46 protein-coding genes (2 of these 46 only partly in view) are annotated in these 57,671 nt (G+C 40.7%); 21 read left to right on the forward strand and 25 right to left on the reverse strand.

Features of this window, described 5'->3' with window-relative positions:
- Positions 1-2,979, reverse strand: partial view of a glutamate synthase large subunit gene (gene gltB, locus P162_RS16915; RefSeq protein WP_031429104.1) — the 5' portion only. Its footprint begins 1,530 nt before the window's first position; 2,979 of the gene's 4,509 nt are visible here — the first part of the coding sequence; its start codon is at positions 2,977-2,979; the stop codon falls past the left edge of the window.
- A gap of 478 nt (positions 2,980-3,457) precedes the next feature.
- On the opposite strand from gltB, the gene P162_RS16920 reads away from it, so the two are divergent.
- The 3 genes from P162_RS16920 to P162_RS16930 are packed head-to-tail and all read left to right on the forward strand — an operon-like array spanning position 3,458 to position 6,237.
- Positions 3,458-4,594 (forward strand): porin, encoded by a 1,137-nt coding sequence (locus P162_RS16920; protein ID WP_031429105.1) that lies wholly within the window; start codon positions 3,458-3,460, stop codon positions 4,592-4,594.
- A gap of 24 nt (positions 4,595-4,618) precedes the next feature.
- Positions 4,619-4,957 carry a P-II family nitrogen regulator gene (locus P162_RS16925; RefSeq protein ID WP_031429106.1) on the forward strand — a complete coding sequence of 113 codons (339 nt, stop codon included), beginning with the start codon at positions 4,619-4,621 and terminating at the stop codon, positions 4,955-4,957.
- A gap of 23 nt (positions 4,958-4,980) precedes the next feature.
- Positions 4,981-6,237, forward strand: a complete 1,257-nt coding sequence (locus P162_RS16930; protein WP_031429108.1) for an ammonium transporter — start codon at positions 4,981-4,983, stop codon at positions 6,235-6,237.
- A gap of 91 nt (positions 6,238-6,328) precedes the next feature.
- Here the strand turns inward: P162_RS16930 and P162_RS16935 are convergent, their stop codons facing one another.
- On the reverse strand, positions 6,329-6,673 hold the full coding sequence (locus P162_RS16935) for a DUF4870 domain-containing protein (RefSeq protein ID WP_031429110.1): 345 nt from the start codon (positions 6,671-6,673) through the stop codon (positions 6,329-6,331).
- A 243-nt stretch (positions 6,674-6,916) separates the two neighbouring features.
- Between P162_RS16935 and P162_RS16940 the strand changes: the two genes are divergently transcribed.
- Positions 6,917-8,089: a hypothetical protein gene (locus P162_RS16940; RefSeq protein WP_051908138.1), complete on the forward strand. Its 1,173-nt coding sequence runs from the start codon at positions 6,917-6,919 to the stop codon at positions 8,087-8,089.
- A 46-nt stretch (positions 8,090-8,135) separates the two neighbouring features.
- On the opposite strand, the gene P162_RS16945 is transcribed toward P162_RS16940, so the two are convergent.
- From P162_RS16945 to P162_RS16960, 4 genes are all read right to left on the reverse strand, one after another.
- Positions 8,136-9,569: an oligosaccharide flippase family protein gene (locus P162_RS16945; protein ID WP_316931619.1), complete on the reverse strand. Its 1,434-nt coding sequence runs from the start codon at positions 9,567-9,569 to the stop codon at positions 8,136-8,138.
- A 92-nt stretch (positions 9,570-9,661) separates the two neighbouring features.
- Positions 9,662-10,954, reverse strand: coding sequence for a glycosyltransferase family 4 protein (locus P162_RS16950; protein WP_031429116.1), 1,293 nt, complete (start codon positions 10,952-10,954; stop codon positions 9,662-9,664).
- A gap of 159 nt (positions 10,955-11,113) precedes the next feature.
- Positions 11,114-13,567 (reverse strand): YfhO family protein, encoded by a 2,454-nt coding sequence (locus tag P162_RS16955; RefSeq protein WP_031429118.1) that lies wholly within the window; start codon positions 13,565-13,567, stop codon positions 11,114-11,116.
- Positions 13,568-13,597: 30 nt separating this feature from the next.
- Positions 13,598-13,861, reverse strand: coding sequence for a DUF4834 family protein (locus P162_RS16960; protein WP_031429119.1), 264 nt, complete (start codon positions 13,859-13,861; stop codon positions 13,598-13,600).
- A 181-nt stretch (positions 13,862-14,042) separates the two neighbouring features.
- Here P162_RS16960 and P162_RS16965 point away from each other — a divergent pair, with 181 nt between their 5' ends.
- Positions 14,043-14,930 carry a transporter gene (locus P162_RS16965; protein ID WP_051908140.1) on the forward strand — a complete coding sequence of 296 codons (888 nt, stop codon included), beginning with the start codon at positions 14,043-14,045 and terminating at the stop codon, positions 14,928-14,930.
- A 29-nt stretch (positions 14,931-14,959) separates the two neighbouring features.
- Positions 14,960-16,090, forward strand: coding sequence for a GNAT family N-acetyltransferase (locus P162_RS16970; RefSeq protein ID WP_031429122.1), 1,131 nt, complete (start codon positions 14,960-14,962; stop codon positions 16,088-16,090).
- Between the two features lie 32 nt (positions 16,091-16,122).
- On the opposite strand, the gene P162_RS16975 is transcribed toward P162_RS16970, so the two are convergent.
- The 6 genes from P162_RS16975 to P162_RS16995 form a co-directional block, all read right to left on the reverse strand.
- Entirely contained in the window at positions 16,123-17,037 is a 915-nt protein-coding gene (locus P162_RS16975) for a ribonuclease Z (RefSeq protein ID WP_031429123.1), read from the reverse strand.
- Positions 17,038-17,117: 80 nt separating this feature from the next.
- Positions 17,118-17,453 carry a hypothetical protein gene (locus tag P162_RS16980; protein ID WP_031429124.1) on the reverse strand — a complete coding sequence of 112 codons (336 nt, stop codon included), beginning with the start codon at positions 17,451-17,453 and terminating at the stop codon, positions 17,118-17,120.
- Positions 17,440-18,381: an aspartate carbamoyltransferase catalytic subunit gene (locus P162_RS16985; protein ID WP_031429125.1), complete on the reverse strand. Its 942-nt coding sequence runs from the start codon at positions 18,379-18,381 to the stop codon at positions 17,440-17,442. Before P162_RS16985 ends, P162_RS16980 begins: the two co-directional genes overlap by 14 nt.
- Before the next feature lie 124 nt (positions 18,382-18,505).
- A complete protein-coding gene (gene pyrR / locus P162_RS16990; protein WP_031429127.1) occupies positions 18,506-19,051 on the reverse strand; it encodes a bifunctional pyr operon transcriptional regulator/uracil phosphoribosyltransferase PyrR in 546 nt (181 codons plus the stop codon).
- A 132-nt stretch (positions 19,052-19,183) separates the two neighbouring features.
- Positions 19,184-19,330 (reverse strand): hypothetical protein, encoded by a 147-nt coding sequence (locus P162_RS17780; RefSeq protein WP_164076279.1) that lies wholly within the window; start codon positions 19,328-19,330, stop codon positions 19,184-19,186.
- 40 nt (positions 19,331-19,370) lie between these two features.
- Positions 19,371-20,069 carry a DUF4294 domain-containing protein gene (locus P162_RS16995; RefSeq protein WP_031429131.1) on the reverse strand — a complete coding sequence of 233 codons (699 nt, stop codon included), beginning with the start codon at positions 20,067-20,069 and terminating at the stop codon, positions 19,371-19,373.
- Positions 20,070-20,174: 105 nt separating this feature from the next.
- Between P162_RS16995 and P162_RS17000 the strand changes: the two genes are divergently transcribed.
- Positions 20,175-21,260, forward strand: a complete 1,086-nt coding sequence (locus P162_RS17000) for a M42 family metallopeptidase (protein WP_031429132.1) — start codon at positions 20,175-20,177, stop codon at positions 21,258-21,260.
- A gap of 74 nt (positions 21,261-21,334) precedes the next feature.
- On the opposite strand, the gene msrB is transcribed toward P162_RS17000, so the two are convergent.
- Positions 21,335-21,883: a peptide-methionine (R)-S-oxide reductase MsrB gene (gene msrB / locus P162_RS17005; RefSeq protein ID WP_035917597.1), complete on the reverse strand. Its 549-nt coding sequence runs from the start codon at positions 21,881-21,883 to the stop codon at positions 21,335-21,337.
- A gap of 215 nt (positions 21,884-22,098) precedes the next feature.
- Between msrB and P162_RS17010 the strand changes: the two genes are divergently transcribed.
- The 5 genes from P162_RS17010 (at position 22,099) to P162_RS17030 (ending at position 32,550) form a co-directional block, all read left to right on the forward strand.
- Entirely contained in the window at positions 22,099-23,175 is a 1,077-nt protein-coding gene (locus P162_RS17010) for a DNA topoisomerase IB (RefSeq protein WP_031429135.1), read from the forward strand.
- A gap of 205 nt (positions 23,176-23,380) precedes the next feature.
- The gene (gene uvrA / locus P162_RS17015) at positions 23,381-26,272 is read left to right on the forward strand and encodes an excinuclease ABC subunit UvrA (RefSeq protein WP_081868485.1); all 2,892 of its coding nucleotides are present in this window, start codon (positions 23,381-23,383) and stop codon (positions 26,270-26,272) included.
- A 16-nt stretch (positions 26,273-26,288) separates the two neighbouring features.
- On the forward strand, positions 26,289-26,978 hold the full coding sequence (locus P162_RS17020; protein WP_031429138.1) for a TIGR00730 family Rossman fold protein: 690 nt from the start codon (positions 26,289-26,291) through the stop codon (positions 26,976-26,978).
- A 125-nt stretch (positions 26,979-27,103) separates the two neighbouring features.
- Positions 27,104-29,929 (forward strand): metalloprotease, encoded by a 2,826-nt coding sequence (locus P162_RS17025; protein WP_051908142.1) that lies wholly within the window; start codon positions 27,104-27,106, stop codon positions 29,927-29,929.
- A 212-nt stretch (positions 29,930-30,141) separates the two neighbouring features.
- Positions 30,142-32,550: a thiamine pyrophosphate-dependent enzyme gene (locus P162_RS17030; protein WP_031429141.1), complete on the forward strand. Its 2,409-nt coding sequence runs from the start codon at positions 30,142-30,144 to the stop codon at positions 32,548-32,550.
- 8 nt (positions 32,551-32,558) lie between these two features.
- Here the strand turns inward: P162_RS17030 and P162_RS17035 are convergent, their stop codons facing one another.
- From P162_RS17035 to P162_RS17065, 7 genes are all read right to left on the reverse strand, one after another.
- A complete protein-coding gene (locus tag P162_RS17035; protein WP_031429143.1) occupies positions 32,559-34,094 on the reverse strand; it encodes a PH domain-containing protein in 1,536 nt (511 codons plus the stop codon).
- Positions 34,081-34,596, reverse strand: a complete 516-nt coding sequence (locus P162_RS17040) for a PH domain-containing protein (RefSeq protein ID WP_051908145.1) — start codon at positions 34,594-34,596, stop codon at positions 34,081-34,083. The genes P162_RS17035 and P162_RS17040 overlap by 14 nt, the downstream gene beginning before the upstream one ends.
- A gap of 24 nt (positions 34,597-34,620) precedes the next feature.
- Positions 34,621-35,460, reverse strand: a complete 840-nt coding sequence (locus tag P162_RS17045) for a 1,4-dihydroxy-2-naphthoyl-CoA synthase (protein WP_031429146.1) — start codon at positions 35,458-35,460, stop codon at positions 34,621-34,623.
- 3 nt (positions 35,461-35,463) lie between these two features.
- Positions 35,464-36,303 (reverse strand): S1 RNA-binding domain-containing protein, encoded by an 840-nt coding sequence (locus tag P162_RS17050; protein ID WP_031429148.1) that lies wholly within the window; start codon positions 36,301-36,303, stop codon positions 35,464-35,466.
- Between the two features lie 214 nt (positions 36,304-36,517).
- On the reverse strand, positions 36,518-38,233 hold the full coding sequence (gene menD, locus P162_RS17055; RefSeq protein ID WP_031429150.1) for a 2-succinyl-5-enolpyruvyl-6-hydroxy-3-cyclohexene-1-carboxylic-acid synthase: 1,716 nt from the start codon (positions 38,231-38,233) through the stop codon (positions 36,518-36,520).
- Between the two features lie 30 nt (positions 38,234-38,263).
- Complete coding sequence (locus P162_RS17060) at positions 38,264-39,370, reverse strand: chorismate-binding protein (RefSeq protein ID WP_031429152.1); 1,107 nt, start codon at positions 39,368-39,370, stop codon at positions 38,264-38,266.
- Positions 39,367-39,798 (reverse strand): PaaI family thioesterase, encoded by a 432-nt coding sequence (locus P162_RS17065; RefSeq protein ID WP_031429153.1) that lies wholly within the window; start codon positions 39,796-39,798, stop codon positions 39,367-39,369. Before P162_RS17065 ends, P162_RS17060 begins: the two co-directional genes overlap by 4 nt.
- Positions 39,799-39,901: 103 nt before the next feature.
- Here P162_RS17065 and P162_RS17070 point away from each other — a divergent pair, with 103 nt between their 5' ends.
- From P162_RS17070 to P162_RS17085, 4 genes are all read left to right on the forward strand, one after another.
- The gene (locus P162_RS17070) at positions 39,902-40,561 is read left to right on the forward strand and encodes an alpha/beta hydrolase (protein ID WP_031429155.1); all 660 of its coding nucleotides are present in this window, start codon (positions 39,902-39,904) and stop codon (positions 40,559-40,561) included.
- A 105-nt stretch (positions 40,562-40,666) separates the two neighbouring features.
- Entirely contained in the window at positions 40,667-41,122 is a 456-nt protein-coding gene (locus P162_RS17075) for a hypothetical protein (protein ID WP_117434238.1), read from the forward strand.
- A gap of 274 nt (positions 41,123-41,396) precedes the next feature.
- Positions 41,397-42,278, forward strand: a complete 882-nt coding sequence (locus P162_RS17080; protein WP_031429158.1) for a sugar phosphate isomerase/epimerase family protein — start codon at positions 41,397-41,399, stop codon at positions 42,276-42,278.
- 941 nt (positions 42,279-43,219) lie between these two features.
- Positions 43,220-44,326 (forward strand): mechanosensitive ion channel family protein, encoded by a 1,107-nt coding sequence (locus P162_RS17085; protein WP_035917600.1) that lies wholly within the window; start codon positions 43,220-43,222, stop codon positions 44,324-44,326.
- 27 nt (positions 44,327-44,353) lie between these two features.
- Here P162_RS17085 and P162_RS17090 read toward each other — a convergent pair whose 3' ends face one another.
- Positions 44,354-46,156 (reverse strand): glycoside hydrolase family 15 protein, encoded by a 1,803-nt coding sequence (locus P162_RS17090; RefSeq protein WP_031429161.1) that lies wholly within the window; start codon positions 46,154-46,156, stop codon positions 44,354-44,356.
- 96 nt (positions 46,157-46,252) lie between these two features.
- Here P162_RS17090 and P162_RS17095 point away from each other — a divergent pair, with 96 nt between their 5' ends.
- Together P162_RS17095 and P162_RS17100 are read left to right on the forward strand one after the other, a co-directional pair.
- Complete coding sequence (locus P162_RS17095; RefSeq protein ID WP_031429162.1) at positions 46,253-48,463, forward strand: bifunctional alpha,alpha-trehalose-phosphate synthase (UDP-forming)/trehalose-phosphatase; 2,211 nt, start codon at positions 46,253-46,255, stop codon at positions 48,461-48,463.
- Between the two features lie 194 nt (positions 48,464-48,657).
- A complete protein-coding gene (locus P162_RS17100; RefSeq protein ID WP_031429163.1) occupies positions 48,658-50,004 on the forward strand; it encodes a M28 family metallopeptidase in 1,347 nt (448 codons plus the stop codon).
- Positions 50,005-50,179: 175 nt separating this feature from the next.
- On the opposite strand, the gene P162_RS17105 is transcribed toward P162_RS17100, so the two are convergent.
- From P162_RS17105 to P162_RS17115, 3 genes are all read right to left on the reverse strand, one after another.
- On the reverse strand, positions 50,180-51,031 hold the full coding sequence (locus P162_RS17105) for a formate/nitrite transporter family protein (protein ID WP_031429165.1): 852 nt from the start codon (positions 51,029-51,031) through the stop codon (positions 50,180-50,182).
- 386 nt (positions 51,032-51,417) lie between these two features.
- Positions 51,418-52,611, reverse strand: a complete 1,194-nt coding sequence (locus P162_RS17110; protein ID WP_081868486.1) for a cation:proton antiporter — start codon at positions 52,609-52,611, stop codon at positions 51,418-51,420.
- Between the two features lie 327 nt (positions 52,612-52,938).
- A complete protein-coding gene (locus P162_RS17115) occupies positions 52,939-54,909 on the reverse strand; it encodes an aconitate hydratase (protein WP_031429167.1) in 1,971 nt (656 codons plus the stop codon).
- Positions 54,910-55,051: 142 nt separating this feature from the next.
- On the opposite strand from P162_RS17115, the gene P162_RS17120 reads away from it, so the two are divergent.
- The 3 genes from P162_RS17120 to P162_RS17130 all read left to right on the forward strand — a co-directional run bounded on the left by P162_RS17120 (position 55,052) and on the right by P162_RS17130 (position 56,949).
- Positions 55,052-56,014: a TerC family protein gene (locus tag P162_RS17120; protein ID WP_031429168.1), complete on the forward strand. Its 963-nt coding sequence runs from the start codon at positions 55,052-55,054 to the stop codon at positions 56,012-56,014.
- 119 nt (positions 56,015-56,133) lie between these two features.
- Positions 56,134-56,439 (forward strand): HPF/RaiA family ribosome-associated protein, encoded by a 306-nt coding sequence (locus P162_RS17125; RefSeq protein WP_031429170.1) that lies wholly within the window; start codon positions 56,134-56,136, stop codon positions 56,437-56,439.
- 9 nt (positions 56,440-56,448) lie between these two features.
- The gene (locus P162_RS17130) at positions 56,449-56,949 is read left to right on the forward strand and encodes an arsenate reductase family protein (protein ID WP_051908150.1); all 501 of its coding nucleotides are present in this window, start codon (positions 56,449-56,451) and stop codon (positions 56,947-56,949) included.
- 81 nt (positions 56,950-57,030) lie between these two features.
- Here the strand turns inward: P162_RS17130 and corA are convergent, their stop codons facing one another.
- Positions 57,031-57,671, reverse strand: the 3' portion of a protein-coding gene (gene corA, locus P162_RS17135) for a magnesium/cobalt transporter CorA (protein WP_031429173.1). The gene runs 466 nt beyond the window's last position; only the last 641 of its 1,107 coding nucleotides appear in the window; its start codon lies off the right edge, out of view; its stop codon occupies positions 57,031-57,033.

The following is a 57,671-nucleotide window of genomic DNA, read 5'->3' on the forward strand; positions in this document are numbered from 1 at the left end:
ATCGTGATGCGGTGGCGGCGAAATCAAACCTACATAAGGTGTGCTGTTTCGGGTTTTAGCAATGAATTTATTCACTTTTTCACCCGGTAGTTGGCCTCCTTCCCCAGGTTTTGCGCCCTGAGCCATTTTAATCTGAATTTCTGCGGCACTGGTCAGGTAATTACTGGTAACGCCAAAACGTCCCGAAGCTACCTGTTTTATGGCAGAATTGCGCCAGTCCCCGTTGGCACTCTTATAAAAACGATCAGAGTCCTCTCCCCCTTCACCACTGTTACTCTTACCGCCTATACGGTTCATCGCGACGGCAAGGTTTTCATGCGCCTCTTTACTGATGGAACCATAAGACATGGCGCCGGTTTTAAAACGCTTGACGATTTCCGTCCACGGTTCTACATCTTCTAGAGGAATGGGATCGTAATTGGAAAATTCAAAAAGGCCACGAATCGTCATTAGTTGTCTAGACTGCTCGTTTACCAGTTCTGCATATTCTTTATAGGTGTTGGGATTGTTGTTCCTAACAGATTCCTGAAGTTTTGCGATACTTAAGGGATTAAACATATGTTTTTCCCCGTTTCTGCGCCAGCGGTATTCACCACCCACTTCCATATCAAGATTGCCATCAATGTCCTGCTTTTTGAATGTACGGATGTGTCGTTTTGAAACTTCCTGTTCTACTTCGTACAATCCAATACCCTCGATTCTACTTGGCGTATTCGGAAAATACTTGTCAATTAATTTTGAGTTAAGCCCCAGGGCTTCAAATAATTGAGAACCCCTATATGAATTCAAGGTTGAAATACCAATTTTGTTCATTACCTTGACTACTCCTTTAGCCACGGCTTTATTATAGTTCTCTACACCTTCTTTAAAAGTGATGCCTTCCAGATTGCCCATGGTAATCTGTTGCTGTATGATCTCATTGACCATATATGGATTTATGGCACTGGCACCATAACCAAAGAGTAATGCAAAATGATGCACTTCCCGTGGTTCTGCAGATTCAATGATAAAACTCATCTTAGACCGTTGTCCAGATTTGAATAAGCCGCTGTTTAAATAAGAACAAGCCAGTAATGCCGGTATAGGCGCCATTTGCTCATCTACATTCCTATCTGAAAGGATGAGGATCGTATACCCTTCATCTATAGCCTTAGAGGCAAGTGCAATCATTTCTTCAAGGGCAGCCTCGAGGCCGTTAAGACCGCGCTTCGCCTCATAAAGCATGGGAATTGTCGTTACCTTGAAGTGGTCATAATCATTATTTTTTATTTTATCAAGATCCTCTTTGGAAATTACTGGATTCTGAATCCGGATTTTTTTACAGTAATCTGGCGTGATTTTCATCAGGTTGACATCCCCACCTAAAGTAAGGCTCAAGTCTGTGATCAATTCTTCACGAATTCCATCTAACGGAGGATTCGTAACCTGAGCAAAAAGCTGCTTGAAGTAATTGTACATTAATTGTGGTCTGCCTGAAAAGATCGCCAGTGGCGTATCTGTACCCATAGATCCCAAAGGCTCTTTGGCTTTGCCCACCATAGGAAGAATGATGGTATCAATATCTTCCCTGGTGTATCCAAAAACGTTTATACGCAGGTCAAGGGGCGTAGTATCATAATCTACCTTGATATCCCGGTACGGAATATCGCGCAGATGAACCCGATTCTCTTCAAGCCATTTTCCGTACGTGTTTCGTGTAACGATTTCCTCTTTGATTTCCGCATCGTTGACGATACGGCCCGCTTTCATATCCACCAGGAACATCCTTCCCGGTTCCAGACGACCGTGATACGAGACATTGGCCGGGTCAATTTCCAAAACACCGGTTTCAGAAGACATGATCACAAATCCATTTTTTGTCACAGAATAGCGTGAAGGTCTTAAACCATTACGGTCTAAAATAGCACCTATGTAGTCACCATCAGTAAATGGAATGGATGCTGGCCCGTCCCAGGGCTCCATAATACAGCTATTGAACTCATAGAACGCTTTTTTCTCTGCGCTCATATCCTGGTGTTTTTCCCAGGCTTCAGGAACAAGCATCATCATAATCTCGGGCAGTGACCTGCCAGACATCAGCAAAAGTTCCACAACCATATCCATAGAAGCGGAATCTGACTTTCCTTTTAAAATTATAGGAAAAAGTTCTTTTATATCATCTGGAAACAAATCGCTCTGCAACAACTCTTCACGACTGCGCATACGACGAATGTTTCCGCGAAGTGTATTTATTTCCCCATTGTGGCACATATATCTGAATGGTTGCGCCAAATCCCATGTGGGAAATGTGTTTGTTGAAAACCGCTGGTGTACCAGGGCAAGTCTCGTAGTCAAGGTAGGATCAAGAAGGTCTGTATAATAGAACTTAATATCCTCAGGCATTAGAAGCCCTTTAAAAATCAATGTTTTAGTAGAAAGACTGGGTAGATAAAAGTAATTGCGCTCTGAAAGTTTGCTGCTCAACAAATTATGCTCGGCCACTTTACGTGCGGCAAAAAGCTTAACCTGAAATTGACGGTCATCCATTCCGCCTTCTGGTTTCCCTATAAATAATTGCTCTATGTGAGGTTCAACGTCTGCTGCGATAGCACCAAGAAAACCAGCATCAACAGGAACTTTTCTCCATCCCAGTAAACGTAGGCCTTTTTCAATGATCTGCTCCTCAAGTACGGCTTTGCAGTATTCCCGCTGGTTCTGCTTTCTTGGTAAAAAGACATTGCCCATGGCATATTCCCGAGCTTCGGGAAGCTCAAATTCACACTTTTCCACAAAGAAATCGTGGGGTATATCAATAAGTATACCTGCACCATCCCCTGTTTTACCATCGCTGCTTACCGCCCCACGATGTTCTAATTTTTCAAGGATCTCAAGCGCATTATGAATAATATCATTTGACTTTTTCCCTTCCAGGCTACATATAAATCCTGCACCGCAATTCTCATGTTCAAAATCGGGCGAGTATAATCCATTTTTTTCCATCATAATTAACCAATTTGTGGTTTCAACTACCTATAAAGCTATTCATAAATCTCAGATAGACTACTAAAAAATTTAAGTGTTTTTTATTATTTCATTTTTATTAGAAATTGTAATAAAATTTAAAATTTATATAAAATATAGGTTGAAATATTATCAAATCGTTAGCTGATTTTTTCGAATTAAAGGGATATACAGCACTTTTGTGTAAAGTAATCATAATGTGATCTGTTAAAAAAATAAGTATTTAGGTACATTTTTACCCTTTATTAATTAATAAATGATCAATTAAGCAAAATAAGCACCTTTGATATCATAATTTTAAGGTTTAATTATACTTTTAAAATATATACCCCCTAAAATTTAGGGGGTATTTTTATATTAAACATAAAAATTATCACATACCCCCATGAAGTTTAAGGGTATATTAATTAAATGTTTAGTTTAGCAATTCTTTATTAAACCAATTAAAATTTTACATATGAGAAAAATTACCTCACTATTTTTCATGTTTTGCTCCGCAGTATTATTTGCGCAGGAAGATGAAGTACCATCCTGGTTCTCGAAGCTCAGTTTTTCAGGATCGGTTGACGCTTATTATCGAACGAATATTAACTCCATTAATAAATTCTCTGATCCAGATGGAGAAGGGCTCTATATGGCGCCGGGAAGTTCTTTTGCAAACCGCCCCGGTTTTGCCCTGGGTATGGCCAATACGGTTTTCAGCTATGAAGGTGAAAAAGTGGGCGCCGTGGCAGACCTCGTTTTTGGTCCACGTGGCGAGGATGCCGTTTTCAATTCCACAGGGAATTCTTCCATCGTAAACCAACTTTATGTCTATTGGAATGTTTCAGACAACGTCACACTTACCTTCGGAAACTGGAACACATTTTTAGGGTATGAGGTGATTTCACCAACGGCCAACTTCAACTACTCTACCTCCTATATGTTTTCTTACGGGCCTTTTTCACATACCGGTATAAAAGCAGATTTTGCAATTGATGATAATTGGAGCGCGATGCTTGCGGTAATGAATGCCACAGATTTTACCGAGTTCAATCCTAACGGCAGTTATAGTTTTGGAGGTCAGTTGGGCTACACCTCTGGTTCAGGCAGTACTTTTCTAAACGTCCTTGTAGGCGATCAGGATGGCAATTATGAAGATGAAGGTTTAGGAGAAAACAATGGAACGCTATTTCAAGTGGACCTTACCACCGGTTATGACCTGACTGATACGTTTTATCTGGGATTCAATACTACTTATAATACAACCTCTTATGCTAATGATGGTGATTATAATGATTATGGCTTTTACGGCTTCGCACTTTATGCACAGTTGGCATTGAGCGATACCTTTAGTTTAGGGGTGAGACCAGAATACTTTAGTGAATTTGGAGAATATGGAGCAATTAACCAAATCCCTAACACTACATTTTACGATGAAGGAGATGCCGATGTCTTTGCGGTTACGCTTTCTGGAAATGTAAAAATAGGTGAGCTCACCCTAATTCCTGAACTAAGGATGGATACGGCCAGTGAAGATGCCTTTTTTGATCGGGATCTAGAATCACAGAAAAGTCTTGGGTCTTTTGTGCTTGCAGCCGTATATTCGTTTTAATTTTAACAAAAACACATATTTATTATGAAAAAAATTGAAGCAATTATCCGTAAATCCAAATTCACCGCTGTAAAAAAAGCATTACATGAAAAAGGAGTAAACTTTTTCTCATACTGGGATGTAACGGGTCTGGGCAATGAGAAAGAAGGTAGTGTTTATCGTGGGGTGAGTTACAGTACTAGCGATATACAGCGCAGATATCTTTCCATAGTCGTCAACGATGATTTTGAAAAAGAAACAATAGACGCCATCCTTTCTGCCGGTCGTACCGGTGAAGTGGGTGATGGTAAAATATTCGTATCTGATATTAATGAAGCATACCGTATCCGTACCGGAAATAAAGGCGGAGATACACTCAAATAACTAACCAACAAATTAACAATTATATGGAAGCAGGATTATTTACAGCAAATAATGTATGGATGATGATCTGTACAGGTCTTGTATTTTTTATGCACCTGGGTTTTTCCCTATTGGAAATAGGACTTACGCGTGAGAAAAATACAATCAACATACTTTTCAAAAATGTTTTTATCATCTGTGTGGGTCTTTTAATGTACTACATAGGTGGTTTTAATCTAATGTATCCCGGTTTTGCAGAAGGTTCTGCTGGTATTCTGGATTTTGCAGGTTTTGGTATTGCACCACCTGAAAATGGCATGACCCCAGAATATGCAGATGGAGGATATACCTGGTGGACAGATTTCCTTTTTCAGGGAATGTTTGCCGCAACCGCAGCTACAATCGTATCAGGAGCTGTTGCAGAACGGGTGAAATTAGGTGCATTTATGATCTTTACTATTATTTATGTAGGTATTGTTTATCCTATAGCAGGTTCCTGGCAATGGGGGGGCGGTTTTCTCTCTACCATGTCTTATGGCACTGCTGAAGGATTTTATGACTTTGCTGGTTCTACCCTGGTACATTCCGTAGGTGGATGGGCCGCATTGATCGCTATATATTTGTTAGGCGCGCGCATTGGCAAATTCAATGAGCATGGAAAACCAAGGGCAATTCCGGGTCATAACATTCCGTTTGCGGCAGCTGGTGTACTTATCCTGTGGTTGGGTTGGTTCGGTTTTAACGGTGGTTCTGTACTTTCCGCAGACCCTGCAACAACATCACTTGTGCTTGTCACCACGTCTTTAGCGGCAGCTGCCGGTGGGGTTTCCTGCTTTATTGTTTCAACAATATGTTATAAGAATTATGACCTTACCATGTTCCTTAATGGTATTCTTGGTGGTCTCGTAGGTATTACAGCCGGTGCAGATCAAATGTCTCCCAATGATGCCGTTTTTATCGGAGTCATTGCGGGTGCTGTTATCGTAGGAGGCGTTGCCTTAGTTGATAAACTAAAATTGGACGACCCCGTTGGTGCGGTTGCCGTGCATTTGATCTGTGGTATCTGGGGTACACTGGCCGTTGGAATATTCGGTAGTCTTGCAGGTTTTGATCAGTTTTTAGTTCAATTGGCAGGCGTGGGTATTGTAGGTGCTTTTTGCTCCATATGCGCATTTATTATACTTGGTATACTCAAAGCAACCATAGGATTGCGTGTTTCTGAAAAAGAGGAACTTGAAGGTCTTGATAGACATGAACATGGTATGGATGCTTATCCTGATTTTGGACTCAATGAGCACTAAAACAATCTAATTTTACATAGAAAAGCCCCGATAATTGACTTTATCGGGGCTTTTTTTATCAGTAAATATCAGTATTTGACATTTCTGAATCTTATTTAAAAAATACAATACTAAGTGGGTAATGAGGGATTTCTCCATTAGAAACTTTTATAGCATTAATTATGGGAAAGATAAATCCTAAAAAACCAACTACCATCAATCCCAAAAGACCTAAACCAAAAAGTAACATCAGCGGTATACAGAGTATTCCATATATAAAAAGACTTACCTGAAAATTGAGTATTTCTTTGCCCTGGCTATCCATGTTTATAATTTTTTCTTTTTGTGTCAGCCATAGAAAAAGTGGAACGATAAAGCCCCCTATTCCGGTAACCAGATCCAGCAATTGACTTAAGTGCGTTGCTACAAGTAGTGTTCTATCTTCATGTCGTATCATATGTTGTGATTGAGTGGATTAATAGCTACTTATAAGACGATTGATGGGCTAATTTGTTACTAATCAGAACGTATTACACTCAAAATTCAAATAATTATTCATTTTCTATTTAGGAATCTCATTAAATTAAATGCTTTAAACCATTTAAGTATTTGATATTCAATTTCTTATAATTATGGCATGGAGATTGATTTCGTACAGGAGAAGTGATCTAAGGATTGCTATTCATTTAAAATGGACGTTATGAAAAATCTACTCTTCTTTTTTATTACAGTTTTTACATTTACATCGCAGGCCTCAATGGCTTCGGTAAACCATTCAGATAACCCGTATTCTCGATACAACGGTCAGCGTTATTTATTTAATGAAGGCGGTATAGAATTTTCGGTCTACCCTGATGGCGAATTCGACTTTGTGGTTCCTCAGGCGGTAAACAATTTACAGCTAAACCTGAACAACAGCGCGTTGAATATTAGTTACAATACAGGATTTAACTATGATGCCTTTGTTCAATATGATACTTACGGTGCTGTTATTCAGATTGCAGATGTTCCTATTTATTATGACAACTGGGGCCGTATTTCACAGGCTGGCAATATCGTAATCAATTACGTAAACAATCATATTGTACGTGTAGGTAATTTGCAGGTTTTTTATCAGGGCAATGCGTTTGCATATACACGCGGCTATATCAACCCCTATAACAGACGTATTCAGTATTATGCCTATACTGATTATTTCTACAGACCTTACGTAGATCGTTGCCTGGTTTACAACGCACCTTATAGAAGGTCTTACGCTCCCCAACGCTATTCTTATGCATACCATAGAAATCAATACCTTCATGGCTTTAACGATGGTTATGCAAATGCCTACAGGGATTTTAGGCGACCAGAGGGAGTTCTTGCGCACAATAATGCAAGGGCTGGTTCTTACCGCGACGCGCGGGTCGCAACTTCCAGATCAATAAGCCAAAGAAGTACTCCTGCAAACACGCGTGTTAACCGAGGTTCTAGAAACGCTACTTCCAGGGTTGCCCCTACTTCTCGTATGGATCGAAGTTCAAGAAGTGCTGCTTCAGGAGTGGCCCCTGTTTCCAGGAATGCACAAGATAGTCGTAACTCAAGGACCGCGCCTCAACCGAGGTCAAATGCAAACTATGGAAACAGAACGGTAAACAATACAGCTGCCAGATCATCTTCCACCTCAAACAGCAATAGAATTTCAAAATCCACTTCTCGAAGTGCGCCCGCGATATCTACAAGAAGAACTACGGCGTCATCGAAAACGAATACGCAGGCCAGATCATCCAATGTTGCACGCTCCAGCGGAAATTCCAGAAGTTCAAATAGAGCAGCATCGACGACAAGTTCAAGAGCATCAAGATCTTCCTCATCTAGATCTGGAGGTAAGTAAAAAAGTTTTTTTGGTTGGTTAGTTAGTTAGGAAATCCCGTTACAGATCAGTCTGGACGGGATTTCTTTTTGACTATACTATTTATAAAACCCACTATTTCTTCGGAAGGTTTGGCAAAATAAACGATCAGGAGATAGACCGTGGAGATAAGCAAAGATTTTATTGCGATACTGATCACAGGATAAAAATCAAAATCCCAAAAATAGAAAGCAACCACAAAGCAAAGAAGCATCACGGCCACCCACATTGATCTATTGGAAAAAGGTTGTAGATTAAATTTCTTATAAACCAATACAATTTTGGCGGCCGCATATCCCACCGAAGCAATAAATGTTGCGATTGCCGCCCCATTAATACCCAGGCGCGGAATAAAATATAAATTTAGGGTGATCGCGATAGCAACCAGAACAACCCCTAAGAGCAGTACGAGACGGTAGTAATCACTGTTATAAATGATCGCATTGTTATTGCCCATTAGGTTATCGAGCAATTTTGCCGAAGAGATAAGCAACACTACCGCAAGACCATCAGCGTAGGCCGGGTCAATTAGTAAGTAGAGCTGCTTTATGTTACAAACGATCAGAACAAAAATCAATCCCGAAATTACAAAAAGGGTCAGCGAACTCTTTTGATATAAAACCCGCAGTTCTTTAAAATCCCTTTTGTTGAGCAGCGCGGCGGTAAGTGGATAGGTAATTTGATGCATGGCTCGGGCTGGTACGGCAATAACCGCGGCAATATAAATAGCCACGGAATAATAGGCCACATTTTCAATGGGCACCATTTTCCCTATCATAAACATATCAATTTCCAGTATCATAACCGCTATGGAACCGGCAATTATAATCAATACACTGTACTTAACTATGGGACTAATTCCTGATAATTTCGGACGGGTGAACACAGGTTTTCGCAGTTTAAACGCATACAACATCATAATCAGCATACGCAAAGTGTACACGCCACACAGACCGTACATGAAGAAATGCGTATCAATAATTTCAAAGGCAACCAGGAGCAGTAGAGCCATTACTCCCAGACGGTGAAACACCTCATTCATAAAATTACCAAATACACTTTGTAATTGTACTTTTGCCCAGGAATAAAATATCTCAAAATAGGCCATAACCAGCGCTATAATGAACATAAGCGGAATGTAAGGCGCTACGATGGGATTTTCCGAAGTAAGAAATTCAACGATTAAAGAATATCCCGCGATAGTGGCAAGAATTGCCGGTAGAATAGGTATAAAAGGCAATAAAAGCATTAAAAAGAGGAAGGAATCCTGCTCTTTTCTATCGAATTTTGAATAAAATTTTACAAGGGTATTTTGCGTCCCAAAGGCCATAATGGGCATTAGGATGGTAGCTGTACTCAATAAAAAACCTACCAACCCATAATATTCCTGACTAAAAAAGTTGACGTATAAAAAAAGCGTATTCACTGCACCAATCGCAAAACCTACATACGTGGTGATCAAATTTTTAAATGATTGTACAGCAACTACGCCCACGGTTCACTACTTAGAAGTTTTGCACTATTTGCCAAAGCACAAACTTGCATAAATTAAAGTTATGCCTCAAGTACTTTATCAATTAAATGCGCAAGCTGTCCCGTCAGGTTTTTACGTGAATATGCAGAAATATCCGTGTCATTATCAAGGAGACCCGTTTTATTATAGATCTGATACCACTTTAAAATCTGGCTTTTCAACGCCTCTTCATCATTATAGTTAAAACATTCACCAGATGACGTCTCCTTTATAATTTCAAAGAAATCGGCATTTTCTGGTCCTATGGCAAGTATGGGTCTCCTGGCGGCAAGATATTCAAAAACCTTCCCGGGGATAATAGCTTTTGTTTCTTCGGAATCTACTTCAATGAGCAGTAAAATCTGTGATTCCCGCTGAAGTTTCAAAGCATCTTTGTGACCTACGTAACCCAATATTTCAAGGTTTTCCCCTAAATGATGGTCCCTGATGCTTCTCACGACGTCCTCGCTTACACTGCCGGCCAACTTGATCTTTAACACGTTGCCAAAGTTCATATTGGCTTTCTTTAAATCTCCCAGCACTTTCCAGAGCAACAGCGGATTTCTTTTTTCAAGTAATGAACCTATATGTGCGAGGCTAAATGCACGATCGTGATCAATATCGAGATCGCCTTCCTGATCATAACCATTGGTAATGCACGTAACGGGTGTATCTGCGATCTGTTCAAAGTCTTTTTTTGTTGTGGGGCTTGTGGTTATTACCTGATCGCAATTTTCCAGCACCCTTTTTTCCAACTGTTTATGCTCCAGTTGGACCGCTTTGGTAAGTTTCAGTTTGTCGTGATATCCTATAGTAGTCCAGGGATCGCGGAAATCTGCTATCCACGTTAAACCGGTTTTTTGTTTGAGTTCCAGGCCTATGAGGTGCAGGCTGTGCGGCGGTCCCGTGGTGATGATCGCATCAACTTTATTTTCTGAAAGATACGTTTCAAGAAAATCCACGGAAGGTTTGATCCAAAATTTACGCGCGTCGGGAACGAAAAAATTTCCGCGGATGTAGAGCATGAATTTTTGAACCAGGGTCTGCCGCTTTTCTTCGGAAATAATGCCCGAACTTATGGTTTCCGTATTTTTTTTTGAGATGATATTTGCCCAGGTATAAGGCTCAATAATTGAATTTTTCAGGATTTCCAGCTTCTCCGGGACATCGGCAAGAAGGCTTTCATCCAGAATGGGGTACGTAGGATTTTCAGGAATATAAACCACTGGTTTTATACCAAAATCTGGTAAATACGTGGCAAATTTTAACCAGCGCTGAACGCCCGGGCCGCCAGCCGGAGGCCAGTAATAAGATATGATAAGTACTTTTTTCAAGGGGGATTTTATACTTTTACTGCCAGAAAATTGGCAATTCGAGGTTATTTTCGGCACAAAAAGAAGAAAAAATAATCCATTTTCAGCATAATTTGGATTGTATTAACTATAAATTCCGTAGTTAAAAAATTTAAACTTCATTGTAGGATCTAATCCAATCTAATCTTCGATTTTTTCTTTGTTTTCATTATCTCTTTTTTGCTTAAAAGCATAAAAAAGTCCGCCCAGAATTATAAGTACGAGAATGATATTGCTGGTTAGGATTATAGCGCTACCCGTTGCAATGACCTTAGGTTCAAACTTGAATTCAATGGTGTGTTTACCTGCGGGCACCATCATCGCCCTCAGCAAATAATCTGCCCTAAAATGAGTGGCTTCCTTACCATCTATATAAGCATTCCAGCCCCATGGGTAGTAGGCTTCGCTAAAAATTGCAAGTTGCTCACGGCTGCTTGTACTATTATATTTTAAATATTGTGGGTTATGTTCTGTAAGGGTAATACTTGCAGAGGGATCCACTGGAAATACCTTCGTGGTTAACTCCTTTTCAAATTCGGCATTTACGATTGCGGTCTGTTTTGTATTGAGGCTATCTAGAGCCAGTATTGCCGCGTTTGCATCTGGAACAATTTTGACGTTTTGCACAAACCAGGCATTTCCATTCGCTGCCGGATTTTCCTGAACGATCTCCTTCCCTTCCCGTTGACTGATGATATATTTTACATTAAGCAAATTGAAAGGCGTTATTTTTCCCTGATATAAATAGAAGTCGGCCAGATCTGCCAGCCTGCCCGGCTTTGCACCGTGATAGCCTCCTATGCTGTTGTGAAAATAACTGGTTCGCGCGCCATTCAACCCTATACTTTCCTCGTAAACGCGGTATCGTGTGGTATCACGTAAAATCTGTGTGTCTGCCGGAGTTGCCTGAAAAGGTTGCTCCACTACCCTGGCGGCCACAAAGTCGTCGCTGTTTACATAGCGTTTGTCAACCTGTACCAGGTCAAAAAGGATAAGTACTGCAAAAGCGGCAATCACAGCAGTTTCCGATAGCTTTTTCTTAATAAAAAACCAGATCAAACCGGCCGAAATCAGGACTAAAATCAAGCTTTTTAGTGCGTCCTGGGTATAAATTGCCCGGCGATCGTCACGAATGGCAGTTATGAATTCCATCCCAAAATTCTCTATTAAGTACGCATCGTTGCCACCGGCAAAATCAAAGAACACCCCTTTGAGCAGAAGTAGGACTGCGGCAAGGCCACCGGTAATACCAGTAGCCCATTTTAGGGCATTTAGCTTTTCGGAATCCTTGTCAAAATGTTGTAGCGCTTTCATCAGGGCAACTATTCCCAGAGCCGGGATGCAGAGTTCCGCGATTACCTGTATGGAACTTACCGCCCTAAAACGATCGTAAAGTGGAACATAATCAATCCACAAATCAGTAAACCAGGAAAGGTTTTTGCCGTAACTCAATAACAGGGAAAGTACAGTTCCCCCTGCCAGCCACCATTTTAAGCGTCCTTTTACCAGAAAAAGGCCTAAAACGAACAGAAAAATGACTACCGCCCCCACATATGCCGGGCCAGAAACTATGGGCTGTGCGCCCCAGTAATATAAACCAAATTGTCCCGCGATCTGTTCAATTTGCCCTGGCGGAACTTGCTGCTGTCTCAAAAGCTGGGCAAAGTTACTATCCTTGTCAAAAGGCTCATTATTAGAACCACCAAAAATACCCGCAACAAACAGGTTTAACGTCTCACTAATGCCATAACTGTATTGATTGATATATTCCTTGTCAAGCCCTGTGGCATCTTCTTTTGCTGAACCGTCCGGGTTTATGGTAAGTTCGCTTTTCCCACGGGTACTAAAATCGCTGTATTCTTTAGTCGCCATCAAGTTTGTAGCGTTGCTTCCTACAGCAAGTAGCGCGGCCACTGCGAGGATAGCAAGGCTTTTAAAATAATGAGGCAATTCTTTCCGCCTAACGGCATCAATAAAATAGGAAATACCCAGTACAACGGTAAGCAGGAGCAAATAATAGGTCATTTGCACGTGGTTCGTAACGATCTCCAGTGCAAGTGCGATTGCCGTTACGATAAATCCCAGGATATATTTTCTTCGGAAAACAAGTAGAATTCCGCTCAAAACAAGTGGAAAATAGGCAATTGCATGTGCTTTTGCATTGTGGCCCACACCAAGTATTACGATAAGATATGTTGAAAAACCAAAAGCCAATGCACCCAGCGCAGCATAGCGCCAGTCAAGTTTTAGCACGAGCAGCAGGCAGTAAAAACCAATAAAATAAAGAAAAAGATAATCGGCTGGTCGTGGTAAAAACCGAATGCCAAGATCAAGCTGTTTTATCCAGTTGTTAGGATATTTGGCGCCCAGTTGATAGGTAGGCATTCCGCCAAAAGCTGAATCTGTCCAGTACGTTTCTTCACCAGCTTCGGCACGATAGTCCATCAACTCATGCGCCATCCCGCGATATTGCTGAATGTCGCTCTGAAAAAGTCTTTTACCCTGAAGCAGCGGGCTAAAATACAGTAAAGAGACTATGATAAAGAAGACAGCCGCACCCAGGTGAGGAAGCAGTTTCTTGAAGGAGAAGGTCATAAATTTCGGTATAAAAACAAAACCCGAAAATTAGTCAATTTCTTCGTAATCGATATATTCACCCACGTTTTTCTTGACCTTGTGCTCGTTTTGGGATTTATTTAAAATCGTGGTAGTGCCTTCAGGCTGTTTGGGTCTGGCCTGACCACTAAACTTACCAGCCATATCCTGAAATTTTTCACCGGCCTTTCTGGTCAGATATTTAAATAAATAGGGTTTTGAAAATCTCCATATAATACGTACCGCAAAAAAGACAAGCAGTACGATTAAAATAGTCTTGATAAAATCCATCATTAAAAACACACGTTTAGAGCGGTAAAATTAATATATAGGGACTGGTTATAGCCTAAAAAAATAATAAAATGCTTTTTATGCCCAGGCACGCGATGCCACAAGGATATATTTAGGCTATGTTTTATTTTTACAGTATGTTTGTCTGATGCCCAGTTGGAACATTTTTAAACCATAAATTTTCATGTTTTTTAAATCCTTTTTGCCAGTAATTACGGCGCTGCTCAGCGTTCATTTACTTTCGGCGCAATATACCGAGACCATAAATTCTAACCGACCGGGACAAAGTCAGGGTGCGTTTTCTGTAGGTACCGGTGTTTATCAGGCAGAACTGGGTGGTTTTTACAATGATGAATCGCATAGTCTTCGGTTTACCGAAACCACGGGTATGGGCGTTGATTTTGCACTAAGGGGTGGGTTCTGGAGAGAGCAGTTTGAAGTCAATATTAGTGGAACGTACCTCTATGAAGAGATCACACCTACCGCTGGTAACGCCGCGACTTATGACCAGAGCGGATTTCCAATTCTTACGGGAGGTATAAAATATCTGGTTTACGATCCTTATAAAAACGCGAAGGACGAGGTAAATTTATATAGTTATCATGCCAATAACAGGTTTAAGTGGAGATCTTTGATACCCGCTGTTTCCCTTTATGGAGGTGCCAACTATATTTACGGAAGTGACAATCCTTTTGTACCGAGCTCTCAAACCGGGCTTACCCCAAAAGCGATTGTTATAACACAACACAACTGGGGCCCATTTGTATGGGTCAATAACTTTATTGCAGATCAGTTTTTAACTGATTATCCCACTTATGCCTGGATCACAACGTTGACACACTCCTTCAATGAACGTATTGCCGCATTCGCGGAATATCAAATGTTGAACAGCGATATTTATGCAGATGACCTTTTTCGTTTTGGTGGTGCTTATTTATTGACCAAGGATTTGCAGATAGATGTCAACGCGCTGGTCAATTTTAAAGACACCCCGCAACGTTTGCAAGTGGGATTAGGTATTTCTTACCGTCTGGATAAACATCTGGTTGATGAGCAAATACCCGTTGAATAAATAATTTTTTAAGTAAGCGAATTAAGATCATGATTACCATTAAAGAGATGACGTCTAAAAGGGACATGAAAGCTTTTGTAAAGTTTCCCTTTAGGCTATATGAAAATGAGGAGCACTGGGTGCCACCGCTTACTAATGATGAGCTTGAAAGCATGGATAGGGAAAAGAACCCTGTATTTAGGAATGCCCGGGCATGGTTTTTTCTTGCGTATCAAGATAACAAAGAAGTTGGTAGAATCGCTGTCATTATCAACGATATTGAAGTCAATGATCAGCAAAAGCCGAAAGTCCGTTTTGGGTGGTTTGATGTTGTGGATGATATTGAAGTTACTAAAGCACTACTAAAAAAAGTGGAAGAAATAGGTAAGTCTGAAAACCTGGAATGGATGGAAGGTCCTGTAGGTTTTAGTAATATGGAGCGTGCCGGTATGCTCATTCAGGGATTTGAATATCTCAACACCATGATTACTTCATACAACTATCCCTATTATCAGGAGCATTTTGAAAAGCTTGGCTTTGAAAAAGCATCAGAATGGGTCGAATTTAAAATTAAGATTCCACCCGCTTCAGAATCCCGACAGAAGGTCGAAAAATTCGCGCAGATCATTAAAGAACGCTATAAACTCAGCGTTATACATTTTTCAAAAAGTAAGGATATTATCCCTTTTGTGGATGACATGTTTGGCCTGTTGAACAAAACCTATAACAATCTGAGCACTTTTGTTCCCATCCAACAGTATCAAATTGATCATTACAAAGAGAAATACATAAAGTTCATCAATCCCAACTATATTAAGTGTATCGAGGACGCAGATGGTAAACTCATTGCTTTTTCGGTAATTATGCCATCTTTTAACGAAGCGCTGAAAAAAGCCAATGGCAGTCTTTTTCCTTTCGGATTTTATCATTTGTTAAAAGCACGCACTAAAAATGACAAGGCAGCTTTTTACCTCATAGGGATTGATCCTGAATATCAGAATAAAGGACTTACCGCCCTCATTTTTAAAGAAATGCAGGATCTTTTCAACAAAAATGGCATTCTTGAAGTGGAAACCAATCCAGAACTGGAAGAAAACAAGGCCATTCAGCAATTGTGGAAAAACTACGATCACGAACTGCACAAACGCAGACGCACGTATAAAAAAGATTTGAGTATCTAATCGTATTTCGGGGAATATTAAAAAAGAAGCTCTTAATCCATTTCAAAGTTGAACACTTTGCCGTCATCGGCCAGCTCAACATTGTCAAAGATTTCTTTGGCTTCATCGCCAAAAAGATTTAAATCGGGATATCTAGTGGAATAATGGCCTAAAATAAGCGTTTTTACCCCTGCTTCAAGCGCCATTTGTCCTGCTTGTTTAGCGGTAGAATGTCCTGTAGGACCAGCAAGTTCAGCATGTTTTTCAATAAAGGTCGCCTCGTGGTAAAGCACGGTGACCCCTTTTAATTGCGGTATATTATCGGGTTTGTAAATGGTGTCACTGCAAAACGCATAACTCATGGTAGGATCTGGGTCAAAGGTGAGTTCTTCATTCGGCACTACCCTCCCATCTTCCAGCGTTACATCTTTACCGGCCTTAATCATTTTGTAATACGCCAGATCAATTCCCAATTTTTGCACGGCATTTATGTTCAGCTTGCGTTCTTTGGGTTTTTCCCGAAATAAAAATCCATTTGCGTAAATACGATGCTTTAAGGGAATAGTATCCACGGTTAATTTATCGTCTTCATAAATACGTACGGGTACTTTTTCCTCCAGTTCGTGAAAATAAAGCGGATAATTGGTCCAGCTGTTGGAAAGTTTCAATTGTAAAGTAATGGCTTCCTTGATACCTTTAGGACCGTAAACATGAAGTTCATTCTGCCTGTTGAGCAATCTAAAAGTTGCTATAAGTCCCACCAGACCAAAAAAGTGATCCCCGTGCAAATGGGAAATAAACACATGTTTTATTTTAGAAAATTTGATTTTATTGCGCCGCAATTCTACCTGTGTACCCTCGCCGCAGTCTATGAGAAAAAGTTCATTTCTCATTTCGAGCACCTGTGATGTAGGATTTGTAAAAGAACGTGGTGTGGCGGCGTAACAGCCCAATATTGTGAGCTTCATCGTATATATTTAATCGGGATCATTTGTTGAATTTAGTCTAAAATTGCCTAAAAATAGGTTCAAAATGAGTGATTTTTGGCTCAAAAACCGAGATCTCGTTGAATTTCTTCAAGGTCTATAACATCTTTTGCTTCTTCTAAAGTAGGTACCACCATAATTTCTTCAGGAACATGCTCAATACCCACGGCTTTATTTACAAGTACAAATGACTTTTTTGCCGCCCGTTGTTTATTTGATAGAATCAAAAAGGAAAGCAACTCTTCAAGGGTCATCGTCTCATATTTTAGAAGATCAATGACCAGATTATCTTTTTTGTAGGCTTTAGGTACAATGAACTCCAGAAAAGAAGCAAACTGCTTCAAATCATCTTCATCATCTCCCAGTATGGTAAAATTCTCTCTTTTATCTACTTGCATTGTGTTTAATCTTTGAAGCCAGTAAATATATAACAGCCATTCTGACCGCGACTCCGTTTTCTACTTGATTTAAAATGATGGCCTGTTCAGAATCTGCCACATCACTGGTAATTTCAACCCCTCTGTTTATGGGTCCCGGGTGCATGATGACTATTTTCTTGTCAAGATTATCCAGTATTTCTTTATTAAGGCCATATTGCTGTGTGTATTCCCGTGTTGACGGAAAATAACTGATATCCATTCGCTCGTTCTGCACACGAAGCATATTGGCGACGTCGCACCATTGCAGCGCTTTTTGCAGGTTGAGTTCTACAGTTACACCCAGCGATTCAATATATCGTGGCATCAACGTTTTGGGTCCGCACACTTTAACTTCCGCGCCAAGCATACGTAGCGCAAAAATATTGGAAAGCGCTACCCTACTATGCAAAATGTCACCCACGATAAGTACTTTTTTTCCGCCCACATCGCCCAGTTGCCTCCGTATGGAATAACAATCCAGCAATGCCTGCGTGGGATGCTCGTGTGCCCCATCACCGGCATTGATAATACTTGCTTTGATATTTTTTGAAAGGAAAACCCCGGCCCCGGGATTGGGATGGCGCATGACCACCATATCCACTTTCATGGCCAGGATGTTGTTTACGGTATCTATAAGCGTTTCCCCTTTTTTTACAGAAGATGCCGCAGCTGAGAAATTGATCACATCTGCACTAAGCCGTTTTTCGGCGAGTTCAAAGGAAAGCTTGGTACGCGTACTGTTCTCAAAAAAAAGATTGGCGATGGTGATATCCCGAAGCGACGGTACCTTTTTAATAGGTCTGTTGATGACTTCTTTAAAATGATCTGCCGTCTCAAAGATCAGATCAATATCTGCCTTTGTTATATACTTTATACCCAATAAGTGGTTTACACTTAATTCGCTCATTGCTCTGTTTATATTCCTGTTTTATGGCCTAAAACTGCCATTTCAGTCTATTTTCAGTTTTCAATCAAAAAAACTGTATTTGAACTCTCTAGTGAAACTAATTTGAACCCCTAAAAACTACTTCTTAATCTTCATTCTTTACCAGATATACAACATCTTCCCCGCCATTATCCGTCCAGCTTACTTTTACTTTTTCCCCTGGGATCGCATCTACCTGCCTCCCTCTATAATTGGGCTGAATAGGCAAATGCCGACTGAACCTACGGTCTATTAGTGTCAATAATTCTACTTCACTGGGCCTACCAAAACTTTGTATTGCGGTTAAGGCCGCGTTGATGCTGCGACCCGTATAGAGTACGTCATCTATAAAAACGACTTTCTTGTCTTCAACGATGAAATCTATCTTCGTTGAATTGGCTCCCAATGTTTTCTCACCACGACGAAAATCGTCCCTGAAAAAAGTAATATCCAGATAGCCCAACTTGATTTCTGGCACCTCATAACTTTCCTCCAGCAGTTTTTTAATGCGCTCTGCCAGAAAAATGCCACGCGGCTGCAGTCCTATAAGGGCTGTATTTTTAAAATCGGTGTGGTTTTCAATAAGTTGACAGGCGAGTCTATTGAGGATAATGTGGATTTCTTTTGCGCTAAGCAATACTTTCTGACTCATAAGTAGGGTTGCTGTCGTCGTTCTACGACCGTAAAGATAGGGATTTTTTTAAATTAGACCATCAGGTTTTTCCATCCTCTTTACAGGTAAAAGCGAAATAGAAAGGAGAAAAAACTGAATTTTCTGAGCGTCCTACTCCTCGTCTTTCTTCTTTCCGAAGAAATTAAAACCTAAAGGGATGGCAAGGAACAAAAAAAGAAATTTACCTGTTACCAGACCAATGATCGTAATCACGGCAAGCACTACCATAAGCCATTTCGAATTCAAGAAATTTCTCAAAATAAAGGTTGTTTTTGATCAAATTTTCGGTTAAAATTGGTCACTTTTTGACCCCTACAGTAGATTTTGCGGCGTCCCATTTGCTCATAAGTTCGAGGAAATTGTATTTCCCCGCGGGCTCCTGCCGTTCCAGTATTCCTGCCTGAAAAGAGCGCTGCAGGATGTCTTCAATCAGATAATCTTCTTCCACGTTTATGGGATCAAACTCCTGTTTCATGCTAATGTCAAAAAGACTGGCGGTGGTATTGAGCCAGAACGCCTTCCAGCCACTTCGGTATTCTTTGACCAGGTCAAAAGTGGTTATACCGGTCTGCCGGTGAATGAGTTTTACCAGAATCTGCCCTTCGGTTCGACTTAGTTTTTTAAGCTGTTCCCCGAATTCATCCTGAACGTAACGCTGTATGATACGCGTATATTTGCGGCGCTGGCTGTTGCTTGACATACTGTCAAGCCGCTCGTTGAGCTCCAGAAAACGATCTGCGGCGAGCTTTGCGTAGGGATACACTTTTCGGGTTTTTCTGCGAAGGATCAAATACTTGCGCCTATCCAGCTGATTCTTGAATTTCAGTCTGTTAAAAATAAAGACTTCGGCCAGTGGGATTGCGTCTGTAAGCGTGCTGTCATTATCCATGAAATAATACTCCACCTGCGTGGAATCTATAATATTTTCAGGAGGGATCTGGGCAAAAAGGGTTCCTGCGGTACTTAAAACCAAAAATAGGATCAATCTGTTCACCATTTTTTAAATAGGGGTTGTGCGAAAACTGTTCCAAAAGTAAGGAATAGCCCTATAACGTTCATTATTTGACTTTAATATTCTTAAATTAGCGCAAAATGAATTTTTATGACTGAAAGCATATTGAATGAAGACTCTCTGGATTTTTTAGAGAGATACTTAAACAACGCCGCACCTACCGGTTACGAGTGGGACGGACAAAAATTATGGATGGATTACCTGCGTCCCTACGTGGATGAATTCATCACAGATACCTACGGCACCGCGGTGGGCGTGATCAATCCCCAGGCAAAATATAAAGTAGTTATTGAAGGCCATGCGGATGAAATCTCCTGGTATGTCAATTATATTACAGACAATGGCCTTATTTATGTCATACGCAATGGCGGAAGCGATCATCAGATCGCGCCTTCAAAAATGGTAAATATTCATACCAAAGAGGGTATCGTAAAAGGCGTTTTTGGCTGGCCGGCAATCCACACCCGTGATAAAAGCGATGAAAAAGCACCAAAACCTGACAATATATTCATTGATATAGGTGCAAAGGACAAAGATGAAGTTGAAAAAATGGGCGTGCACGTAGGTTGCGTAATCACCTATCCTGATACCTTTACCATTCTCAACAAAGATAAATTTGTATGTCGCGCCCTTGATAACCGAATGGGCGGATTTATGATTGCCGAAGTTGCGCGTTTGCTCAAAGAAAACAACAACGAACTTGATTTTGGACTGTACGTGGTCAATTCCGTACAGGAAGAAATTGGTCTGCGCGGTGCGGAAATGATCACGCACACGATCAAACCAAATGCTGCCATCATAACCGATGTTACGCACGATACGACCACGCCCATGATCGAGAAAAAGACCACTGGTCTTGCCGAAATAGGAAAAGGCCCGGTGATAACTTACGCCCCTGCCGTGCAACAGCGCTTTAGGGATCTTATCATTGACGCGGCCCAGGAAAAGAACATACCTTTTCAACGTGCGGCCAGCAGCCGTGCAACGGGAACAGATACAGACGCTTTTGCCTACAGCAATGGCGGCGTTCCTTCTGCACTTATAAGTTTACCGTTGCGCTACATGCACACCACGGTAGAAATGGTACATCGCGAAGATGTGGAAAATGTGATACGCCTTATTTACGAAAGCGTTCTTAAAATAGAAAACGGACAAAAATTCAGTTATTTTGACTAATTAATGTCGGTTTTGACAAAAAAAATCCCGCTCTGCTCAACGGCAAAGCGGGATTTTTTATGCTTTGAAAATTCTTACTTCGTCTCTTCTTCATCCGCCGGGACAAATTTCATCGCGGCAGAATTAATGCAGTAACGCAAACCGGTAGGCTCTGGCCCATCATTGAACACGTGGCCCAGATGCAATCCAGTGGATTTTTCGATCACTTCGTCACGGGACATGCCCAGGCTATTATCTTTCACCCAAATCACCGAGCCGTCTTTAATAGGCTTTGAAAATGCGGGCCAACCACTGCCAGAATCAAATTTATCTTCAGAACTAAAAAGAGGCTCGCCAGTTGCTGCGCTTACGTAGGTTCCTTTTTTGTGATTGTCAAAATAAGGATTTTTAAAAGGAGGTTCCGTTCCTTTTTCTACCATGATATTATATTCTGTGTCCGTCAGTTTTTCTTTCCAGACCTTGTCAGGCTCTGCTTCCGGAAAATCTTTGTCCATTGTGGCCATTTTATCGCCTTCCGTCATGGCCTCACCATTTTTCTCAGGTTTATCCTGACAGGAAACCTGACTTAGGCCTAAAAATGTGGCCATTGCCATTATTGTAAAACTTTGTTTTATCGTTCTCATAATATGATTTTTGTCTTCAATTCAGTAAAAACTAAGTTCTTTGTATGTCGTTTGAAAACTATTGTACTTTCAGCAGAAAACCGCTAAATTCCCGTTAAAATCGGCTTAAAACAGTCCATATTTTAGCTTAAAACAAAGTTTTCTTTCAAAATTTCTGAAACTTATTTCACATTTCGTTATTAGAAAAGAATCCCCTTTGCCTATAATTTTGAATTATGACAATTTCTGAAAAAAATCTTGAGAATCTATTACATAATCCAGAAGCTGCGGCAACCTTTGCTGATTTGATCTATGTAACGGAAGAACACCTCACCATTGCCCGCAAACGTAATAAGGATGGTTTTACCTATGACAGGGATGGCAAAGCCATTAAGACCAAAAAGATTCTTAAACGAATTGATGAACTTGTCATACCCCCGGCATGGGAAGAAGTGCTTATAGCCGAACCAGAAAATGGTCATTTACAGGCGGTGGGCCGTGATGATAAGAGCAGGAAAGTCTATCTCTATCATGCCAACTGGAGCAAATTGCGCAATGAGACCAAGTTCTTTAAAATGGCCGCATTTGCAAATATTCTTCCTCAGATAAGAAAGCAGGTGGATGCTGATCTGGATGAAAAAGAAATGACCCAGCGCAAAGTACTTGCCCTGGTCATACGGCTTATGGAAGAAACCCATATACGTATAGGTAATGAGAGTTATGCCCGCAATAACAAAACCTATGGCCTTTCTACCCTGCGCAACCGTCATGTAAAAACGACCTCAAAAAATATGGTCTTTAAATTTGTGGGGAAGAAAAGTGTGGAGCATGAAGTTTCCATTGATGATAAAAGACTTGTGGAACTGGTCAATCAATGTGAGGAAATCCCGGGTTGGGAGCTTTTTCAATATTATGATGAAGATGGTACAAAACACCGCATAGACAGCGGGATGGTAAATGATTATATTCACGATATAAGCGGCGATCTTTTTTCGGCAAAAGATTTTAGGACCTGGGCGGCGACTGTTATTTTCTTTGAAAAAATGCGGGAGCTAGGTTATATAGAAGAAGAAAAGCAGAACGCTAAAAACCTGCTTATTGGTTACGATGCGGCTTCAGAAGGTTTGGGAAATACGCGCGATGTGGTACGCAATTATTATGTACATCCACACATAGTTAAAAGTTATGAAACTGGCGACATCGTCCCTTATTTTGAAAAAGCCGAAAAGTTAAAGGCTTCAAAGGCAGAGCGCTTCTCCCCTAGTGAAAAAGTCATAACAGAAATGCTAGGTAAATATGAGGTGAATTTCTAAAAACCTGTCTCTTAAAAAACTTTAATTACTTCTTCCCCCATATAATTCTCTTTTATAACACTACATTTTCTCCTTCAGACTTTTAAAGTACCTTTGCAACCTTAAAATTTAGGTTGAAGAATTGTAGGAACTTTAATTTGAAAAGGATAACCTAATTTTTAAGATCCCAAAAACTTTGGGAACACAACACACGAGTTTCACAACAATGGCAGAAACACAAGAATACATTGAGGTTTACGGCGCACGCGCGCACAACCTTAAAAATATAGATGTTAATATACCACGGGAAAAACTGGTCGTAATCACCGGATTATCTGGAAGTGGTAAAAGTTCGCTGGCTTTTGATACGATTTACGCGGAGGGTCAACGGCGTTATATAGAGACATTTTCAGCCTATGCACGGCAATTTCTGGGCGGTCTGGAACGTCCTGATGTAGATAAAATTCAGGGTTTGTCACCGGTTATTGCCATTGAGCAAAAAACGACCAGTAAAAGTCCGCGGTCTACCGTTGGAACCATTACCGAAATTTATGATTTCCTGCGGCTCCTTTTTGCCCGTGCCAGCGATGCGTATAGCTACGTGACCGGGGAGAAAATGGTTAGTTATAGCGACGAGCAAATCAAAGATCTTATCCTTTCGGAATTCAATAATAAACGCATCAATATTCTGGCCCCGGTGATACGAAGCCGGAAAGGACATTACCGCGAACTTTTTGAGCAGATTGCCAAACAGGGATTTGTAAAGGTTCGTGCTGATGGCGAGATCCTCGACCTTAAAAAGGGCATGAAACTCGACCGTTATAAAACACACGAGATCGAGATTGTGATAGACCGCCTGCAGGTAACTGACAGTACCGATATGAATAAGCGGCTGCTGGAAACCATCAATACGGCGATGTATCATGGGGAAGATGTACTTATGGTGCTGGATCAGGACAGTGGCGAGGCGCGTTATTTTAGCCGGAATTTGATGTGCCCTACTTCTGGGATTTCTTATCCCAATCCAGAACCAAACAACTTTTCCTTCAACTCTCCAAAAGGGGCCTGCCCCAAATGTAATGGAATAGGGGAATTGTATGTGGTCAACCCTGATAAAATCATCCCAGATCGCAAAAAATCGATCAAATCCGGAGGTCTTGCACCGCATGGACCGCAAAAAAGCAATTGGATCTTTAAACAACTGGAGATCATTGCGCAGCGCTACAATTTCAAACTTACCGATGCCATTAACAAGATCCCAAAAGAGGGGCTTGATATGATCATGAACGGTGGTAATGAAAAATTTGACCATGAGTCAAAAAGTCTGGGAATCACACGCAATTTAAAAATCGATTTTGAAGGTGTCGCACCTTTTATAGAAAGTACATTTCATAATAATGATTCGGCGAGTTTGCGCAGATGGGCAAAAGCGTACATGGATAAAATTATATGTCCAGAATGTGAAGGCGCCCGACTTACAAAAGAGTCGCTTTATTTCCGCATAAGCGAAAAAAGTATTGCAGACCTGGCCATGATGGATATCAACCAACTTGCCGCCTGGTTTGAAAATCTTACGCCGCAACTTAGCGAAAAGCAGATCGCTATTGCTTCAGAAATATTAAAAGAGATCAATACCCGCATCCAGTTTCTTATTGATGTGGGGCTGACGTATTTGTCACTCCACCGCAGTTCAAAATCACTTTCTGGCGGGGAAGCACAGCGTATACGGCTGGCCACGCAGATAGGTTCACAGTTGGTAGGCGTCCTTTATATTCTTGACGAACCCAGTATTGGCCTGCATCAGCGGGACAATGATCGTTTGATACGATCCCTGGAAGCACTACGGGATATTGGTAATTCGGTAATCGTGGTGGAGCATGATAAAGACATGATCTTAAAGGCAGATCATGTTATAGACATAGGTCCCAGAGCTGGTAAACACGGCGGCGAGATTATAAGTCAGGGAACGCCTGCAGATCTGGAACATCAGAATACGCTTACCGCACAGTACTTAAATGGTCAAAAAGGGATTTTAATTCCGGCGGAACGCCGAAAAGGAAACGGTAAGGAAATCATTCTTAAAGGCGCCACGGGAAACAACCTGAAAAAAGTGGATCTCAAGATTCCATTGGGAAAAATGATTTTGGTCACTGGTGTTTCCGGTAGCGGTAAATCTACCCTGATCAATGAGACCCTCTACCCTATCATGAATGCCCATTATTTTAATGGGGTAAAAAAACCAAAACCCTATAAAAGTATCAAAGGGCTTGATGAATGTGATAAGGTCATTGATATCAATCAAACCCCTATAGGCCGAACACCGCGCTCCAATCCTGCCACTTATACCGGTGTTTTTAGCGAAATACGCAGTTTATTTGCCAAAATTCCAGAATCGCTCATTCGCGGTTACAAACCCGGTCGTTTCAGCTTTAACGTGAAAGGCGGTCGTTGCGAAACCTGTCGTGGTGGCGGTTTGCGGGTTATAGAAATGAATTTCCTACCTGACGTTTACGTGGAATGTGAAACCTGCCAGGGAAAAAGATTTAACAGGGAAACACTTGAAATTCGATATAAAGGTAAGTCCATTGCTGATGTGCTGGAAATGACCATCAATGAAGCGGTTGAATTTTTTGAGCCCATCCCTAAGATTTACCGAAAGGTAAAAACCATAAAAGATGTTGGTTTAGGTTATATTTCCCTCGGGCAGCAGTCTACGACACTTTCCGGTGGCGAGGCGCAGCGCATTAAACTGGCAACAGAACTTTCCAAACGGGATACAGGAAATACTTTTTACATTCTTGATGAACCCACGACCGGTCTTCATTTTGAAGATATCAGGGTATTGCTGGAAGTTCTGGATAAATTAGTGAACAAAGGAAATACCGTTCTTATCATAGAACACAATATGGATGTTATTAAAGTTGCAGACCATATTATAGACATAGGCCCTGAAGGCGGAAACGCTGGTGGCGAAATTGTAGCACAGGGAACTCCGGAAGAATTGGTGAAAGCCAATAAAGGCTACACTGCTACGTTCTTAAAAGACGAACTTGCAGCTTCAAAACCCAGAACAAAGATTAAAAAAACAAAGAAAAAGGCTAAAAAACAGCCTAAATAACCCCAAAAATGACATTATGAGGATTGAAAATCAACCAAAAGGTTGGAACGAAAATAAAACAAACGACTCCTGGGCCATATTTAAAATCATGGGCGAGTTTGTCAATGGTTTTGAAAAGTTGAGCCGTATAGGGCCGTGTGTATCTATTTTTGGAAGTGCGCGTACCAAGCCTGATCACAAACTTTACAAACTGGCTTCTTCCATCGCTCAGAAGATTGTAGATAATGGTTATGGCGTTATCACTGGTGGTGGTCCCGGAATTATGGAGGCTGCCAATAAAGGCGCTCACCTGGCGGGTGGAACTTCCGTGGGACTTAATATTGACCTTCCTTTTGAGCAACATGACAACCCGTATATAGACAGCGATAAAAGTATCAATTTTGACTACTTTTTTGTGCGTAAGGTGATGTTCGTAAAATATTCTCAGGGTTTTGTGGTTATGCCGGGAGGTTTTGGAACACTTGACGAACTTTTTGAAGCCATAACACTTATTCAAACCCACAAAATTGACAAATTTCCGATTATTTTGGTGGGGCGTGAATTCTGGCAGGATTTGATGGGATGGATCAGGAAGACGCTTCTGGAAGGATATTCTAATATAAGTGACCTTGATGTGGATCTCATACATCTGGTGGATACCGAAGACGAAGTTCTTGAAGTTCTTAATAATTTTTATGCGGAATATAACCTAAGCCCCAACTTCTAACGTAACGTAAAACCAAACAACATGGTTTTACGTTACGTTATTTAGTTGGCAAGCAACTATGAGCTATTCTTGTAATAGCTTCATTACCTATTTTTCCGTTAAAATGATATAAGACCACAACCACTTTGAGCAAATTCTTTTCCGTTATTCTTATTTGTATTTTTTGTAGCCCCATGTTGTGGGGCCAGAACAGCATTCATATCAACGGAAAACTGAACACCGCTAACCACACGCTGCAATTACAGCAGGAAACCGTTTTCAGGAATACCTCAAAGGATACACTGTACGAGATCGTTTTTAACGATTGGGCGAATAGTTTTTCTTCTAAAGAGTCTGCACTTGCAAAACGTTTTGCAGAAAACTACGACCGGCGTTTTCATCTTGCCCAAAAGGAATACCGCGGGGCAACACGAATGCAATCTGTTGCTGATGAAAACTTTCAGAACTTAAAATTTTCTCGTTCCAAAGGTGAAGTTGATATTCTCAAGGTAACTCTGAAAACCCCACTTTTGCCCGGAAAATCGGCTAAAATCAGGATTTCTTATGAGGTAAAAATCCAGGATGCGCGTTTTACACGTTACGGGGTTCTTGATGATGGGGATTATAACCTGAGATATTGGTTTTTAGCTCCTGCGGTTTACGATGGCAAATGGCATGGTTACAGCAATAAAAATCTGGATGATCTGTACATGAGCCCCACAGATTTTGAGATTTCGCTTGAACTTCCCAACGGTATGAAGGCGCTTTCAGAACTCAATCAAAACACCGAAAATCTACCCGATTCGACTCATTTTAAGGCCATTTTTACAGGAAATGACCGTATTCAGGCTACACTTTACCTTCGTCAAACGCCCAATTTTGAATTTGTGGAAACAGGCGATTTTAAAGTACTTACGAATATTTACGATTCAAAAGTGGATCCTGCCAATCGCGCCGTTGTTATAGACAAAGTTTCCAGTTATCTTACCCAAGAATTGGGTCCCTACCCTTTTGAGAAATTATTGCTTTCAGAAGAAGATTACAGGGAAAACCCTGTTTATGGCCTCAATCAACTGCCAGATTTTATTAGTCCGTTTCCCAGTGGATTTCAGTACGAACTACAGATTCTAAAGAGCGAAGTCAATCAGTTTGTTGATAATACGCTACTTTTTAATCCCCGGGAAGATCGCTGGGTAAGCGATGCCATTAAGACGTACCTGATGATGCGTTATGTGGATAAGCATTACCCAAAATTAAAAGTAATAGGAAATCTGGAACGCTACTGGTTGTTGCGACAGTACAATATTTCTACTTTAGAATTTAACGACCAGTACAATTTGCTGTACCTGCACATGGCACGACTCAATCTTGATCAGTCATTGAGCACCCCTAACGATTCCCTGATCAAATTCAATAAAAATATTGCCAATGCCTACAAAGCAGGTAGTGGCCTAAATTACTTACAAGCTTACGTGGGTGAGAATGTGATTGACAGCACCATCACCCAGTTTTATAAAGCGGAAAGATTAAAGGCAACCTCTTCTTCCCTTTTTGAAGAATTACTTCGGAAGAATACTAATAAAAACCTTGATTGGTTCTTTGACGAATATGTCAATACAAGAGTGAAAATTGACTACAAATTACAACGGATTAGAAAGCGTGGGGATTCACTCTACCTTAAAATTCAGAATAAGCGCGAGAACACCATGCCCATACCGGTATATGGCATGAACAAAGACAGTGTGGTTTCAAAGCAGTGGCTTCAGGGTTTTAAAGGTGAAAAAGAAATCGCCATCAACGCGGAAGGAATTGACCGTGTGGCGATCAATCAAGACGGCACGGTACCCGAATTCAATAGAAGGAACAATTATAAAAAAGTAAACCCATTTTTAGGATTTCATAAACCTGTACAATTTAAATTGTTTCAGGATCTTGAAAATCCAGCAAAAAGTCAGGTGTTTTTTATGCCGGTTTTTGAATATAACTTTTATGACGGTATTTCCCTGGGAGCACGTATGTACAATAAAACCTTGCTCTCTAAGGCGTTCAGTTATAGCGTAGAACCCCAATTTGGTTTTAAATCTAAAGCTATACTGGGCAGCGTGGGACTTAGCTATACCCAAAACATTGAGGAAGGTAATCTTTATGCCATTCGGTATGGGATTTCTGCCTCTTCACAGTCTTTTGCTCCAGATGCCTTCTACAATAAATACAGTCCGTTTATGACCTTTGCCTTTAGGACAGATGATTTTAGGTCAGATAAACGCCAATTTTTAACCATTAGCAGTATAAATGTATCCCGGGATGCCTCAGAATTTATCACCAACGAAGATCCTGACTACAATGTGTTTAACGTGCGCTATTCCAATAGTAGTCCGGGGGTTATCGATGCTTTCAGCTGGAATACCGATTTTCAGTTGGCCAAAAAATTCAGTAAAATTTCGGCAACCGCAAAATACAAGAAAGTCTTCTTAAATAACAGGCAGTTTGATTTCAGGCTCTTTGCCGGTACGTTTTTGTACAACGATACGCGTTCTGATGGCGATTTTTTCAGCTTTGCCCTTGACCGTCCCACAGATTACCTCTTCAATTACAATTATTACGGAAGGTCAGAAAGCAGCGGACTCTTTAGCCAGCAGCTTATAATTTCAGAAGGTGGATTCAAATCCCAACTCGAACAGCCCTTTGCAAATGAATGGATGGCCACGGCAAATGCAAGTACAACGTTGTACCGTTTTCTGCATGTTTATGGCGACGTGGGTATGTATAAAAGCCTTGATAAGGACGCTCGTTTTGTTTTTGACAGTGGCGTAAGGGCGGTGCTGGTTGAAGATTATTTTGAACTGTATTTACCAGTTTTATCGTCTAAAGGTTGGGAAATTGGTCAGCCGGATTATGATCAGAAGATACGGTTTATCGTGACGTTGAGCCTACGTACCTTACTAAATCTCTTCACCAGAAAATGGTATTAACATCTTTTACCTACTAATTATCCAAGATTGGCAAATCGGAATTTTATAACAATAAATTGAGGATTGTGCAGCAAAATCCATAATAAACATCTATTAGTTATCATAACCGCACTATTTCAGCTATCGTTTAAAAAATTATCATTTCGTTAGCTTTTGTTCAGATTGGTTCGACGGCATATTTTACCTACTTTTGCAGAATAATACGATACCCTATGGCTACACAAGCAGACAGTACTACATCGCTTTCGTTTGACGATTTTAAGGAAACCGTTATTCAGGATTATAAAATCGCGGTGATGAGCAGGGAATGTAGTTTACTGGGACGTAGGGAAGTACTTACCGGAAAAGCAAAATTTGGTATTTTTGGCGATGGTAAAGAACTTCCGCAGCTAGCCATGGCAAAAGCATTCAAAAAGGGAGATTGGCGTGCCGGTTATTACCGGGATCAAACCTTTATGATGGCCATAGGAAAGCTGACCATAGAAAATTTCTTTGCGGGTCTTTATGCCCACGCAAGTTTAGAGCACGACCCCATGAGTGCCGGGAAGCAAATGGGAGGCCACTTTGGAACCCATAGCGTCTCAAGTGATTCTTCAAACGATCTTACCGCGCAATATAACAGCAGCGCAGATATCTCCCCCACTGCCGGACAAATGCCAAGATTGCTGGGACTGGCCCAGGCCTCTAAACTATTCAGGCAACTCCCTGATTCAGAAAAGGAAGGACGTAGTATAAATGGTGATGAAGTCGCATGGGGAACCATAGGAAATGCAAGTACTAGTGAGGGTTTGTTTTTTGAAACGGTAAATGCTGCAGGTGTTTTGCAGGTACCTATGGTCATTTGTGTATGGGACGATGATTATGGTATTTCGGTTCACGCGAAGCACCAGACCACAAAACAGGATATTTCCAAAATATTAGCAGGTTTTCAGCGCAATGAAGAGGAAAACGGTTTTGAAATGATACAGGTAAAGGGCTGGGACTATCCCGCGCTCGTGGATGCCTTTGAGAAAGCTGGTAGCATTGCACGGAAGGAACACGTACCTGTTTTATTGCACGTTAAAGAACTTACACAACCACAAGGGCATTCCACATCAGGCTCACACGAACGTTACAAAAGCAAAGATCGCCTCAACTGGGAGAAAGAGCATGACTGTAATCTGAAGCTTCGGGAATGGATGATCGCAAACCAGATCGCCACAGATGAGGAGCTTGTAGAAATGGAAAAACAGATCAAACGGAACGTGCGCGAAGGAAAACGTCGCGCCTGGGATGCGTTCCTAAATCCCATAAAAGCTGAAAAGAAAAAGGTAATTACGCTTCTGGATACGCTAATCAAAGAGAGTGAAAACGGCCAGTTTATAAAACCTTTGCGTAACCAACTGAACGACGAAAAAGACGCGCTTAAAAACGACGTGATTTCCATAGCGCGCAAAGTCCTTCGATTGGTCCGTAACGAAGAAATCACCGCCCGAAAAGAATTACAGGAATGGGTGGGTTCTTATATAGAAACCCAACAACCGGCGTACAGCGGTCATTTATATAATGAAACCGCAGGAGCTGCCATCCATATAGAAACCGTAGAACCTGTTTACGCGCCAGATGCAGATAAGGTGGACGCGCGTGTCATTTTGCGGGATAATTTTAATAATTTATTCGCGAAACATCCTAATATTCTTGTTTTTGGGGAGGATTCTGGGGCGATAGGTGATGTAAACCAGGGCCTGGAGGGCATGCAGGAAAAATATGGCGAACTTCGCGTCGCAGATGTTGGTATTCGTGAAGCGACTATCGTGGGACAGGGAATAGGTCTTGCCCTGCGCGGTTTTAGGCCTATTGCAGAGATTCAATATCTCGATTATATTCTCTATGCGCTAATGACTTTGAGTGATGACCTCGCTACGCTGCGTTACCGCACGCATGGTACACAGACTGCTCCATTGATTGTGCGCACCCGTGGTCACCGTCTGGAAGGAATATGGCACAGCGGTTCACAAATGGCAGCGCTCCTCGATCTGCTTCGCGGAATGTATGTTCTTGTACCGCGCAATATGACCAAAGCGGCAGGTTTTTATAATACGTTAATGCAAAGTGACGAGCCGGCGCTGATCATAGAATGCCTCAACGGGTATCGCTTAAAAGAAAAAATGCCGGAAAATCTTGACGAACTGCGTACGGCTATTGGTCAGGTGGAAGTACTCAAAGAAGGCACTGATATTACATTACTTTCTTATGGAAGTACGTTGCGCATTGTCATGGAAACTGCAAAGGACCTACAAAGTGTGGGCATAGATGCCGAAGTTATTGATGCGCAAAGTTTGCTTCCTTTTGACCTTAAAAAGGAAACCGTGAAAAGTGTTGCCAAAACCAGTCGGCTGCTTGTTATTGATGAAGATATGCCCGGTGGTGCATCTGCCTATTTGCTGCAACAGGTAATAGAGGGGCAAAATGCCTATAAATTACTGGATAGCGCGCCGCAGACCCTGACCGCAAAACCACACCGACCAGCGTATGGAACTGATGGGGATTATTTTTCTAAACCTTCTGCTGAAGATATTTTTGAAAAAGTATATACCATGATGCGTGAGGTGCGACCGGCAGATTTTCCGGAGATAAGATAATATTCGGTTTACATCCAGGGTTTTGCTGCTGTTTCTATTTTATAGAGTCCGTAGTTTACCTGGCTCAATACCGCGCCATTTACTGCCATAAACGAAACATCTCCGCTGGCTGTATGAAAAACAAGGTTATACACATTTCGCTTTTTATACCATAAAGGTTGTTTGACACTTATGGATTGTAACTTGTAAAATGGGATTATTTCGGTCTTTTTAGTCCATAAACCGGTTTTTTTGATCAGAAATTCACTGGTAAATTCCAATTTTATGGCCTTATATGAAAACCATTTCAAGTAGATCATTGCTGGTAGATAGATAAGGAAAACCGGCAGAATAAAGTTAAATGCAAAATTCTCCAGAAATATATACCATAACAACAAACCTATCATCAATGGTAAAAGACCAAAGAAACATTGCCTTACGAATAAAAGTTTATTCGGTCTAAAAGACTCCTTTGTTGCTCCTGGATCTATTTCAAATACGAAATTTTGAATTTTTGAAACGATTTCTTCCGGTATGCCCGGAACTTTAATTTTACTTTTTTCACTTTCCTCAACACTGTTCACCAGTGAAAATTGTAGATTATATAAGTTGAGATAGCGCTGTACCGGATTTACTTTTATGGTGAAAATCTGTATCCGTTCCGGTTTGAGTGCGACACGGGTATTTGTCTTTAAACCCATTTCCAGTTGTAGTTCCTTCCCGGTGCGTGTAAGCTTAAGACCGTAGTATTTAATAAAAACTTCCGTAGTGGTAATAAGGATACCAACGAGAAAAAGTATGGGCAATGCTATAAATAAGAGTGTAAGGGTATAGTTCGTACTGATATACGTATCGTAAAGGTTTTCCAACTGGAGATTGTAGTCTTCGTCTATCAGGTTTGTATCGAATTGCTGAAGTATGGAACCTGCAAAAATCAAAAGTATCCACACACCCCGCAGATAATTTGTAGATAAACCAATGCGAAGCAATTTTCCAAAGGATAAGCGGTACGTCCATAATTCTTTTGGCAATGGCTGAGCAGTGGCTTCATTTTTCTTATCAAAATCTGGACTTTCTTCGACTGGAGCTGATTGAACTTCCTTTAAAAGTGCAGCTTGTAAGAGATCAGCATTCGCTCGTGATAGTGCTTTGATCTTTACTTCTTCGGCCTTGCTGCCAGCAGTATCAATCACAACTTCGTAAACATTGATTACACGTTGGAGCAAATCCCTTTTAAAATAGACCTGTTGGATTTTATCGAAAGGAATTGCTATTTCCGTAGTGCTAAAAACCCCTTGTTTTAGGATGAATTCGGCTTTATTGTAATCAATGTGAAATATAAAACGCCTATAGGCCAGTATGCTGTAAATAATGAGCCAAATAGCCAATAAAACGGCTCCAAAAAGTAAGTAAAACAGCTTATCACCCGTTATTTTACCAAACAGAATATAAGCTCCCAGAACCCATAAACCTCTCAGGGATTTGAATGCTGAAGCTACAAAAATGAGCAAAATACCTACCGGGGATTGTAATTGGGGCCGGGTAAAAGGTTTAGAAGGCTGCATAATCCCCTTCTTTCACGATTGCTTCTTTTACGGCCGTGGCACGCTGTGGTTCTAGTCCGGGGATATTGATATCGCTTCCACTGCCCCCTGCTGTATAAATCTGTAGCGTGGCGATCTTTAAGGATTTATCTAAAATCCCCTGAGAAATGGAAACATGCTGAATACGACTGAAGGGAATAATTGTAGTTTTTTCAAATAAAAATCCCCGTCTGAATACGATATCCCGCTCCCGAAGGGCATAGCCATACACCTCCTGATTTTTGAAAATCAAAAAGTACTGAAAGCCGAAAAATAAGATTCCAGCAACTGCTGCATAATACACTAGAAAATTTGCTTCGTAATAAAACCAAATACTTAAACCAACAGTGATTACCATAAGCCACAGCGTTAAACCGATCAATGCCTTTGTACGCTGTTTTATGGATATAGGCTCCAGTACAAGCGATTCATAGCGAGGAAGGTCACTGCTAAGTATCTGATGGTTTGTAAAGCTGTTTTCCAAGATTTTAAGTACTTCGATTCAATTTTATGGCAGCCATTTTTTGTCAAAGTTGGGCTTCCGTTTTTCAAGAAAGGCGTTGCGGCCTTCTTTGGCTTCATCGGTCATATAGGCAAGGCGCGTCGCCTCACCGGCAAAAACCTGTTGGCCTACCATTCCATCATCGGTAAGGTTCATACTGAATTTCAGCATTTTAATGGAAATAGGTGATTTCTGCAAAATTTCCTGCGCCCATTCATAGGCAGTATCTTCAAGATCTTCGTGGGGAACAACGGCATTTACCATTCCCATTTCATAAGCTTCCTGAGCAGAATAATCCCGTCCCAAAAAGAAAATTTCGCGGGCACGCTTTTGACCAACCATTTTTGCCAAATAGGCCGAACCATAACCGCCGTCAAAACTGGTGACATCGGCATCGGTCTGCTTAAATATGGCATGTTCTTTACTGGCAAGCGTAAGATCACAAACCACGTGCAAACTATGGCCACCGCCTACTGCCCAACCGGGAACCACTGCAATAACCGCTTTAGGCATAAAACGAATCAAGCGCTGCACATCAAGGATATTGAGACGGTGATAACCATCTTCCCCTACATAACCCTGATCACCGCGTACTTTCTGATCACCCCCGCTGCAAAAACTATAGACACCATCTTTTGACGAAGGTCCTTCGGCAGAAAGCAGAACCACACCTATACTGGTATCTTCCTGCGCATCGTGAAAAGCTTTTAAAAGTTCAGAAGTCGTTTTTGGTCGGAATGCGTTGCGAACATCAGGCCTGTTAAAGGCGATACGTGCAACACCATTTGCCTTTTTATAGGTAATATCATCAAATTCTATAGCGGTTTGCCAGTCTGGTTGCTGCATGCCTTATTTTTTTGTGTTTAATACAATTTTATCTTCTTCTATAACAATCTCTCGTTCTTTATAGAGAACACCAATGGCTTTTTTGAAACTTTTCTTACTTATACCCAGTTGCGCCTGTATATCTTCAGGTTTGCTCTTATCGCTCAGCATGAGCTTACCACCATTGGCCTGCAACTCATCCATGATATATTTAGTGTTAGGCTCGATCCCTTTGTAGCCTTCCGGCTGAAGAACGACATCTATCTTCTTATCGTCACGCACCCATTTGATATATCCCGGTAATTTGTCGCCTACACGCAAATCTTCAAAAATACTGTCCTTAAAAACGAGGCCCATGTGTTTGCCATTGATGATCACGTTTGCACCGTGATCAGAATAGTGGGAAACCAGAAGATCAACTTTGTCAAACTTTTGCACTTCAATGTTGTCATTATCTGTAAACTGAGGTGTCTTTGTAGATCCTACCAAACGGTTTGATTTTTCATCCAGATAAAGATAGACCACATAAGATTGCCCTGCTTTCATGGGAGTCATTTGATTGCTATAGGGTACAAGCAATTCTTTGTCAAGCCCCCAGTCCACAAAAGCACCAATGCCTGTTACTGCCGTACAGCGTAAAAAAGCAAATCCATTTTTCTCTATAAAAGGTTTTAAGGTTGTGGCAACCGGTCGCTCTTCGTTGTCGAGATAAACAAAAACCTCAATGGAATCCTCCAGCTTAAAATTTTCTGGCGCATATTTTCCGGGTAGCAGGACTTCATCCTCCTCTTCATTGCGTAAATAAAGTCCCGGACTCACGTCGCGATCAATAATCATTTTGTGGTAAGCGCCTATTTCTAACATATAGTATGGATTGTTTGTTGCAAAATTAAGCAACCTCGCACAACTTTAAACAGTGTGTGGTGCTTAAAAGAACTCAGAATATAGAATATATTTAAAGCATAACTATAAAATCTATCAATACTTATATATAGAAGAATAAATAGCGATATTTCAGCCAAAAAATGCTCAATATAGGCGATAAATTGCTGAATTTATACTATTTATCGATACTTTATTATCGAATAAAACTAAAATAATTAAGCAATACCTGATCGTTTATAGTCCGTGGGGTACTGATTTCCAAAATTGACGGTTTGTCGTTTTCAGTATAGAATTTAACCAATTCATCTTCTAAAGCGGAACTAGTGGAAGCTTGATAATATTTAAAATCATACATTTTTGCCAGGTGTTCTGCCGTCAGGTTGTGTGTGGTCTCGAAGAAATCAGTAAATTCTTTGGTATCCTTATTACCGGGCAAAATCCTAAAAATACCGCCGCCATTGTTATTGATTACGATGATCTTAAAATTGCCCGGGATATAACGGTTCCACAAAGCATTACTGTCATATAGAAAGCTGAGATCGCCGGTTATCAATGTCGTAGGCGTCGCACTACCCAGCGCGGCTCCTATTGCCGTAGAGGTAGAACCATCAATACCGCTCGTTCCCCGATTGCAAAATACTTTTAACGATTTGTCAATATCAAAAAGCTGAACATAACGCACGGTAGAGCTGTTGCCCAACTGTAACATGCTTTTATCGGGAATTTTTTCCAATATGATCTGGAAGGCTTTAAAATCACACCATTGCATATCTTTAAGATATTCTTCATGCTTCTTATCGCGATGGATCTTAATGGTATTCCATGTACTAAAATAGGCACTTGCAAGTTTTTCCGTCAGGGGTAAAAAGCGCTTCCAGAAAGTATTTGGCGTAACTTCAAAATGGCGGTTGAGGCAAAAGAACGTATCGTAAGCTTTTTTAGGATCAATATGCCAGTGCTGTTTGGGTCGAAAATTCCGAAGGAACGCTTTGATTTTTTTGGAAATTACCATTCCACCAAAGGTCACCAACAAATCGGGTTGTAATTTCTGAAAGCCTTCCGTATCCAGACTACCTATCAAGTTATCAATACGGGTAAATGCATTGGGATGATCTAAATTAGAAGTAGTTTCCGTAAAGATCAGAACACTGGGATCAGTGGCCAGTGCATTCAGAAACTCCTTTTCAAGCGCATCCGGAGGCAATACCCCTACCAGAACAATCTTTTTGTGGGACGTGTTCCAGATTTTTGCAAAAGGTTGCAATTCCTCTGTGCTCAACTCTTCCTTTTTAACCTTCGGTGAAACAAAAATTGGCGCTGGTTGTGCTGTTTCAGTAGTTTGGTACAAAGGTTCATAAAACGGGATATTTATATGTACGGGTCCGTTTTTCTCGATTGCGGTATTGAGTGCCTTATTGATTTCCTGCTGATTGTGCGTGGTGGCCTCCCGTTGCTTTTGCTGCAGTTTTTGATCATGAACAGTTTCTTCCATAACCAATTCCGAATATAGATTGGCCGAATAAAGTATGTGGTTTTCAAACACATTGCGCTGTCGTATGGTCTGCCCATCCCCTATATCAATGCGCTCAATTGGCCTATCGGCCGAAAGTACCACCAGTGGGATATCGCTATAAAAAGCTTCCGCGATAGCAGGATAATAGTTGAGCAGCGCACTGCCCGAAGTACAGCAAATGGCGACAGGTTTTTGCAATTGTTGCGCAAGACCGAGCGCAAAAAAAGCGGCGCAGCGTTCATCTACGATGCTGAATGCCTTAATCTCGGGATGATGACTAAAACCTATTGTCAACGGGGCATTGCGGGAGCCCGGCGAAATGACTACATGATCTATACCCTTGCTGAGGCACAAGGTTATGACCGCCTGGGCTACGGGGATTGTAGAATATACCATAGGGCAAAAGTACGATTTCACTGCACGTTTTTAAAGCACACGCAGCATGGTTTGTGCTTTGGCTACGGTTTCTTCCCATTCCCTTTCTGGTATAGAATCCCGGGTAACCCCGCCTCCCATGAAAAGGGTTACCTCTTTAGTATCGTACTGCATGCAGCGCAGGTTCACATATAAATCGGTTGATTTTTTAATGCTTTTATAAGCGAGATTTTCTGTATTGCGGCGATGGGAAGCCCTCGAATTTTCCTCCTGCAGGTTAAGTTCGCCCAGAAAACCGGTATAAAATGCACGATCGTAACCCTCTTCTTTAGCAATAAAAGATCTGGCCGCTTCGCGCGGAAGTCCGCAAACGGCAGGTGTGGGATGAAGCGCGGAGATAATGCGCCCTAACTGTTGACCCTTTGCGTGCATAACGCCGGTGATCACAGAGCGCAGATGCAATACATTGCCGGCACGCACCGTTTCCCTATCTTTTACATTTAAATTTTTCACCTCAAATTTCTTCAGGCTTTTAACGATTTCATCGGTAACGAGCTGCTGTTCTTCAAGTTCCTTTTTGCCCCATTGCACATCTACGGAATCCTCAAAAACCTGCGTTCCCGCAAGCGCCATGGTTTGAAAACGCAGACCGTTTACGCGCAGCAATGTTTCTGGGGTTGCTCCCAGCCAAACCCCGATGGATGGATGATAAAATATGTAGGTAAATGCATCTGGGTACACATTTGCCAGGGTTTTAAAAAGAAGTAGTGGATCTTTTTCCGTAGATATATTCTGTTGCCTGGAGAGCACTACTTTGATTAGGTTTTTACGTTTGATTTCACCGATTGCCTTTTCAACCAGATGTATGTGTTTTTGCCTTTTTTCGTCAGAAATTGGCAATTTTAGCTCAAAATCCGACTTTTCTTCGGTAAAATAAAAGTCGGCTTTTAGGGGTTTCCCCGGAATCAAAATGCTTTTCTCTTTATTGAATGGGGCAAAAACAAAGCCGCTCTCCATAAAGGTTTGGACCTCGTGTACTTGCGTATCATTCTGAAAAATCACCTGGACCTCTTTTTCTCTAGGTTTTTTGTACGCCACAAAAGGAAGCCCCATGGCGTATTGCGCGGCAAGCCGATGAAATACGTCTGTTGCTGTCATTTTGTTTTTCTAGGAAGCGATAGCGTGGTAAGTTTGACAAAAGAAATGAGCTCTCCAACGGGATTTGTAATGCGGATATCCCAGACCTGGGTCGTCCTGCCTTTATGTAAGAATGTGGCTTTTGCAAAAACATCCCCTTCCGAAACGCTTTTTACATGATTTGCAGCGATTTCTATACCGCGCACCATTACATTTTCGGCATTTAAAAATATATAACTTGCTGCGCTTCCCACACTTTCTGCAAGTGCCACGGTTGCACCGCCATGTAAAACGCCGTCCGGTTGATGGACTCTGGGTGTCACCGGCATCTTTGCGGTAAGGTAGTCTTCGCCCACATCAATAAATTCAATATGCAATGTTTCCATTAAGGTGTTTGTGGACATCTTAGCGCACAGCGCCAGTATTTCGGTCTTTGATTTTTTTGACATAAGGAATACTTAATATAGATTCTCAAAATTGAACTATCTACTGGGAACTATCATTTTTCCCCCTGAATTATTTACTTTGTAAAGATACAAATCCTATACGCGCATGTCCATGGAAAAACAGGTTAACTATACCGCAGCAAATACCTATTCTACTTTAAATACGTTTACCGAGGAAACCCGGAATATCTGGCTGGTCTGTCATGGCATTGGCTATTTAAGCGAATATTTTATCAACTATTTTGATCATCTGGATCCTAAAACCAATTATATAGTTGCCCCACAAGCACCCGCGAAATATTATCAGGACAAATCCTACAAATATATTGGCGCCTCCTGGTTTACAAGGAAATATCTGGAACAGGAAACCCAAAATGTAGTCCATTATCTGGATGCCGTGTATGATGCGGAGATAAAACCAAAACTTGACGGACAGGCAAATTTGATCCTTTTTGGGTATTCGCAAGGCGTTTCGGCAATCCTGCGGTGGGCCGCAACTTCTAAAATTGATTGCTCGTCCCTCCTATTGCATTCTGGTGGAATACCCGAGGAGATACCTTCCCATAGTTTTGATCATCTTTCTACTAGACGTATAGTCATTACTTATGGTAATGCAGATCAATACTTTACAGAAAAAAGAATGCAAGGTGAATTTTCAAAAGCGGAGAAAATATTCGGGAAAAACCTACTAATAAAGCAATTTCAGGGCATCCACGAGATTAATAGGGCATTTATTCAAAAAGCATCAGCGTTCAATAATTATTAAAATATGTTAAATTTTACTTCTTTTTGTGTCTTTTACCGAATTAACTTGCTTTTAATGGTTTAAATGCTATATATTTACGCTGTAATACATTGAAAGCCCCAAATCATGAATTCATATACTATATTTTTTCTAATGTGCTTATTAAGTGTCAGCGGTTTTGCACAGGTTTCACAAAGTGAGCAGGATGCTTTAAAAGATTTGCATCGTTTTACCCAGGGCGAACAATGGAAAGTAACCTGGGATCTTAATGAAGATATTACAAATTGGAAGGGTGTTACTATTGAAAATGACAGAGTTGTAGGTCTCGATTTAAGTTCCAATGCTCTTAAAGGGGAGTTGCCATCGAGTTTGGGAAACCTTAAATTTTTAAAAAAGCTTGACCTTTCTGAAAATGATTTAAGTGGTGAACTTCCGGATCAATTGGCTGCTTTGAAAAGCTTGGAAGTTCTGGCAGTTGGTAAAAACACTTTTTCGGGAGAAATCCCAGAAAGCCTTTATCAAATCAAGGCGTTAGATATTGAGAATAATGTCTTTGAAAGTCTGGCCAGTAATCCTAGTTGAAAATATAACGCAACTTAATTTTTGAGTAGCGTTTAACGAGAATGTAAAGTTGGTTTTTTATATTGTTTAAAGTTGGTTAAAAGTCCGTTACCCCCTGGTAGCGGACTTTTTTTATTGCAGATAGTTTGAAAGGACGTGTTTATAAAATTAATGGTAAATCGTATTAACATTCATATCTGAGATAAAAGCAAGGGTTTAACGATATTTTATTTTAATTTTAGGATTCGTATACTATGCTAAATCAATTTAGCCCCATTCCCTTAAAAAACCAAAGATGTCACAAAGAAGAACTTTTTTAAAACAAGCTACATTAGCTGCTGCTGCCGCTACCCTACTTCCCAAAATTGCTTTTGCCAGTGTAAAAAAGCACAAATTAGGGTTGCAGTTATATTCCCTGCGGGAAACCCTTCCGGATAATGTGAAGGGTACTCTAGAAATGGTAGCAAAAATTGGCTTCAAAGAAGTAGAAACCTACGGTTATACCCTTGAAAATGGCTTCTGGGGGACAACTATAGAAGAATTTAATCAGATTTTGAAAGACACCGGGATGAAAAGCCCCAGTGGTCATTATGGCGCCGATTCTTTTCTGGCACCTGGCGGAACAAAAGATGAACTAATGCACATGATCGAAGCTGCCGAACAATTAAATCAAAAATATTTTATTATTCCGTACCTGGGCGATTCCTTGCGCGGTTCCCTGGACGATTACAAACGTCTTGCCCCTAAATTTAACGAAATTGGTGAATTGTGCAAGCAGGCGGGTTTGAAGTTGGCCTATCACAATCATGCCTTTGAATTTGAAAAATATGATGGTCAGACGGGTTATGAAATTTTGCTTTCTGAAACAGACAAAGAACTGGTGGACTTTGAAATGGATATTTTCTGGGTCGCACATTCAGGTGTAGATCCCGTAGCGTTATTCAATAAATATCCTGGAAGATTTCCTTTATGGCATGTAAAAGACATGGATAAAGCAGACAGGGAATTAAATACCGAAATAGGCGCAGGAACCATAGATTACACCACAATTTTTAAAAATATGAAAACCTCTGATGTAAAGCATCTTATCATTGAGCAGGAAAATTTTGATATGGATCCTTATAAAAGCCTTTCTCAAAGTGTGAAATACATAGAAAACGATTTGCTAACAAGCTAATTTAAAGTCTACTAAACACTAAAGATTATGCGGAATTATTCAACGTGCAGTACGTTATGATCGCCTTTTTAAGGTATGCCAAAAAAAAGCAGGGAATAGTTCCCTGCTTTTCAATCCAACCTCCAGATCTTAGTCAACCAACAAACCAAGAGTAAATTTTTCATCCATATAATAGTCCGGCTGTGGGGAATTTTTACCGAGGACTTCGATTCCTATCTCAAAAAGATTTCCAGTATTTCATTCAAAAAATTTCTACATAAACCCTACCCAGGATCATTGAACATTTTTCTATAAAGCCTAAAACTAGTTTCAATAATTTTATTTCTCATCACCAGATTAGACCTACTATCCTTTAAAATTATTTCTTACAAAAAAAGCTGGCATCTTCCGCAATACTCTTCAAGCATAATAGCACTATTTTCAGATTCCAAATGTTTTGGTTCATCTTGCGATTCATATTGTGCTTGATCTATATAAATCTGACCATATATAAGTAGCGTCAAAAAAAGCACCAAATAAGTTATAATAAGTTTCATACGTATTCTAGATTTTGTTATTACAAATGTACCAGTGCATGCGGTCTGGTTATGATGTTTTTAGCTAATCTCCTCATTACTATGGTTGGAAGGAATTAATAATACGATAAACGGTAATAAATGAGACTTTTATACCGAAAAACAACCTGCTTTTCCGGAGATATCCCTGATTAACACAACAAAGTATTGCAGCATTTTACATTCATAACATTGGAGAAATCAGAAGGTTAAAGTAAAAATATTCCGTAAAGATTCCCTTATCTCCAGAAGATATCTGATGAGATTTGCTACTGCTGAAATTTTACTAACGTTGTAGTGGCCTGATAGACAAAATTTTAAGCTTCATTAACGTTGACTGAATGTTGTTTTGGCTAGTTTTAAGGATAATAGTTAAAAATTCCCCATATGCAACTATACTTTAGTCCAGAAATGCAACGCTTTCTTATTTTCAGTATTTTAATTACAGGACTCATTTTTACGATCCTTTATTTTGTGCTCAAAAAATTAGGTAAGAACACCAATAACATTTTACCGCTGAACATTGCAGAGCGTACCCGTATTCCGCTCGCATTACTCCTGGTAAGCCTTATGTTGAGGCTTGATAAAATCGCCGCGATTGTAGAGGATTTTATTTCAGAAGCTTCACTAAACCAAGTAAGCACCGTACTTCTGATCATCAGTTTTGTGTGGCTGGCGATTATTGCGGTAAAAGTTGCTAAAGCAAAGGTATTGGAGAATTATGATATTAAGGCGGAGAACAACATTAAGGCACGCAAAATCTATACACAATTCAATATCCTGGAACGGGTAATTATATTTGTGCTGGTGTTATTAGGTATAGGTATTGTCCTGATGAGTTTTGACAATATAAGGGCAATGGGCGTTACGATGCTCTCAACTGCAGGTATTGCGGGAATCATTATTGGTTTTGCCGCGCAGAAGGCATTGGGTACGTTGATGGCAGGAATTCAAATTGCGTTTACCCAGCCTATTCGTATAGATGATGTGGTTATTGTGGAAGGAGAATGGGGACGCATTGAGGAAATAACCCTTACGTATGTAGTCGTCAATATTTGGGACAAGCGTCGCCTTGTGGTGCCCACCACCTACTTTATAGAGCAACCTTTTCAAAACTGGACGCGAAGCTCCTCAGATCTTCTGGGAACTGTTTTTATATATACCGATTACAATATCCCCTTTGATGACCTGCGTGAAGAATTAACGCGCTTGCTCAAAAAATCGCCGCTTTGGGACCAAAAAGTAAATGTACTTCAAGTCACTGATAGTACGGCCAATTCCGTAGAGATCCGTGCACTTATGAGCGCCAAGGATTCACCCACGGCCTTTGATTTACGGGTATACGTTCGTGAAAATCTGATTTCCTTTATACAAAGAAATTATCCTGAAAGTTTCTCCAAAACCCGATTCACCATGCCTGCTTCCGGATTGGAAAATCAACATCCAAAACCAATAAAAAAGGTCGAAAAACAGGAGAAAATAGCCGATAAATAGGCTTTTTTCGACCAAAAAAAGGGTTCTTTAATAGAAAATGGGTTCAAAAATGTCTTTTTCTCCTATATTATTAGAGAAATTAATTGCTGTTTCAATCAACGCCAAATGGGAATACGCCTGCGGAAAATTGCCCAATAAACGTTTTGTCTTAAAATCAATATCCTCGCTAAACAACCCTAAATGATTGCTATAGGATAAGAGTTGGTCAAAATATTTGACGGCTTTATCCTTCTCCCCTATTTTATAAAGGCTATCGATAAACCAGAAGGAGCAAATGGTAAAAGAAGAAGAAGGCTTACCAAAATCATCATCATTCTTGTAGCGGTACATGAGTCCATCCTGACACAATTCCTTTTCCGTGGCTTTTACGGTAGAGATAAACCGGGGATCGTCTGCCTCAATGAACCCATATTGTTGCATCAATAAGGTAGATGCATCCAGTGCGGTTGAACCATAAGACTGCGTATAGGCGCCAATTTCTTCATTCCAGGCGTGCTCATAGATATCAATATAGATTTTTTCACGTAGGCTTTTCCATTCCTCAATATTGCGCGTTCTGTTGAGCACATTTGCAATTTTGATGGCGCGATCCACCGCCACCCAGCAAAGCAGTTTAGAAAAGGTGAAGTGTTTATCTTCGGTACGAAGTTCCCATATTCCTTTATCTGCCTCTTGCCTGTGCTCTTCAACGATTGTGACAATTCCACGTACGATCGTCCACAGGGCTTCACTGTTTTCCAGCGTATTTTCAAATTCAACAAATTGACTATATATAACTTCCATCAAAATGCCATAGATATCGTTTTGTCGCTGTACATAAGCCGCATTTCCCACACGCACGGGCTTAGAATCCTTGTAACCGCTTAAATGATCCAGTGTTTCTTCGGTAAGTTCCTTCTCGCCGTTAATCCCGTACATAATCTGCATTTTCTCATCCTTATCTGGGACCGTATTCATGATGAACTGCAAAAACTTCTGGGCAGATTTCGTGTGGCCCAGGCTACTTATCACCCGGATCACCATGGAAGCGTCGCGCACCCAGCAAAACCGGTAATCCCAGTTACGTATTTCGCCTATGGTTTCTGGCAAAGATGTGGTCGCTGCCGCAAGCACGGCTCCTGATTTTTCAAATGTAAGTGCTTTTAGTGTTAGTGCAGAACGTATGATCTCGTTCTGGTATTTTGGGTATTTTGTAGTGGCATCGCTCCAGTTCATCCAGTATACTTTGGTACGTTGAAATTTGAGATAAATGCGATCTATATCCTGCTTTATCAACTTCTCATGGTAGGAAATAAGTATAAAAGCATTGTCAGTGAGTGTTAATTCCTTATTATTTAGAATATCCTGATTATCAAAATCTGTATACATGTAAAGGGAATCGTATTTACCGCCTTCAGTATAACTTTCTATATATTCCTCTTTGTCTTCGTTAAAGGTTTTCGGTTTGGCATATTCTAATTGAGGATCGTAGACTATTTTAAATTTGGGCGCTCCTTTTATAAATCGGATAAAGCGAATAATATCTGGAGGGGAATAGAATTTATTGTTCTTTTTCTCATAACGCGGCATAAAATCCAGCACCTGGAAGGCATTGGTGCCGTCGTCAAAAGTTGTACTCAAGATATTGGTTTCCCAAAGATATTCCTGATCGATTTTATAGGTTTCACTAATTTCAAATGAAGTGCTCCCCCCTTTCTTATCGTCAAGAAGTTTTGCGAACACAGATGCGGAATCAAATATGGGTAGGCAGCACCAGTCTATGGATCCTGTTTTTGAAATGAGCGCAGCGCTCCTGCAATTCCCTATTATTCCGTAGTCAAGATTATCCATAATTTTCTAAAAGTTGTGCAAAAGCAGGCTATAAACCCATATAATTTCCGAAATTTAAGCAATAACAAAAATATCCAACCAACAATCAGTCACTTTATGAGCAAGACTATCATTATTTCAAATAGACTGCCCTTACAATTACAAATCAATAATAATTCCCTTGAAGCGATCCCAAGTGTGGGAGGCCTGGCAACCGGGATGAAATCCGTTCACCGGGATGGTAATGGAGTGTGGGTTGGTTGGCCGGGACTTACAGAGGAAGAGATCCCGGAAGACATGCAGGATAAAGTGGTTGAGGCGTGCAAAAAAGAACAGTGCGTACCGGTTAATCTTGATCAGGAGGATGTAGATGGTTTTTACTATGGCTTTAGCAACCGGACCATCTGGCCGCTCTTTCATTATTTTATGGAATATGCCGAATTTGAAAAAAACTACTGGAATACGTATAAAAAAGTCAACGAGAAGTTTGCGGAAGTTGTACTTGAACAGCTTGAAGATGGCGATACCGTCTGGGTTCATGATTACCAACTTATGCTGTTGCCACAGCTAATTAAGAAAGAAAGGCCAGAGACGCGCATAGGCTTCTTTTTACACATCCCTTTTCCCTCCTATGAAGTTTTTAGGACTTTGCCCTGGCGAAAAGAAATCCTCAAAGGTTTGTTGGGATCAGATCTTATCGGTTTTCACACCTATGATTATGAGCGTCATTTTTTAAGTTCGGTAAGCCGAATTTTACGTCATGATGTGAATTTCAACGAGATTATGCTGGGAGATCGACTGGTTACGGTGAACTCTTTCCCTATGGGTATTGATTACGCCAAGTTTGAAAATGCCGCGTTAACGAACCAAAAACAAAATGCTAAAGAACAATCAGAATTGCAGCGCAGACTGGATATGCACCTGGACGCTACACCAGATGCTAAGATGATACTTTCCATTGACCGGCTTGACTATACAAAGGGAATAGCCAACCGGATAAGGGCTTATGAATATTTCCTGGAAAATTATCCGCAATATCTTGAAAAAGTGCGTCTGGTAATGCTGGCTGTTCCCTCCCGTTCCAACGTACCTCAGTATCAAAAACTGAAAAAAGAAGTAGACGAACTCGTGGGGCGCATCAATGGTAAGTTCGCCACGGTAAGTTGGACGCCCATCTGGTATTTTTATCGTTCCATGCCTTTTGACAATCTTATCGATTTGTATACCACCTGCGATATCGCGCTTTTAACGCCCATACGCGACGGTATGAACCTTGTTGCCAAAGAATATGTTGCCACGCGAACAGACAAGACCGGAGTCCTTATTTTGAGCGAAATGACGGGTGCCGCACAAGAGCTGAACGAAGCGTTGTTGATCAACCCAAACAATTTTGAAGAAATTGCGGAAACTCTAAAAGAGGCGATAGAAATGCCCGAAGAAGAGCAAAAACAACGCAATTCACAAATGCAAAAGCGGCTTAAGCGCTATAATGTTGAAAAATGGTCTTCGGAATTTTTAGATGCATTGGAAAAAACAAAGGATAAATCAGATATGGTAAAAGCTATTAAAATAAAAAAAACACAGCAACAGGAAATGATGCAAGCTTTCCAGAAGTCTGAAAAACGTATTCTGTTTTTGGATTATGATGGCACCCTACGCGGCTTTGTAAGTGATCCCGCAAACGCAAAGCCAGACCCGGCAATACTGGATCTTGTGGCAAGTATTCAAGCGCAGGAACATACAAAAGTTGTTATCATAAGTGGTCGCGACCGCGATACGCTGGGCACCTGGTGGAAAGATGTACCTGTTACCCTAATCGCAGAACATGGTGTGTGGAAACGCAAATCTGGAGAAGATTGGGAAATTACCGAAAAGATCAAAAATGACTGGATGCCACAAATAAGGCCTATCCTTGAAACCTACGTTGACCGTACGCCGGGCACATTTATTGAAGAGAAAAATTATTCGCTGGCCTGGCATTATAGAAATGCCGACCCTGAGCTTGGCGAAATGCGGGCCAACGAACTTTCCACTGTTATTAAAGAACTTGCCAGCAATAAAGATCTAGGAGTTCTTGATGGCAATAAAGTGCTGGAAATTAAAAGTGGAGCGGTCAACAAAGGAAAGGCGGTTGCCAAAGAGATTTTTAATAAGGATTACAGTTTTATATTTTCCATTGGTGATGACTGGACCGATGAATTCATGTTTGAGGAGTTACCAGAATCTGCTTATACGGTGAAAGTAGGATTGCAAAAAACAGCGGCCCGTTTTTATGTGGAAGATACAGACCATGTACGGCAATTGCTGGAAGAATTTGCCAAAAACTGATCTTTTTTAAGGCATTTATGTTCCTAAAATGACGGTTTTTAAAGGTTTTTACCTCAAAAAAACTGATGAACGCCCTTTTGAACAGGGCGTTTTATTTTATATTTAGAACCAGAAGTTAGAAAACGATGCGAGGTAATTATTCGCTCTGTAATCTATAAAGATCTTACTTAAACAATTAAAACCATACCTTTTATATGAAACAATTTAACACCCTACTTCTATTATTTTTAACCACCACGTTCTTTGCACAGGAACAAGTCCCATCAGCGACAGATTTGCGTATCTACGATATTATTGGTAATGTTTCCGCAGACAGCATAAAGGCGGATGTTACAAAACTTGTTGGTTTTGGAACACGGAATACCTTTAGCGATACCGTGAGCACAACCCGGGGAATAGGCGCAGCCAGACGCTGGATAAAAAGCGATTTTGAGAAGTCATCTTCCGCATGCGGCAACTGCCTTGATGTTTTTTATCAGAAAGATCTAGTGACGAAAGATATGGGACAACGCGTACCCCATGATGCTTACGTGGTCAATGTATTAGCGGTACAAAAAGGAACAAAATACCCCAACCGCTATATTATCATGAGTGGTGACATAGACTCGCGTGCGAGCAATACCATGGACTTTAAAACAGATGCGCCAGGTGCCAATGACAATGCCAGCGGAATGGCTGGAACGCTGGAAGCTGCACGGGTACTTTCAAAATACAAGTTTGAAAACAGTATACTTTACGTTGGTCTTTCCGGTGAGGAGCAAGGGCTTTTTGGAGGAGCCGGCCTTGCCGCATACGCGAAAGAAAAAGGCTGGGAGATCATCGGGATTTTTAATAATGATATGATTGGCAATATCAAAGGTGTGGACGGTTATGTAAGCAACCGTGATTTTAGGATATTTTCTGAGCCCTTACCAGCCAATGAAACCGAAGAGCAACGAAAGGCCCGCAGGTTTTACGGTGGTGAGGTTGATGGTATTTCCCGGCAATTGGCCCGTTACGTACATGGGAACGTAAAAAAATACATGCCCGAAATGAACCCAATGATGATCTACAGACTGGACCGTTTTGGCCGCGGCGGCCATCACCGTCCCTTTAACGATCTTGGCTATGCAGGCATCCGCATAATGGAAGCTCATGAAAATTACACACAACAACATCAGGATGTGCGCGTAGAAGATGGGATTGCGTATGGCGATGTTCTGGAGCACGTAAATTTTCCCTACGCGGCCAAATTAACCAGCGTAAATGCGATAAATCTCGCAAGTATTGCCTGGGCACCACCAGCACCCAAAACAGTTGAAATTGGCGGAATCGTAGAAGCTTCGGCGAAATTAAAATGGACACCTGTAGACGGCGCAGTAGGGTATAAAATCTACTGGCGTGATACCACATCTCCTACCTGGGATCATAGCCGTTATCTTACAGAAACAGAAATGACGCTTGAAGGTGTTGTTATCGATAATTTTTTCTTCGGCGTTGCTGCTGTAGGGGCTAATGGCCATGAAAGTGTGGTTCAGTTTCCTAATAGCATCATGCGGTAAGGCATATGACGCAGCTAACATACTGTTGTGATCAAGCAAGCCGTATGTTAGTTGCTTTATTCAAAATATAAACTTGAATATAGTATTTAAGAATCATGAATGGCAAGTCGGTTATAGTTCAGATCGAACCAGTTTCCTTGATCACATTCTAAAATATTACAAATTGGAATTTGTATTATCCCACATTATAAACAAATGCCCTATATTTTAGGAGGGCAACAAAGAAAACCCCACCCACGGCATTACCAGCTAAAGCGAGACCTTCAAAAGATAAATATTTCCAGAATGAAATGGAAGAATCGTTCAAAAGACCGGCAAAAACTTCTACGTTCCCAATGATGCTATGATGCAAATCTGTAAAGGCCATTACAGAGGTTACTATAAAAATCAGCACGATTCTACTTATCGTTTCCTTTGAAGAGGTCAGAAGCCAGGATAGTAATCCCATGAGCCATCCTGCTAAAATTGCGCTTACAAATATGACAATATTATCTACGGCTGTTACGTGCTGGGCAATTCGAACGACCGTTTCTGGGGTAAAAATATGAAGCCTTCCCCCTATCCAGGTCAATATAACTGCCATGATACAGCCACCCAATAGATTTCCAAAAATTACCGTCCCCCACAATTTAAACAAACTAAAAACCGAACGCTTATTGTTGAGAACCGGTAAACTCAATAAGGAGGTTTGTTCTGTAAAAAGTATGGATTGGCCTAAGATCACCAAAATAAATCCAATGGGATAAACCAATGCCCTGGCTTTAACGATAACTTCTGGGCCTACTTTACCGTAAAGAAAACCACCAAGGGAACATAACAGTAAATAGCTAAAACCTATTTCCAATCCTGCCGTTAAGGAACTCAGCAATATACTACTGGAACTGCGGTTGTAGGTTTGCTGACCCTCAACGATTTGTTCTTTTAGAATTTCCCCGTGCGTCTTCGCATTTACCTGATCGCTTTTTTCAGAATTCTGAATTTCATTATCAATTTCTTCTTGTTGTATTTTCTTTTCCGCGTCACTCATTATTCATGGTACTATTTACTTTGTATCGCTTTGAATCGCAAAATAAATTATTTTACTGTTCCATACGGACTTCAGCAACTATTAATTCCCGTTTCTGGTCATTAGGGCACGATTAAACACCCTGCTGGCGATTTCAAAAGTTTTCGTCGGCAATTTTAGCAATACTTTCAATTCAGGTCTTAGGAGATGAAAAAAATTGAAGCCGCGGTTTATAGAAACAAGCAAAATAGTACAATGCCCATCGAGAGGAAGGCCTAAACGTATAGAAGTATAGCTTATGGAAGTTTGGTAAAAATTACCTTATAAAAGAAATCGTCCTGGGAAATTTTGTAGGATTAAGGTACTTCTTTTACTAAATATGCTTAGCAGATTAAAGAAAAATCGCGTTAGCCCGGATTTTCCTGTTTAAAATATTGCACCACACGTGGTCCAGTTAAACCATGCACTATAATGCTGATAAGCACTGCTACGGTAACCAGCGCGTAAAGTTCATTAGCTTTGGAAAAATTACCCTCATAAATACCGTACGAAAGATAAAAAAACGAACCTACACCCTTCACTCCGAAAAAACTGACCGCCCATTTCTTTTTTTTACTGAAATCTGTTCCCAAAAGGGCAATTCTGCCGCAAAGCGGTCGTAAAACCAATACAATAATTCCGGCAACAACGATTCCAGGCCACTGAATATAATTAAGTATTCCGGAAAGCACAAAACCCCCAAAAAGAACGATCCAAATTACAATAAGCAGTTTTTCAAATTCATCAGTGAACAGTAGGATTTCCTCTTTTTCCTGATCTTCCCGCTCTTCTTTATGGTAGTGATACTGTGCAAAAAGACCACAGAAAAAGGCGCTTAAAAAGCCGTAACCTAATAAGACTTCGGTAATTGCAAATACGGTCATGGCCAGTACAATCCCCACAAAACCGCTTAACGGTTTATGCTTATACTCTGATTTGATCTTATGAATGGAATAACTATAGCAAAAACCTATAATCGAGCCAACTATAATGCCTATCACAATTTTATATAAAAAGAAAAACCCAAACCAATGCACAAAATCAATTTTCATAAAATCAGGCTGCCTTGACCAGAGAATCGCGAGATAAACAAATGGAAAGGCAAAACCATCGTTAAGTCCAGCCTCTGCCGTAAGTACGTACCGCATTCCTGTATTTTTTTTCCCCTTGGTTTCATCCTTTCTCAGTTGCAGATCTGATGCGAGAACGGGATCTGTAGGGGCGCATACGGCTGCCAACAATAAAGAAGATGCACCATCAAGGTTTAAAATATATTTTCCCAATAAGAATATGCCTATAATATAAAGAGGCATGGTTGTATGAATCAAACGCAGGGTATTTTGCCAATGCTGAAGACTATACCGAATCCCTATTTTTAACCCTGCTCCCATCAAGCTTATGACCACTATAATTTCAGTAATTACCTTGACCCATTGTTGATCCCAAAGAGGATCTGGCCATTTTACGGGAACTCCAAAAAAGTGTATTGCCAACCCCAATACCAGCACAATAGGTGCAAAAGTGATCTTCAATTTTTTTGCAACAATGGGGATATAGGCCATGCTTACCGTAGCCAGGCCAAATGCTAAGAGAATGAGATGGTAATTTTCTATTTTGATATTATGGAGGTTAGCACTTAGCTTCCTAAGTAGGTTTAATACAAATATTCTTCCGGTTAAAAAGCTTCATTTTAAAAGGTTATACTATACAATACGTCAAAAGATCCCCTGATTGTTACTTATGAAAACTAATATGCTATTTGAAAGATGATGGCGGATTAAAAATAAAATCAAGAATGTATTTTTAATTCTTAAAATATCATTTCCAAAAAAATACCCAATGCAAAGAGCACTGGGTAAATTTAATTCAGTTTTGATGTATGCAATTTTTTAGGCTGTCAATTTTTCCTTAAAATCATTGATTATTCCACCTTTGAGAAGTACTCGTATTTGTCTGTCGCTCAGGGTATGTTTTGTTTGAATTATCAGGTTATCCTGATTCTCTTTTTGGATAATAACCTCAATATTTTCCCTGTTTTCGACATTTTTCCGTAGGTTTTTAAAGTGTATCATATCTCCCTGGGTTATTTTCTCAAGATCTTCCTTATTGATGAATTCCAAGGGCAATATTCCAAAATTAACGAGATTTTGCCACGCGATTCGCGCATAGCTTTTTGCAATAACCGCTACCTGACCTAGATATTTAGGTGCAAGTGCCGCGTGTTCCCTACTACTTCCCTGAGCATAATTTTCTCCGGCAACCACGATATGTCCTCCATGTTCTTCCTTGATCGCCATTGCCCGGTCGTAAAATGTCTCATCAATAACAATATAACTGTATTTACTGATTTCTGGAAGATTACTTCTGAATGGAAGTACTTCTGCACCGGCTTTTAAGATTTCATCTGTTGAAATATTATCGCCCATTTTTAAGGCTACTGGAACACTATAACTATCATTTAAGGCATCTATATGAGGAAGCGATTTAATATTTGGCCCTTTCTTCAGTTCAATTTCGCTCGTATTTTCTACGGGGGCGACGAGCATGTCCATGTTTATAATGTGCATATGTGGAGCTTTATACTGTGGATACGTCATCCCATAAAGTTCTTCCAGGTCACGAGGATCTGTAATTTCACCCGTTAAAGCGGAGGCTGCCGCTGTTTCCGGACTACACAAATAAACCTGATCATCCTTAGTACCAGAACGATCTGGAAAATTACGTGGCATTGTTCTCAGGCTTATGGTATTGCTGGCCGGTGCCTGACCCATACCTATACATCCCATACAACCACTCTGATGAAAACGGGCTCCCGCGGTAATTAAATTAGCAAAAGCCTTATTTTCGATCATATTCTGAATAATCTGTCGGCTGGTAGGATTTACATCAAAAGAAACATTAGGATTGACAGCTTTACCATTGACGATCTCCCCTGCGATCCAGAAATCGCGCAAACCAGGATTTGCCGAAGAACCGATTACAACCTGCCCTATCTTTTTCCCTGCTACCTCGCTCACGGGCACAACATTTCCTGGACTTGTGGGCATGGCAATAAGCGGCACAAGATCATCTAGAATAATCTCATCATGAAGGTCGTACTCACAATTTTCATCCGCTAAAAGTTCTGTCCAGTCCGCCTCCCGATTCTGGGATTTTAGGAAGCGCTTGGTTTCCTGATCGCTGGGAAATACCGTTGTGGTGGCACCTAATTCAGCTCCCATATTTGCGATGACATGCCTATCCATCGCGCTGAGGTTATCCAGGCCATCTCCATAATATTCTATTATTTTACCCACGCCACCCTTAACATCATGACGTCTTAGCATTTCTAAAATAACATCTTTTGCACTAACCCAATCCGGCAACTTACCCGTAAGCTTTACCCCCATTACCTGAGGCATTTTAACGAAATAGGGTTGGCCTGCAATTGCTGCCGCTACATCCAGACCACCGGTACCTATGGCGAGCATTCCCAATGAACCTGCTGCACAGCTATGACTATCGCTGCCCACCAGCGTTTTTCCCGGTTTGCCGAAACGCTCCATGTGTAAGGGATGGCTTACCCCGTTACCTGGACGGCTAAACCACAACCCAAATTTCTGCGCGGCACTATGCAAAAAATCATGATCATCTGCATTCTTAAAATCCGTTTGTAAAAGGTTATGATCAACGTATTGAACGGCAACCTCAGTCTTTGCACGATCTAGTTTCATGGCTTCCAGTTCCAGCTGAACAAGTGTACCGGTTGCATCCTGTAAAAGGGCCTGATCTATTTTAAGCCCAATTTCCTTTCCGGGTTTGAGTTCACCATCAACTAAATGTGCGTTGATTAATTTTTGGGTTACGTTGTATCCTTTCATGGTTGTGATATTGTTTAGATTAGAATTGCCCAAATAAAATACTCAGAAACCAGTTTTTAAACAATTATTTAACAGCAATTTAGTTTCTGAAGCGCTTGCAGCCATGGGATCTTATCTATTTTTACACCTCAAAAATTAACGTATGTGGGTCTGGGGTTTATTTATAGTATTTATATTAATTTGTCTAGCACTTGATCTTGGTGTTTTCAACAGGGATGCGCATGTTATACGCAGCAAAGAAGCGGGTATATGGACCGCGGTATGGGTTTCTATAGCTCTTGCTTTCAGCGGGGTAATTTACTGGCTATTTTCAGCTGAAATGGTTGAAAACCCAACTGGTTTGACGCCAGATAATGCCGTTTTAAAATACATCACAGGTTACCTCATTGAGCTTTCCCTAAGCATAGATAATGTGTTTGTGATTGCGGTTATATTTTCATCCTTTGCCATTCCGCAAAAATTTCAGCACCGTGTACTTTTCTGGGGTATACTGGGAGCCATAATTTTCAGGGCGCTTATGATCATTTTTGGTGTCGCGCTTATCAACAAATTTGACTGGATTGTTTACGTTTTTGGTGCATTTCTATTGTTTACCGCATTCAAAATGTTCAAATCTGACGATGCGGATTTTGACCCAAAAGATTCCTTTATTTTCAAGAACATAAAAAAGATATTTCCTGTAACCACGGAAACTGATGGTGCCAACTTTTTTATGCACATTGATGGTAAACGCCTTGCCACTCCCCTATTTATCGCACTTATCGTGATAGAGCTTACAGATATTCTTTTTGCCCTGGATAGTATTCCCGCAATCCTCGCGATAACCGCAGATCCTTTTATTGTTTTCACCTCTAACATACTGGCGATCCTTGGTCTACGGTCAATGTATTTTTTGATTTCCAGGATGCTGTCAAAATTCAGATATATCAATTATAGTTTAGTGATCATACTGGCATTCGTTGGTCTGAAAATGATCTTTTCACATACTATTGAAATACCAGAATGGCTTTCTTTACTGGTGATTATTGTTTCTCTGGGAGGCGGTATTTTAGCCTCTGTTCTTATCAATTCCGAAGAAAACGAGGAAGAAATAATTGATCAGTAATAGTTCTATATACATGTGGAACTGCCAGAATCGAGGTTCACAAAGAAAGCCTAAAACCTGTTGAATTTGTTGGTGCAATGCTTAACTTTCAACAACTAATTACCAAAAAATATAGAATTATGAACTATAATTTTGAATACCACGATGTAACTAAAAGTGAAGCGTTAGAAAGCTTTACCATAGAGCAACTTGATAAACTAGTAAATAAGTACGATTTTTTAGTGCGGGCAGATATTTTTTTTAAAACGGAGAATACTTCCAGCGATGAAACAGGTATGAAATGCGGTATACGCTTGAGCGCACCGGGACCACGCCTTTTTGCCGAAAGTAGCTCAAAAACCTTTCATGAATCGGTTAAGGTAACCATTAGGGAACTTAATGTGCAGCTCAAAAAGAGAAAGGATAAAATGAAATCACATCAATAATATACATATATGGATTCTATAGCAAGAAATGATAACCAGATCACGCTGATTTATAGCAGTAAAACGCGTTTAGGAAAGCGTACTCGCGCCCACGTAGATGCTGTGCAGGGAACAAAGCTTCAAACCATTGATATCGCTGAGACGAAGCTTACCGGGACGCAGTGGGCTGAACTTGCCATTGGTCTCAACAAACAGATCAAAGACCTCGTGAATTACGAAGAAGCCGATAAAGATGAAGAGGATAAAGTACAGGGTGATTTTGATGACGCTTCTTATATCAACATCTTAAATCACAGTCCGGAGTTGTTTACCCATCCTATCGCTATTTTGGGCAAAAACATGCTTCAAATCACAAATCCTACAGATATTCAGCAGTTTATTGAAGTTGATTCTGCCGGTCTTGAGAAGAAAATGATGTATGATGAGCCGGTTATCAGTAGCCAGACAAAGGGTGAAAAATTCATCGAGAAGGAAGGCGAACAAAAACAGGAAGATTCCGAAGGAAAATAGAATCAGTTCATTCTGATTATATAATTCAAAAAGCGGCCTAAAGCCGCTTTTTTTGGTTTAAATAGGTCAATAATTGGCTATTTAAAGCCATTTTTTACTTTTGAAGTAATATAAAAGGCCCAGAAAAACCACGATCATAACCCCCCATAAATAATAATACCCATTTTCATAGTGCAACTCCGGGATATTGTCAAAGTTCATCCCATAAATACCTGCAATAAAGGTAAGCGGGATAAAAATACTTGACACAATAGTTAGCACTTTCATCACCTCGTTCATACGATTACTGATCGTGGTCATATACATATCCATCAAACCACGGGTCATTTCCCTATAAATTTCTATACTTTCTGATACCTGTACTATCTGATCATAGAGATCCCGCAAATACTTCGTAGTGCGTTTATCTATTAATTCATTATCCAACTTTTCAATCTGGCTCACCACTTCCCTAAAAGGATAGACTGCTTTCCGGATCCCGAGGGCTTCTTTTTTTAATTCTTGTATTTCCTGTGTAATCCCATTTTCTGCCTTGTTCAGAAACAGTTGATCTTCCAGCGTTTCTACGCGTTCGCCCATAGATTCGGTAAGAATAAAATAATGGTCAACCACTGCATCCATTATGGCAAACATCAAATAGTCTGCCCCAGCCTTCCGAATGCGGCCTTTTGAAGATTCAATACGTTGCCGTAAAGAATCGAAAACGTCCCCATCAGCTTCCT

Origin of the sequence: Flavimarina sp. Hel_I_48, assembly GCF_000733945.1 — a bacterium.
Lineage (GTDB): Bacteria > Bacteroidota > Bacteroidia > Flavobacteriales > Flavobacteriaceae > Leeuwenhoekiella.

Excerpts from the sequence above, each read along its gene's own strand:
- P162_RS16920 (WP_031429105.1), top strand. The coding sequence starts at position 3,458 with ATGAGAAAAATTACCTCACTATTTTTCATGTTTTGCTCCGCAGTATTA.
- P162_RS16925 (WP_031429106.1), top strand. The coding sequence starts at position 4,619 with ATGAAAAAAATTGAAGCAATTATCCGTAAATCCAAATTCACCGCTGTA.
- P162_RS16930 (WP_031429108.1), top strand. The coding sequence starts at position 4,981 with ATGGAAGCAGGATTATTTACAGCAAATAATGTATGGATGATGATCTGT.
- P162_RS16935 (WP_031429110.1), bottom strand. The coding sequence starts at position 6,673 with ATGATACGACATGAAGATAGAACACTACTTGTAGCAACGCACTTAAGT.
- P162_RS16940 (WP_051908138.1), top strand. The coding sequence starts at position 6,917 with ATGAAAAATCTACTCTTCTTTTTTATTACAGTTTTTACATTTACATCG.
- P162_RS16955 (WP_031429118.1), bottom strand. The coding sequence starts at position 13,567 with ATGACCTTCTCCTTCAAGAAACTGCTTCCTCACCTGGGTGCGGCTGTC.
- P162_RS16960 (WP_031429119.1), bottom strand. The coding sequence starts at position 13,861 with ATGATGGATTTTATCAAGACTATTTTAATCGTACTGCTTGTCTTTTTT.
- P162_RS16965 (WP_051908140.1), top strand. The coding sequence starts at position 14,043 with ATGTTTTTTAAATCCTTTTTGCCAGTAATTACGGCGCTGCTCAGCGTT.
- P162_RS16970 (WP_031429122.1), top strand. The coding sequence starts at position 14,960 with ATGATTACCATTAAAGAGATGACGTCTAAAAGGGACATGAAAGCTTTT.
- P162_RS16975 (WP_031429123.1), bottom strand. The coding sequence starts at position 17,037 with ATGAAGCTCACAATATTGGGCTGTTACGCCGCCACACCACGTTCTTTT.
- P162_RS16980 (WP_031429124.1), bottom strand. The coding sequence starts at position 17,453 with ATGCAAGTAGATAAAAGAGAGAATTTTACCATACTGGGAGATGATGAA.
- P162_RS16985 (WP_031429125.1), bottom strand. The coding sequence starts at position 18,381 with ATGAGCGAATTAAGTGTAAACCACTTATTGGGTATAAAGTATATAACA.
- pyrR (WP_031429127.1), bottom strand. The coding sequence starts at position 19,051 with ATGAGTCAGAAAGTATTGCTTAGCGCAAAAGAAATCCACATTATCCTC.
- P162_RS16995 (WP_031429131.1), bottom strand. The coding sequence starts at position 20,069 with ATGGTGAACAGATTGATCCTATTTTTGGTTTTAAGTACCGCAGGAACC.
- P162_RS17000 (WP_031429132.1), top strand. The coding sequence starts at position 20,175 with ATGACTGAAAGCATATTGAATGAAGACTCTCTGGATTTTTTAGAGAGA.
- msrB (WP_035917597.1), bottom strand. The coding sequence starts at position 21,883 with ATGAGAACGATAAAACAAAGTTTTACAATAATGGCAATGGCCACATTT.
- P162_RS17010 (WP_031429135.1), top strand. The coding sequence starts at position 22,099 with ATGACAATTTCTGAAAAAAATCTTGAGAATCTATTACATAATCCAGAA.
- uvrA (WP_081868485.1), top strand. The coding sequence starts at position 23,381 with ATGGCAGAAACACAAGAATACATTGAGGTTTACGGCGCACGCGCGCAC.
- P162_RS17020 (WP_031429138.1), top strand. The coding sequence starts at position 26,289 with ATGAGGATTGAAAATCAACCAAAAGGTTGGAACGAAAATAAAACAAAC.
- P162_RS17030 (WP_031429141.1), top strand. The coding sequence starts at position 30,142 with ATGGCTACACAAGCAGACAGTACTACATCGCTTTCGTTTGACGATTTT.
- P162_RS17035 (WP_031429143.1), bottom strand. The coding sequence starts at position 34,094 with ATGCAGCCTTCTAAACCTTTTACCCGGCCCCAATTACAATCCCCGGTA.
- P162_RS17045 (WP_031429146.1), bottom strand. The coding sequence starts at position 35,460 with ATGCAGCAACCAGACTGGCAAACCGCTATAGAATTTGATGATATTACC.
- P162_RS17050 (WP_031429148.1), bottom strand. The coding sequence starts at position 36,303 with ATGTTAGAAATAGGCGCTTACCACAAAATGATTATTGATCGCGACGTG.
- menD (WP_031429150.1), bottom strand. The coding sequence starts at position 38,233 with ATGGTATATTCTACAATCCCCGTAGCCCAGGCGGTCATAACCTTGTGC.
- P162_RS17060 (WP_031429152.1), bottom strand. The coding sequence starts at position 39,370 with ATGACAGCAACAGACGTATTTCATCGGCTTGCCGCGCAATACGCCATG.
- P162_RS17065 (WP_031429153.1), bottom strand. The coding sequence starts at position 39,798 with ATGTCAAAAAAATCAAAGACCGAAATACTGGCGCTGTGCGCTAAGATG.
- P162_RS17070 (WP_031429155.1), top strand. The coding sequence starts at position 39,902 with ATGTCCATGGAAAAACAGGTTAACTATACCGCAGCAAATACCTATTCT.
- P162_RS17075 (WP_117434238.1), top strand. The coding sequence starts at position 40,667 with ATGAATTCATATACTATATTTTTTCTAATGTGCTTATTAAGTGTCAGC.
- P162_RS17080 (WP_031429158.1), top strand. The coding sequence starts at position 41,397 with ATGTCACAAAGAAGAACTTTTTTAAAACAAGCTACATTAGCTGCTGCT.
- P162_RS17085 (WP_035917600.1), top strand. The coding sequence starts at position 43,220 with ATGCAACTATACTTTAGTCCAGAAATGCAACGCTTTCTTATTTTCAGT.
- P162_RS17090 (WP_031429161.1), bottom strand. The coding sequence starts at position 46,156 with ATGGATAATCTTGACTACGGAATAATAGGGAATTGCAGGAGCGCTGCG.
- P162_RS17095 (WP_031429162.1), top strand. The coding sequence starts at position 46,253 with ATGAGCAAGACTATCATTATTTCAAATAGACTGCCCTTACAATTACAA.
- P162_RS17100 (WP_031429163.1), top strand. The coding sequence starts at position 48,658 with ATGAAACAATTTAACACCCTACTTCTATTATTTTTAACCACCACGTTC.
- P162_RS17105 (WP_031429165.1), bottom strand. The coding sequence starts at position 51,031 with ATGAGTGACGCGGAAAAGAAAATACAACAAGAAGAAATTGATAATGAA.
- P162_RS17110 (WP_081868486.1), bottom strand. The coding sequence starts at position 52,611 with ATGGCCTATATCCCCATTGTTGCAAAAAAATTGAAGATCACTTTTGCA.
- P162_RS17115 (WP_031429167.1), bottom strand. The coding sequence starts at position 54,909 with ATGAAAGGATACAACGTAACCCAAAAATTAATCAACGCACATTTAGTT.
- P162_RS17120 (WP_031429168.1), top strand. The coding sequence starts at position 55,052 with ATGTGGGTCTGGGGTTTATTTATAGTATTTATATTAATTTGTCTAGCA.
- P162_RS17125 (WP_031429170.1), top strand. The coding sequence starts at position 56,134 with ATGAACTATAATTTTGAATACCACGATGTAACTAAAAGTGAAGCGTTA.
- P162_RS17130 (WP_051908150.1), top strand. The coding sequence starts at position 56,449 with ATGGATTCTATAGCAAGAAATGATAACCAGATCACGCTGATTTATAGC.